Annotated in this window: 58 protein-coding genes, 1 tRNA gene and 2 pseudogenes (1 of these 61 only partly in view); 38 read left to right on the forward strand and 23 right to left on the reverse strand. The window is 61.6% G+C overall.

Going from position 1 to position 55704, the window contains the following annotated elements:
- The 7 genes from ABID26_RS27180 to repC all read left to right on the forward strand — a co-directional run.
- On the forward strand, positions 1 to 303 hold a 303-nt coding region (locus tag ABID26_RS27180), incomplete at its 5' end, for an Lrp/AsnC family transcriptional regulator (RefSeq protein WP_354417089.1).
- Positions 304 to 938: 635 nt separating this feature from the next.
- Positions 939 to 1115, forward strand: a complete 177-nt coding sequence (locus tag ABID26_RS27185; protein ID WP_189521602.1) for a hypothetical protein — start codon at positions 939 to 941, stop codon at positions 1113 to 1115.
- Between the two features lie 743 nt (positions 1116 to 1858).
- On the forward strand, positions 1859 to 2053 hold the full coding sequence (locus ABID26_RS27190) for a hypothetical protein (protein ID WP_126098620.1): 195 nt from the start codon (positions 1859 to 1861) through the stop codon (positions 2051 to 2053).
- Between the two features lie 569 nt (positions 2054 to 2622).
- Positions 2623 to 2910, forward strand: coding sequence for a hypothetical protein (locus tag ABID26_RS27195; protein WP_292371776.1), 288 nt, complete (start codon positions 2623 to 2625; stop codon positions 2908 to 2910).
- A 2099-nt stretch (positions 2911 to 5009) separates the two neighbouring features.
- Positions 5010 to 6215, forward strand: a complete 1206-nt coding sequence (repA, locus tag ABID26_RS27200) for a plasmid partitioning protein RepA (protein ID WP_126102601.1) — start codon at positions 5010 to 5012, stop codon at positions 6213 to 6215.
- Between the two features lie 2 nt (positions 6216 to 6217).
- The gene (gene repB / locus ABID26_RS27205; RefSeq protein WP_126098619.1) at positions 6218 to 7228 is read left to right on the forward strand and encodes a plasmid partitioning protein RepB; all 1011 of its coding nucleotides are present in this window, start codon (positions 6218 to 6220) and stop codon (positions 7226 to 7228) included.
- Positions 7229 to 7393: 165 nt separating this feature from the next.
- Positions 7394 to 8728, forward strand: coding sequence for a plasmid replication protein RepC (gene repC, locus ABID26_RS27210; RefSeq protein ID WP_292371778.1), 1335 nt, complete (start codon positions 7394 to 7396; stop codon positions 8726 to 8728).
- A gap of 214 nt (positions 8729 to 8942) precedes the next feature.
- Here the strand turns inward: repC and ABID26_RS27215 are convergent, their stop codons facing one another.
- The 4 genes from ABID26_RS27215 to ABID26_RS27230 form a co-directional block, all read right to left on the reverse strand.
- Positions 8943 to 9137 (reverse strand): DUF6494 family protein, encoded by a 195-nt coding sequence (locus ABID26_RS27215; RefSeq protein WP_126098617.1) that lies wholly within the window; start codon positions 9135 to 9137, stop codon positions 8943 to 8945.
- 247 nt (positions 9138 to 9384) lie between these two features.
- Entirely contained in the window at positions 9385 to 10554 is a 1170-nt protein-coding gene (locus tag ABID26_RS27220) for a tyrosine-type recombinase/integrase (RefSeq protein WP_126098616.1), read from the reverse strand.
- The gene (locus tag ABID26_RS27225; RefSeq protein ID WP_189521486.1) at positions 10544 to 10960 is read right to left on the reverse strand and encodes a type II toxin-antitoxin system VapC family toxin; all 417 of its coding nucleotides are present in this window, start codon (positions 10958 to 10960) and stop codon (positions 10544 to 10546) included. The genes ABID26_RS27220 and ABID26_RS27225 overlap by 11 nt, the downstream gene beginning before the upstream one ends.
- Positions 10960 to 11202, reverse strand: a complete 243-nt coding sequence (locus ABID26_RS27230) for a type II toxin-antitoxin system Phd/YefM family antitoxin (RefSeq protein WP_125002582.1) — start codon at positions 11200 to 11202, stop codon at positions 10960 to 10962. The genes ABID26_RS27225 and ABID26_RS27230 overlap by 1 nt, the downstream gene beginning before the upstream one ends.
- A gap of 231 nt (positions 11203 to 11433) precedes the next feature.
- Between ABID26_RS27230 and ABID26_RS27235 the strand changes: the two genes are divergently transcribed.
- The 13 genes and pseudogenes from ABID26_RS27235 (at position 11434) to ABID26_RS27295 (ending at position 20894) form a co-directional block, all read left to right on the forward strand.
- On the forward strand, positions 11434 to 12555 hold the full coding sequence (locus ABID26_RS27235) for an RHE_PE00001 family protein (RefSeq protein ID WP_354417094.1): 1122 nt from the start codon (positions 11434 to 11436) through the stop codon (positions 12553 to 12555).
- 338 nt (positions 12556 to 12893) lie between these two features.
- Entirely contained in the window at positions 12894 to 13124 is a 231-nt protein-coding gene (locus ABID26_RS27240; protein ID WP_354417096.1) for a 3'-5' exonuclease, read from the forward strand.
- A gap of 10 nt (positions 13125 to 13134) precedes the next feature.
- The gene (locus ABID26_RS27245; protein ID WP_354417098.1) at positions 13135 to 13269 is read left to right on the forward strand and encodes a hypothetical protein; all 135 of its coding nucleotides are present in this window, start codon (positions 13135 to 13137) and stop codon (positions 13267 to 13269) included.
- Positions 13270 to 13363: 94 nt separating this feature from the next.
- Positions 13364 to 13969 (forward strand): MerR family transcriptional regulator, encoded by a 606-nt coding sequence (locus tag ABID26_RS27250; RefSeq protein WP_292367269.1) that lies wholly within the window; start codon positions 13364 to 13366, stop codon positions 13967 to 13969.
- Positions 13966 to 14493, forward strand: a pseudogene (locus tag ABID26_RS27255) (RES family NAD+ phosphorylase); the annotation flags it as partial. The gene ABID26_RS27250 and the pseudogene ABID26_RS27255, both read left to right, overlap by 4 nt.
- 57 nt (positions 14494 to 14550) lie before the next feature.
- A tRNA-Arg gene (locus tag ABID26_RS27260) sits at positions 14551 to 14660 on the forward strand.
- A 709-nt stretch (positions 14661 to 15369) separates the two neighbouring features.
- Positions 15370 to 15621 (forward strand): hypothetical protein, encoded by a 252-nt coding sequence (locus ABID26_RS27265; RefSeq protein ID WP_354417100.1) that lies wholly within the window; start codon positions 15370 to 15372, stop codon positions 15619 to 15621.
- Positions 15621 to 15824 carry a GNAT family N-acetyltransferase gene (locus ABID26_RS27270; RefSeq protein WP_354417170.1) on the forward strand — a complete coding sequence of 68 codons (204 nt, stop codon included), beginning with the start codon at positions 15621 to 15623 and terminating at the stop codon, positions 15822 to 15824. The genes ABID26_RS27265 and ABID26_RS27270 overlap by 1 nt, the downstream gene beginning before the upstream one ends.
- Positions 15825 to 16010: 186 nt before the next feature.
- A complete protein-coding gene (locus tag ABID26_RS27275; protein ID WP_354417102.1) occupies positions 16011 to 16757 on the forward strand; it encodes a FadR/GntR family transcriptional regulator in 747 nt (248 codons plus the stop codon).
- Positions 16758 to 16803: 46 nt separating this feature from the next.
- Positions 16804 to 17778, forward strand: a complete 975-nt coding sequence (locus ABID26_RS27280) for a sialic acid TRAP transporter substrate-binding protein SiaP (protein ID WP_354417104.1) — start codon at positions 16804 to 16806, stop codon at positions 17776 to 17778.
- Between the two features lie 86 nt (positions 17779 to 17864).
- On the forward strand, positions 17865 to 18437 hold the full coding sequence (locus ABID26_RS27285; protein ID WP_354417105.1) for a TRAP transporter small permease: 573 nt from the start codon (positions 17865 to 17867) through the stop codon (positions 18435 to 18437).
- A 4-nt stretch (positions 18438 to 18441) separates the two neighbouring features.
- Positions 18442 to 19848 (forward strand): TRAP transporter large permease, encoded by a 1407-nt coding sequence (locus tag ABID26_RS27290; RefSeq protein WP_354417107.1) that lies wholly within the window; start codon positions 18442 to 18444, stop codon positions 19846 to 19848.
- Positions 19845 to 20894 carry an L-idonate 5-dehydrogenase gene (locus tag ABID26_RS27295; protein ID WP_354417109.1) on the forward strand — a complete coding sequence of 350 codons (1050 nt, stop codon included), beginning with the start codon at positions 19845 to 19847 and terminating at the stop codon, positions 20892 to 20894. The genes ABID26_RS27290 and ABID26_RS27295 overlap by 4 nt, the downstream gene beginning before the upstream one ends.
- Positions 20895 to 21527: 633 nt before the next feature.
- Here the strand turns inward: ABID26_RS27295 and ABID26_RS27300 are convergent.
- From ABID26_RS27300 to ABID26_RS27315, 4 genes are all read right to left on the reverse strand, one after another.
- Positions 21528 to 21713 carry a DUF3008 family protein gene (locus ABID26_RS27300; RefSeq protein ID WP_292300388.1) on the reverse strand — a complete coding sequence of 62 codons (186 nt, stop codon included), beginning with the start codon at positions 21711 to 21713 and terminating at the stop codon, positions 21528 to 21530.
- A gap of 334 nt (positions 21714 to 22047) precedes the next feature.
- A complete protein-coding gene (locus ABID26_RS27305; protein ID WP_126098607.1) occupies positions 22048 to 22662 on the reverse strand; it encodes a class I SAM-dependent methyltransferase in 615 nt (204 codons plus the stop codon).
- A 109-nt stretch (positions 22663 to 22771) separates the two neighbouring features.
- Positions 22772 to 23089: a YMGG-like glycine zipper-containing protein gene (locus ABID26_RS27310; protein WP_126098606.1), complete on the reverse strand. Its 318-nt coding sequence runs from the start codon at positions 23087 to 23089 to the stop codon at positions 22772 to 22774.
- Between the two features lie 643 nt (positions 23090 to 23732).
- Entirely contained in the window at positions 23733 to 23933 is a 201-nt protein-coding gene (locus ABID26_RS27315; RefSeq protein ID WP_245460249.1) for a type II toxin-antitoxin system HicB family antitoxin, read from the reverse strand.
- Between the two features lie 130 nt (positions 23934 to 24063).
- On the opposite strand from ABID26_RS27315, the gene ABID26_RS27320 reads away from it, so the two are divergent.
- From ABID26_RS27320 to ABID26_RS27345, 6 genes are all read left to right on the forward strand, one after another.
- A complete protein-coding gene (locus ABID26_RS27320) occupies positions 24064 to 25626 on the forward strand; it encodes a recombinase family protein (RefSeq protein ID WP_189521484.1) in 1563 nt (520 codons plus the stop codon).
- Complete coding sequence (locus ABID26_RS27325; RefSeq protein ID WP_126098605.1) at positions 25623 to 26513, forward strand: plasmid partitioning protein RepB C-terminal domain-containing protein; 891 nt, start codon at positions 25623 to 25625, stop codon at positions 26511 to 26513. The genes ABID26_RS27320 and ABID26_RS27325 overlap by 4 nt, the downstream gene beginning before the upstream one ends.
- A gap of 845 nt (positions 26514 to 27358) precedes the next feature.
- Positions 27359 to 27880, forward strand: coding sequence for a sigma-70 family RNA polymerase sigma factor (locus tag ABID26_RS27330; RefSeq protein WP_245460248.1), 522 nt, complete (start codon positions 27359 to 27361; stop codon positions 27878 to 27880).
- Entirely contained in the window at positions 27867 to 28652 is a 786-nt protein-coding gene (locus tag ABID26_RS27335) for an anti-sigma factor family protein (RefSeq protein WP_292371818.1), read from the forward strand. Before ABID26_RS27330 ends, ABID26_RS27335 begins: the two co-directional genes overlap by 14 nt.
- Positions 28653 to 29213: 561 nt before the next feature.
- Positions 29214 to 29516, forward strand: a complete 303-nt coding sequence (locus ABID26_RS27340; RefSeq protein WP_292371819.1) for a hypothetical protein — start codon at positions 29214 to 29216, stop codon at positions 29514 to 29516.
- Positions 29513 to 29737, forward strand: coding sequence for a ribbon-helix-helix protein, CopG family (locus ABID26_RS27345; RefSeq protein WP_292371821.1), 225 nt, complete (start codon positions 29513 to 29515; stop codon positions 29735 to 29737). The genes ABID26_RS27340 and ABID26_RS27345 overlap by 4 nt, the downstream gene beginning before the upstream one ends.
- A gap of 185 nt (positions 29738 to 29922) precedes the next feature.
- Here ABID26_RS27345 and ABID26_RS27350 read toward each other — a convergent pair whose 3' ends face one another.
- The 5 genes from ABID26_RS27350 to ABID26_RS27370 form a co-directional block, all read right to left on the reverse strand.
- Entirely contained in the window at positions 29923 to 30483 is a 561-nt protein-coding gene (locus tag ABID26_RS27350; protein ID WP_292371823.1) for an SH3 domain-containing protein, read from the reverse strand.
- Positions 30484 to 30596: 113 nt separating this feature from the next.
- The gene (locus tag ABID26_RS27355; RefSeq protein ID WP_292371825.1) at positions 30597 to 30842 is read right to left on the reverse strand and encodes a DUF982 domain-containing protein; all 246 of its coding nucleotides are present in this window, start codon (positions 30840 to 30842) and stop codon (positions 30597 to 30599) included.
- A gap of 61 nt (positions 30843 to 30903) precedes the next feature.
- Complete coding sequence (locus ABID26_RS27360; protein ID WP_292371827.1) at positions 30904 to 31329, reverse strand: hypothetical protein; 426 nt, start codon at positions 31327 to 31329, stop codon at positions 30904 to 30906.
- Between the two features lie 500 nt (positions 31330 to 31829).
- A complete protein-coding gene (locus tag ABID26_RS27365) occupies positions 31830 to 32987 on the reverse strand; it encodes a Gfo/Idh/MocA family protein (protein WP_354417114.1) in 1158 nt (385 codons plus the stop codon).
- Between the two features lie 21 nt (positions 32988 to 33008).
- The gene (locus ABID26_RS27370) at positions 33009 to 33665 is read right to left on the reverse strand and encodes a GntR family transcriptional regulator (protein ID WP_354417116.1); all 657 of its coding nucleotides are present in this window, start codon (positions 33663 to 33665) and stop codon (positions 33009 to 33011) included.
- 192 nt (positions 33666 to 33857) lie between these two features.
- Between ABID26_RS27370 and ABID26_RS27375 the strand changes: the two genes are divergently transcribed.
- Positions 33858 to 35015 carry an LLM class flavin-dependent oxidoreductase gene (locus ABID26_RS27375; RefSeq protein ID WP_354417117.1) on the forward strand — a complete coding sequence of 386 codons (1158 nt, stop codon included), beginning with the start codon at positions 33858 to 33860 and terminating at the stop codon, positions 35013 to 35015.
- Positions 35015 to 35497, forward strand: a complete 483-nt coding sequence (locus ABID26_RS27380) for a flavin reductase family protein (RefSeq protein ID WP_292342214.1) — start codon at positions 35015 to 35017, stop codon at positions 35495 to 35497. The genes ABID26_RS27375 and ABID26_RS27380 overlap by 1 nt, the downstream gene beginning before the upstream one ends.
- Here ABID26_RS27380 and ABID26_RS27385 read toward each other — a convergent pair.
- Complete coding sequence (locus ABID26_RS27385) at positions 35482 to 36549, reverse strand: LacI family DNA-binding transcriptional regulator (RefSeq protein WP_354417119.1); 1068 nt, start codon at positions 36547 to 36549, stop codon at positions 35482 to 35484. The genes ABID26_RS27380 and ABID26_RS27385 overlap by 16 nt on opposite strands.
- Before the next feature lie 114 nt (positions 36550 to 36663).
- Here ABID26_RS27385 and bglB point away from each other — a divergent pair, with 114 nt between their 5' ends.
- From bglB to ABID26_RS27425, 8 genes and pseudogenes are all read left to right on the forward strand, one after another.
- On the forward strand, positions 36664 to 37764 hold the full coding sequence (gene bglB / locus ABID26_RS27390) for a beta-galactosidase BglB (protein WP_292342216.1): 1101 nt from the start codon (positions 36664 to 36666) through the stop codon (positions 37762 to 37764).
- The gene (gene kduI / locus ABID26_RS27395) at positions 37761 to 38594 is read left to right on the forward strand and encodes a 5-dehydro-4-deoxy-D-glucuronate isomerase (RefSeq protein WP_126098592.1); all 834 of its coding nucleotides are present in this window, start codon (positions 37761 to 37763) and stop codon (positions 38592 to 38594) included. Before bglB ends, kduI begins: the two co-directional genes overlap by 4 nt.
- Positions 38591 to 41110 (forward strand): hypothetical protein, encoded by a 2520-nt coding sequence (locus tag ABID26_RS27400; protein WP_354417120.1) that lies wholly within the window; start codon positions 38591 to 38593, stop codon positions 41108 to 41110. Before kduI ends, ABID26_RS27400 begins: the two co-directional genes overlap by 4 nt.
- Before the next feature lie 87 nt (positions 41111 to 41197).
- Positions 41198 to 42466, forward strand: a complete 1269-nt coding sequence (locus tag ABID26_RS27405; protein ID WP_354417121.1) for an ABC transporter substrate-binding protein — start codon at positions 41198 to 41200, stop codon at positions 42464 to 42466.
- Positions 42463 to 43485, forward strand: a complete 1023-nt coding sequence (locus ABID26_RS27410) for a carbohydrate ABC transporter permease (RefSeq protein ID WP_435528613.1) — start codon at positions 42463 to 42465, stop codon at positions 43483 to 43485. The genes ABID26_RS27405 and ABID26_RS27410 overlap by 4 nt, the downstream gene beginning before the upstream one ends.
- A complete protein-coding gene (locus tag ABID26_RS27415) occupies positions 43482 to 44534 on the forward strand; it encodes a carbohydrate ABC transporter permease (protein ID WP_292371841.1) in 1053 nt (350 codons plus the stop codon). Before ABID26_RS27410 ends, ABID26_RS27415 begins: the two co-directional genes overlap by 4 nt.
- 7 nt (positions 44535 to 44541) lie before the next feature.
- A complete protein-coding gene (locus tag ABID26_RS27420) occupies positions 44542 to 45669 on the forward strand; it encodes an ABC transporter ATP-binding protein (RefSeq protein ID WP_354417122.1) in 1128 nt (375 codons plus the stop codon).
- A gap of 48 nt (positions 45670 to 45717) precedes the next feature.
- A pseudogene (locus ABID26_RS27425) lies at positions 45718 to 46149 on the forward strand (Lrp/AsnC family transcriptional regulator).
- A gap of 138 nt (positions 46150 to 46287) precedes the next feature.
- Here ABID26_RS27425 and ABID26_RS27430 read toward each other — a convergent pair.
- The 8 genes from ABID26_RS27430 to ABID26_RS27465 all read right to left on the reverse strand — a co-directional run bounded on the left by ABID26_RS27430 (position 46288) and on the right by ABID26_RS27465 (position 52896).
- Complete coding sequence (locus tag ABID26_RS27430) at positions 46288 to 46980, reverse strand: amino acid ABC transporter permease (protein ID WP_126098587.1); 693 nt, start codon at positions 46978 to 46980, stop codon at positions 46288 to 46290.
- Between the two features lie 16 nt (positions 46981 to 46996).
- Positions 46997 to 47713 carry an amino acid ABC transporter permease gene (locus ABID26_RS27435; protein WP_126098586.1) on the reverse strand — a complete coding sequence of 239 codons (717 nt, stop codon included), beginning with the start codon at positions 47711 to 47713 and terminating at the stop codon, positions 46997 to 46999.
- Positions 47714 to 47780: 67 nt separating this feature from the next.
- Positions 47781 to 48608 carry a transporter substrate-binding domain-containing protein gene (locus ABID26_RS27440; RefSeq protein ID WP_126098585.1) on the reverse strand — a complete coding sequence of 276 codons (828 nt, stop codon included), beginning with the start codon at positions 48606 to 48608 and terminating at the stop codon, positions 47781 to 47783.
- 24 nt (positions 48609 to 48632) lie between these two features.
- Complete coding sequence (locus tag ABID26_RS27445; RefSeq protein ID WP_126098584.1) at positions 48633 to 49373, reverse strand: amino acid ABC transporter ATP-binding protein; 741 nt, start codon at positions 49371 to 49373, stop codon at positions 48633 to 48635.
- Between the two features lie 55 nt (positions 49374 to 49428).
- On the reverse strand, positions 49429 to 49992 hold the full coding sequence (locus ABID26_RS27450; RefSeq protein WP_126098583.1) for a peroxidase-related enzyme: 564 nt from the start codon (positions 49990 to 49992) through the stop codon (positions 49429 to 49431).
- Positions 49989 to 50471 carry a CMD domain-containing protein gene (locus ABID26_RS27455; RefSeq protein WP_126098582.1) on the reverse strand — a complete coding sequence of 161 codons (483 nt, stop codon included), beginning with the start codon at positions 50469 to 50471 and terminating at the stop codon, positions 49989 to 49991. Before ABID26_RS27455 ends, ABID26_RS27450 begins: the two co-directional genes overlap by 4 nt.
- Complete coding sequence (locus ABID26_RS27460; protein ID WP_354417123.1) at positions 50468 to 51928, reverse strand: NAD(P)/FAD-dependent oxidoreductase; 1461 nt, start codon at positions 51926 to 51928, stop codon at positions 50468 to 50470. The genes ABID26_RS27455 and ABID26_RS27460 overlap by 4 nt, the downstream gene beginning before the upstream one ends.
- Positions 51925 to 52896: a LysR family transcriptional regulator gene (locus ABID26_RS27465; RefSeq protein WP_292300329.1), complete on the reverse strand. Its 972-nt coding sequence runs from the start codon at positions 52894 to 52896 to the stop codon at positions 51925 to 51927. The genes ABID26_RS27460 and ABID26_RS27465 overlap by 4 nt, the downstream gene beginning before the upstream one ends.
- Positions 52897 to 53124: 228 nt before the next feature.
- Between ABID26_RS27465 and ABID26_RS27470 the strand changes: the two genes are divergently transcribed.
- A complete protein-coding gene (locus ABID26_RS27470; protein ID WP_354417124.1) occupies positions 53125 to 54195 on the forward strand; it encodes an NAD/NADP octopine/nopaline dehydrogenase family protein in 1071 nt (356 codons plus the stop codon).
- Positions 54196 to 54984: 789 nt separating this feature from the next.
- Here the strand turns inward: ABID26_RS27470 and ABID26_RS27475 are convergent.
- On the reverse strand, positions 54985 to 55437 hold the full coding sequence (locus tag ABID26_RS27475; protein ID WP_126098578.1) for a Ros/MucR family transcriptional regulator: 453 nt from the start codon (positions 55435 to 55437) through the stop codon (positions 54985 to 54987).
- A gap of 98 nt (positions 55438 to 55535) precedes the next feature.
- On the opposite strand from ABID26_RS27475, the gene ABID26_RS27480 reads away from it, so the two are divergent.
- Positions 55536 to 55704, forward strand: the 5' portion of a protein-coding gene (locus ABID26_RS27480) for a hypothetical protein (RefSeq protein ID WP_292342224.1). It continues 47 nt past the right edge of the window; 169 of the gene's 216 nt are visible here — the first part of the coding sequence; its start codon is at positions 55536 to 55538; its stop codon lies beyond the right edge, outside the window.

The following is a 55704-nucleotide window of genomic DNA, read 5'->3' on the forward strand; positions in this document are numbered from 1 at the left end:
GCGGTGGTTGACCAGGCTAAGGTTGGCTTGCCGATCAGCGTGTTCGTGTCGATCAAGCTCGAACGCCAGCGTGAGGAGGAACTCGATCGGTTTGCCGCGGCGGTGGCGCGATGGCCGGAGATCGTCGATTGCTATCTCATGACCGGACAGCGGGACTATCTGCTTCGTGTCGTGGTGAAGGACCTGCCTGTCTACGAGGCGTTTCTCAAGCAGAAACTGACGAGACTCGAAGGGGTGGCCTCGATCGAATCGAGCTTTGCTTTAGACCAGTTCAAGCAGTCGACAGTTCTGCCGATGATGTAGGTGCGCCGCAACGCGCTCCAGAGAACGAAGAGGGGCCAGCACCGTCGAGCCGGCATGCTGACCCCTCTGAAGCCCGCAGCGCTTTCCAAGGAGATGGGACACCTAGCGGCCAGCAGACTTGCAGTTGCCGAGGATAACGGCATCAGCGCCGAAAGGAAGAGGGTGAACGCCGACGGTTATGCCCTGCGGCGCTTCGAAAGCGTTCGCAGTAGATCAGATTCGTCGGTGGTGCCGTCATGGAAAAGTTGGAACAGTTCCGTGGCCAGGAATGCACGCTGCTCCCGGTCTTTCTTGGCTAGGCGGCGCTCATTGCACAAGCGGTCAAACACCCGCTGGAGCATATCCAGATCAGCGGGCCAGTAGACACCACTGGAACGCGACACTGACATGGCCGCCGCCCTCGGCGCGGTTTATGCAGACTATCTCATAGAACGGGTTCGGACGCGAAGAGAATACCGTGTTCAATTGTGGAACGAATTCACGGCTTGGTGATTTGCGGCGTAGCGGCCGATCCTCCAGGTGTAACCGCTCCTAATTGCAGGAGGCCCGTCGCTTACGCTCATTAGCTGCGATGGGCCTTTTTTGTTGGAACAAATTCGTTGGCGCTGGGTTCTGGCTGACTGGGGACGTTTCCTATGGCTGAGAACGATCAAGAACGCGCCGAGCGCGTGCAGGCGCAGAAGGACTTTCGGGTGCAGTTTCTCGTGCGGGAAACCGGCATTACCGAAGCTCAAGCACGTGACCTTATCAAGATGCTCGGCAACAGTCCGAACTCACTTCTCCGCGAGGCGCGGTTGCTGGCAAATGATTAGCCGACAGTCCGCTTAGGCGAGCGGGTTAGGGAGTGGCGAGAACCAGCCTCAATCAATCGAACGGCATGCCTTCTTTCTTGACGGCAGCCTCGAAAGCGACTCGGGATATCATCGGGCGACAAATCGCCGGCCCGTGGCGAACACGCTCCGGAAATCATGTGGCGACCGATGCAGGCCAGTCTCTTTCTCAACGGACGTGAGGCAGGTTTCCGCAGAGGTATATGGCCAGTTTTGTTGCCGCCCGCTCCTGTCCCGCCGAACACGAAGATATGCGAAGGGGACCGTGACGGAGTCTGGAAATCTTCGATGTTGATACTGGCAAGGCCGCGAAGCTAGGAGCAAGAGAACAGCCACGAACCGTCACCCTTGATGACCCTCTTTGGGGAACCCATTCGCTGGCTGTGAATTGTTGCAATGTGGGTCGGTTCAGATTTGGGACCGTCTCTCGCAGCGAGCCCGGCGCCTATGCTCCCTAGCATGCGTCGGGCTTTATCTTATCCTCGACGCTAGAACCGCGCCGCCAATGCGGGCGGCTTCGTGATGTGCCCTCCCCCGGCGCGTTTATCCTGCTCGCGATCGCGCTCTTCTTTTCCGTAGGTGCCTTCACGGATTCTACAGAACTGACGCCAGTCGACAGTGTGATTTGCAGAGGTCCCGTCCAACTTGCCTAGTTTCGAATGCGTAGGGTTGGCCGAATGTCTGCCATATTTGGGGTAAAGGCTGGGGCATTCGGGAGGAATCCAATGCCGGCACTTACCCTGGCAGTCGAGATTGCAGACGCGGTAGCAGCGGCGAAGAAGCAGCGGCAGTCTTCGTTTGACGTGAAATCCAAGGCAAGGGAACTGGCGACGGCCCACCCCAATTCAGGGGCCAGCGTCGGTGATGTTACAGATATTCTCGAACAGGAGAGCTTGGCTGCTGGCCTTGTTCCGGTATGAGAGCCGGACCTCTAGCCCTCCGCTTGCACCCGAGCCTAAGCCACCGTAACGGGCCCGGGTCCACAGGGATCACTTTTTGACGATTGGGGCGGCCCGGAAGCCACCGCCCTTTGCCTCAACCGAGGCAACTTCCTTTTTGCGCGGCATGCGGTTCAATTCGCCGGCTCGTGCGCCTAGGCAAGCCGATCCAGACTTCGGTCAGCGCTCGGGCACTCATTTCATTTCCAGCGGCTTGTGGTTGGGCTACCGGTACTCCCATACGAGTTGTGGAGTGTTGCCGGCAGCTGCTGCGGCCTTTTGTTGGCTTGCGGGTGTGACTCTTCGGATGTCCTGCTGGGTGGCGTCGAGGTCCGCGCCCCGCCACGTCGTGGGTATCGACAGTATGCTGGGAAATCGATTCGCGGAGATAGGCAACTGGGTAGCGGATCAGGCCGATGTCATTCACGAACCTAGGGCCGTATGCGTATAGGCGACCGCAATCGAGCCAGTTGTCGGAACAGCCAATCACGACCTTGGCTTCAGATTGGCGCAATTCGATTTCGTCGGGCAGGGATTCGAGGAGCACCCTGATGGTGTCTGCCCTGAGCAAAGTCCCGTCCAGCCTCCATGTGGATGGGCTTCGAGAGCTGCACGACCGGATTTTATGTGCGCAGCACTGCGACGACGACCCTCGCCCGCCTCAGCGCCGCTCTGACCCCCCCCGCAACCTTCAGACCGCCTCGGCGTTTGAACGAGGCCCGAGGTTCATGGGCAAGGAATATCAGAAGCGCAAAGACGGTCTGTCGCACCTTGACTTAGAGACGGCGGCCGGCGCGCTCGATATGCTACAAAACCGGATTCTGAGAGAGAACGGCTAGCCGCCCCCAGAGTGACCGCCCCTTTCTTCGGTACTGATCTACTGCCCATGCATCGGAACATTGTGGCGGAACCGATTATGCAATGATATCAATGCCTTGCTATATGAGTGAACTTGCGTACTGAAAACTAAAAAATCCCAAACCTTAACGCGCTGTTAAGGTTACGAGTATGTGAATTCGGACGAACTCGCTTGCGGTGGAGAGGTCATTTGTAACCGCGCGTGCAACCACTCCACTCCTGGGCGGTATGGCTTGGATATCCCGCCCAGAATTGCACTAAGGTCGCAGCCCGGGACATCGTCGAGCGGTGGGCTCCTGCTGGTCAAGCGCCCAATGAAACCTTGGGAGCATCCGCGGATGCAGGTTCCAGCAACGGCACGCTTCGTGGACTGTGCCGTGCCAATCGGTGCACTTGCCTTCTCGACGGGCGCTATTCATTGGAGCGTTTGCCTACATGTCTGAGTTGCGGCACCTTGGTCGCTTTGATAGACAAGGCCCCCTCCCCTGCGCTTCCGGACGACGGTAGCCTTCAGAGATGATTGCCGCAGAGGCGAGTTGCACGTGTACAACGACGGCGTCCTCTTCGAAGCATCGAGGCGAAGCTAGAACAGCTGCCAGTAACTTGGTCGAGATACCTCGCTCCGTGCGGCGTTGTGTCCGGGCCCGCAGGGACTCGCGCAAAGCAACTGTCGCATGGGAGAAATTGCCACCAACTGTACGAGCTGAAGCTGCTTCTTTTTGCTCCGTTTTCGGTCATGTGGCCCCCTGAGCGCGGCTGGGCCCGCCGCATTGATGTCCCAAGGATCGCTGCGGCGGCCTCGGCCGTCGCGTGCGCGGAGGATAACCCAAGCCGCGTGGTCGGCAATGCGAAGCAACAGGAGTTGCACACGTACAACTTTTGCCGACATGAGAACGCCGCTCCGGTGGGGAACTGCGCCCAAGCATTGCGCAAAGGGGTTCAGCCCACAGTGTCGGAGGTCAATTGCGCTACAGCCCCCGGCATTTCAAGATCGGTGGCGGAGCGAACGCTGCGCGAGTCGCGGCCATACAACAGGTCTGGACTGAGCTCAATTCGGCCGCTCGTCGAAGGGCTCCTTCTTTCTCGCGGCTTTCGATGCTCTTTCGCAAATCCAACCTCGCCAGATCGGCAGGCGGTGGAGCTAGCAGCGTTTGCCGCGCTGCGAGGCAGGATTAATGGGGTTCAAAAAGATCGGTCGTCGAGTGGCTTGCCAGATCCCAACAGGTGGCCCGGATCCGGCTCGGTGGGCGGGGCCCGCCAAGCATGGCACGGGCACAACTGTCGCCCGGGTGCAGCCAAAGGACGGATTAGTGCGGCGAAAGACGGCGCACGTCCAAATACCAAGGTGGCGGGTCGGCAAGAGCCTCGCCGGCGCCCAACTGTCGGTCCCTTCGGTCCGACGCCTATTCCGGGAGGTCGCTTGATGTTCCACGGGATCTCCCAAGGCGGACGAGCATTCGCCGCCGTGGTTCAGCCAACGCAACGTGTCACGGGAGGTGTGGTGACGAAAAGTTGCACACGTACAACTACGATGGCAGCGGCCGACCCATCGCCAACAATTGGGCCTGGCGGCCAGTCGCTGGGATGACCGCCTCGATTTTGCGGTGACGGCGTTCGCTACGTGTCCAGGAGGAAGCTCGATGCCACGAGCCCAGCCAACGTCAAGACGAGACGGGGTCGGGGCGAGGCGGGGAAAGTTGCACACGGACAACTCCTGAGTAGCCATCTGCGCCGAAGCCCGAGAAAAAGGCCTGCGTGTCGCTAGGCTCGGGTGCATTTGCAGGGCGCTCGGCTGAGGGGAAGGAGGGGCGGTGCTCTCGCACGAAAGCGGTCGGGGCAAGCGGGCACAAAGATACCCTGAAAACAATCAGTAGCCTCTGATAGCAGGCGATGGAGTATGCCTGCACCTGGCGCGCCATTATTTGTGTAAATTGCAAGCCGCCGGCGACTCACTTTAGGAGCTTGGCTCGTTAACCTTTTGGTAACCAAAAAGCATTTGTCGGCAGTTCAGAATCAGTCCATCCTGATCAGCGCATTTACGTCGCCCTTTGGCCAAAATGCGCAGATCAAGAGAGGGCCGATGTTGGAGAAAGTCAACCAGAGCGTTCCAACGGGCGAAAGCCTTCGCGAACTCATTGCCGCCGACGCCACCGAACTGTCACGGCAGCTGCAAGCGCACCAGGCGAGGATATTCCCGCCGACCGCGCAGAAGGGCATGCGCCTGTTTACCCCAGGCGAGGCCGCAGGTTTCATCGGCATTCACGAAGGCTATCTCCGGCAGATCGTTTCGGAGGGACATGGCCCGCAACCGCAGGCGAACGGCAGGCGATTGTATTCGGTGGAAGACATCGACCGGCTGCGTCAGGTGCTCGACGAACAGAACTCAAAGGGACCTGGAAAATACATACGCCACCGTAGGGCAGGGGAGAAGCTCCAGATTCTGTCGGTGATGAATTTCAAGGGAGGCAGCGCCAAGACCACCACGGCTGCCCACCTTGCCCAGTTCCTGTCGTTGCGCGGCTACCGGGTGCTTGCTATCGACCTCGATCCGCAGGCCAGCCTGTCGGCGATGTTCGGCCATCAGCCCGAACTGGATGTCGGGCCCAACGAGACCATCTACGGGGCGATCCGCTACGATGAGGAATGCCGTAGCATTCTCGAGATCGTGCGCTCGACCTATACGCCCAACCTTCACCTTGTTCCCGGCAATCTCGAACTGATGGAATTCGAGCACGAAACGCCAAAGGTATTGGCGAGCCGGCAGCCAGGCACGATGTTCTTCGCCAGGCTTGGTGAATGTCTGGCCGAGATAGAGAGCGCCTACGACGTGGTCGTCATCGACTGCCCGCCGCAATTGGGCTTCCTGACCCTGTCTGCCTTGTGCGCGGCCACGGCCGTCATCATCACCGTGCATCCGCAGATGCTGGATGTAATGTCGATGTCCCAGTTCCTGCTCATGACTTCGGATCTGCTGAGCGTCGTGGAGAACGCCGGCGGCAACACCGATTATGACTGGATGCGTTATCTCGTCACCCGGTTCGAACCCAACGATGGTCCGCAAAGCCAGATGGCCGGGTTCATGCGTTCGATCTTTGGCAATCGGGTTCTCGAAAACGCCATGCTCAAATCGACCGCGATCTCCGACGCAGGGCTGACGAAGCAGACCCTCTATGAGGTTGAACGCGGACAATTCACGCGCGGGACCTATGATCGTGCCCTGGAGAGCCTGACCCTTGTCAACGGTGAGATCGAGGAACTGATCCGCAAGACCTGGGGGCGGAAATAGCCATGGCCCGCAAGAACCTCTTCGAAGTGTCCGAAGCCACCAGCGAACAGTCTCAACCAGACGCAGCTAGAACGGCGCTTGTAAGGCCCCTGATGGGCCTGGACAGGCCTCTAAAGCCCGGCCGTCCGGTGGGAGCCATCTCGCAATCGCTCGAAAACATCAACTCGCGCGCACAGCGAGCCGAGGAGATCGAGCGTAAGCTGTCGGAAGGGCAGGCGATCGTTGAACTCGATCCCGGCCTGATCGACCAGTCGATCGTCATCGACCGCCTTGGGGTCAGCGATGAAGTGCAAGCCGGCCTGGTCGCGCAGATCCGTGAGCATGGGCAACAGGTGCCGATCCTGGTGCGTCCGCATCCAGACAGCGACGGTCGCTACCAGGTGGCCTACGGCCACCGGAGGCTGGCTGCGGTCAGGCAGCTTGGCCGACTGGTTCGCGCTGTCGTCAGGGACCTGAGCGACGAGCAGCTTGTCGTCAGCCAGGGCCAGGAAAACAACAGTCGCAGCGACCTTTCCTATATCGAGCGGTGCTATTTCGCGGCCAAGCTCGAAGCCAAGGGTTTCTCGCGCGACATCATCATGGCCTCACTTGGCGTCGATAAAGCGGCACTCTCAAAAATGATAGCGCTTGTCGCTCGTCTGCCGGCGGACATCATCGAAGCCATAGGCACCGCGGAATCGTTCGGGCGCCAGCGATGGGCGGAACTCGCCGACCTGCTCGACGAGCGCGGCAAGCGCGCCAAGGCGCTGAAGGCCATCCAGGAGCCGGAATTTGCCGCGCGTACCAGCGACGAGCGCTTTCAGGCTATCCATGATCTCGTCAAGACCACCGCAAAGAAGCCCGAAAGGACGGTATGGGCCGCCGCCAACGGATCCCGGCTGGTCAACATCAGTGACAGTGAAGCGAAGATGACCTTCGCTTTCGACAAGCGCATCGAACCGGAATTCGCGAGCTTCGTGCGGGAGCGCCTGCAAGCGCTCTATGACGAGTTCCGGCAACAGGTAACGGACTAAGGAGCACTCAACCGCAAAAGAAAAAGGCCCCCGATCGTCACCGCGCGGAAGCCCTTCTCAGTCCGTAGCAGCTCTGAGAATCGCAAATCCACGAATCACTGTCAAGAGTCTCGGCGTCGTTTTGGCGAGCAGGTTTCTTTTGCCTAGCAATAGGCGGAAGGGAAAATGGGAACGCATATAGCAACGACGCCCTTTGGGCGGCGGCCGATGACGCTTGGGCAACTCGCCAACCAAGTCGCTGCCGGTGAAATTGACGAGAAAGCCCGGGCTTCGAAGTGGCAGGTATTTCGCGATATCCGAGAGGCCAAGGAGGCGCTCGGCGCGACCGATCGTGCCCTGGCGATCCTGAATGCGCTTTTGTCGTTTCATCGCGCGGACGAGCTCACAGCAGAGGAAAGCCTGATCGTATTTCCTTCCAATGAGCAGCTCATCCGTCGTGCCAATGGCATGTCGCCGGCAACACTGAGGCGTCATCTGGCTAACCTGGTGACAACGGGCCTTGTCATCCGCCGCGACAGCCCGAATGGCAAGCGATTTGCGCGAAGAGGGGAGGGCGGTGCGATCGACCAGGCCTACGGGTTCGATCTCTCGCCGATCCTTGCGCGGGCAGAAGAGTTCAAAGCCCTGGCAGCGGCCGTCCAGGCCGAGCGCAAGGCGCATCGCCTGGTCAAGGAGCGCCTCACCATCAGCCGGCGCGACGTCGTCAAGATGATCGAGGCCGGCATCAACGAAGGCGTTCCTGGCAATTGGCAAGGGTTCATGCGCCGGTACGAAGCGATTATCGCCCGCTTGCCGCGGACGGCTGCACGCTTGACCCTCGAGACGATCTGCAACGAGCTGGAAGATCTTTGGGTCGATGTGCATCAGACCTTGGAATCGTTCATTAATTCGCAGAATCCGAACGCCAATGAGTCCCAATCTGAGCGCCACATACAGAATTCAAACCCACATGTTTCTTCTACCGATGAATCTGAATACGGCTTAGAAGAAACAGGTGAAGCGAGCGGCGTTGGCGTCAAAAATGACAACGTGCGCGCCTTGCCGAGCCGGGATTTGCCGCTGGGCATGGTGGTGGATGCCTGCCCTGAACTTCTGACCTTGGCGCGCGACGGACATATCCGGACATGGCGCGATTTTGTGGAGGCCGCGACCCAGGCCCGGCCGTTCATGGGCATCAGCCCCAGCGCCTGGCAGGAAGCAGTCGAGGTCATGGGGCCGGAAAAGGCCGCGATCACGGTAGCGGCAATCCTCCAGCGGTCCGACCGCATTGCCAGCCGTGGCGGCTATCTGCGCAATTTGACAGAACGGGCGCGCGACCAGAAGTTCTCGGTGTGGCCGATGATCATGGCGCTTTTGCGCGAAAAACTGGATGCGCACGCCAAGGCAGCCGGCAACAACGGAAGGTCTGTAACCGATCCCGCCGACGGCGATCGAGGTGTTACTGTGGAGATCAGCGAAGCGCTGCGCAAGAACATGAAAAAGAAGGGCTGGGAGCGGTGAGGGTGCTGGCGCCAGGCGTCGCACCATGGCGAGTGGTCCGCATAAGCCTCAGGCTATCTGTGGGGCGGTGCGGATCCTGGCTGGCGCCAGCTCAAAAGCGATATGCGGGTGGTGAGCGGTACTGCGTGGATGTCGACCAGACCCTATTCCAACTGCTTATCCGTCTCGACGCTTTCGGCCGCGTCGGACGTTTCGCTAGGTCGCTTCGCTCGGCTTATGGGAGTTCAATCTCGCCGTCTACCACGTGGTTAAGGTCGGTGCCCTCCGCCGTCAGCGTCATGCGGACGTTTAACTTCTTCTCGCCGCCGATTTGCCCTTCGCGCGCCGTCTCCTCGATCTTGCGCTGGGAGGTGACGCCGACTTCCTTCAGGAACTTGCGGATCGACATGTTGAAGGCGTCTTCGCTCATGGCCGAACTCCTCTGTGTCCGGAAGGGATTGTAAGGGAAGGCAAGGGATCAAGGAAGCAGGACGTGACGCTCGGTCCCATAGAAACAGATCCGAGCCGGGAGGAGGTATCCTTGAACTTGATCGGCCCTTGGAAGGAGGAAGAGCGGGCGCTTGCTGCCAAGCCGCTACCTGAATCGTTTCCCAATAATGCACAGGGGCCGTCTTTGTGCGGGTAGCAATGTTCCCGAGAGAACGGCTGGGGAAGCGTCAGACAATCAGCCTTGCCGCGCGTCCCAACTGCCGTTCCGCGTCGTTGTAGTAGCGCGAAGCTTGGCTGATCGATCGGTGCTGCGACTGCTGCATGGCTTCGACGAGGGGGATGCCACGGCGAGCGGTTTCGGTGAGGTAGCCGGCGCGCAGGCCGTGCGCGGAAATCAGCTGCGTATCGAGGCCTGCCGCGGCGGCGCGGCGCTTCAGGATCATGTTGACGGCCTGCGGGGTCAGCGCCCGCGGCTCGAGATTGCCCCAGCGGTCGATGCCGCGAAAGACGGCGCCTTCGGTGATCCCGGCCCGCGCGAGCCAGTCTTTCATGGTCAAAACCGGCCGGCCGATGAGCAGCACGAAGGCGTCGGTATCGGCTTGGGTCGTCTTGGTGCGCCCGAGGTGGATCGACAGGCACGGCAGTTTCTCGCTGTTCGGATCCTTCGGGTCGACGGGGACCGGATCTTCGTCCCTGAGCTGCTCGGCACGCAGGCGGGCGACCTCGCTGCGGCGGCGGCCGCCGGAGGCAAAGGCGGTGAGCAGCAGGGCGCGGTCGCGCAGGTCGACCAGCTTTTCGCCCGCGCAGGCCTTGAGTAGCGTGACGAGAATATCGGCGGTCACTGCCTTGCGGCTCTTGCGGCCGCGTGGCCGGGCGCTGGCGCGGACCGCGAGCTTGATGGCGCTCTGCAGGCTCGGCGCGTTGAATCGGCCCCTCAACCCCCGCCATTTCGTCAGCGTCGACCAGCTGGAGAGCCGCCGGCGCACCGTCGCGGGCGCATGCGGACCGTCGCTGCGCAGCAGGCCTTGCTCCTTCAGCGCAACTGCCACGTCTTGCGGCATGCCGTGCGCCAGATCGGTTTCGCGTCTGGCCGGGTCCCAGAGGTGGTGGGCGACGAACTTGATCAGCAGCGCCTCCGGCGCCGGCCAGGGCAGGGGTCTTCCGGTGGCGGCGAGCGACCACGCCTCGAGATAGCCGAGGTCGGAGGCGAGCGCGCGCAGCGAATTCTCGCCGATGCCTTCCTTGGCGAGGTGCCGAAGTGTGGCGACATCGTCGTCGGTGAGGAGCTCGGCCAAAAAGTCGCGGCGGTCGAAGGGCAGCACGGAATCGAGCGCGTCGAGGGCTTCGGCGCGCTGAACAACGCCGCGGTCTGGCGGATCGCCAAATTCAGCCGTCATTGGCGAATGGTCCCAGAACGACGACGGCTTCGCCGTGCGCGGCAGCGGCCAGCTTGCGGTCCAGCGTGGCGAGCGGCAGAGACCGCTCCAGCGCCAGCGCCAGATAGACTGCATCGTAGGCGCTCAGCCCATGCGCTTCGGCGAGCGCCATGACGCTAGCGTCCGCGCCCTGACCGGCATCCTCCAGCGGCAGGCGCCGCAGCCGGCCGAGCGCGGCGAGCGCCTCGCCGTCGTGGATGCGCCCGCGTCGCCGGGCGACAAGCAGGATGCTGCGGATTTCGTGCCAGAATAAGGATGGCACGGGGCAGCGGCCGCCAAGTCCCCCTACCAGCGCCTCGGCGGCCTGGCTGTGCTCCTCCGGCAGCAGCCAGGCGGCGGCGATGGACGCATCGAGGATCAAAGACATCAGTAGCGGTGCCCCTCGTGCTTCCAAGCCAGAATCTCCTCGGTGGTGACAGGCTTGGCGCGGGCCCGGGCGGCGCGGACCTCTTCGATTAGGGCGGTGAGGTCGGTATCCTTGCGGATCCTGCTGAGTTTGGCGATCGGATCGTTGCCGCGGGAAATGATCACCTCCTCGCCGGCTTCGACCTTGGCCAGGAGCTCCGACAGATGGGTCTTGGCTTCGGCAACCTTGACGGTGATGGTCATGACGGCGTGCTCCGGAAATTGGGCCCTGTGGTCGAGCGCAGCGTGGCCTGGCCCGGCGATCGGTGTTTTGGGCGACGATAGAGCCAAAAGCAGAGGTGGTCAACCGGTGAACCATCTCACTATCGATAAGAGATACTTATCGACAGTGATATAGCCGCCAATGGAAACCACCTATAAGTCAAGTTAAATGGCAGATAGCTGGACTATCGCGAATCAGCTATCGTGAAATCAATGACTTACGACATCGCCAAGCTGCCTCTGGAAACCCTCATCGGGCCGGTTGCCCGCGCCACCGAGCTGTTGGCTCGCCTCGACGAGCGGCTGTTCCGCTCTCCCATTCGTGAGGGCTGGATCGAGCGGCAGAATTTTGCTGACGCAACCGCTGCACTTTGGCTCGAGGGCGAGCTCGTCCACCTCGAGGACCTGGTGCTGCACGACGCGCACATGGATGTCCGAGCGCCGACCCACGAGCTCACCCGCGCGCATGCGGTTTTGCGCGCCAGACGGCAAATTATTTCCCGCGCTCCGGACTGGGCGCTGAGCCGCGAGGGCCTTCGCCAGCTCACCGGCCGCGGCGCGGCGGAGCCGGCAGAAGGAGGCCGGGAAGGGGAGGGGAGTTTTGTGCCAGCGCTTGGCGCTGACGAGCCGATCGACACGGACGAGCCGGATCCGCTGGCGCAAGAGTTGGCGGCGATCGACGCCGTGCTGGAACGGTCGACCAAGGTGCTGGAAGGCGGAACGGCAGCGGCTCGCAAGGAGGCAGCGCCAAAAGCCGATCGTCCAGCTCTGGTCTACGATCTTGACTGGGACGAAGATGTCCGGCTGGCCGAGTGGCAGGGTGTGCTCGGTGAAACGCGCCAACTGCCGGTGATCCTGCGCGCGGCGGTTCTGTTCGACACATGGTCCAGCATCGACGTGCTGCAGCATGCGTCCTGGCTGGGGCCGTTGCTGGTGTCGGCACTCCTGAGGCAGGAAGGGCTCGCCGGCTGCCACCTCGCCTCACTGCATCTCGGCGCCAAGAATATCCCAAGAGAGCGCCGGCGGGCACGCAATCGCGACGACCGACTATTGGCCTGCATCGACGCCGTACAGGAGGCGGCGCTGGCGGGATTGAAGGAGCATGATCGCCTGGTGTTGGCAAAAAGCCAGATGGAGCGGCGGCTGCGTGAGCGCCGCGTCAGCTCGAAATTGCCAGGCTTGGCCGAACTCGTCATGTCGCGTCCACTCGTCTCCACGGGCATGATCCAGGACCGCCTTAAAGTCTCGAAGCAGGGTGCGCTCAACCTTGTCAGCGAACTCGGCCTGCGCGAGATGACGGGCAGGGGAAGGTTTCGGGCGTGGGGAGTGATTTGAGCGCCGCGGAGCTGCTTTCGTGACGCGGACCTCAGCCAGGGACATCGCCGTTCCATTTATCTTAAGCGCCGACGCGAATGCGCTGGTCAAGAGAAGTTCGCGTCTTGCGCGCTTGCTTGAAGATTGCGCCCGCTGGGTCACAGAGGCTGGCGCGCTGCCGCCCCGCCGTTTTCGCGGCTTCTGTTGCAAGCCATGATACTGGTCTATGGGCGCCACGCCAGCGACCGCGAGGAACAGGAACTGTCCGCCCAACTCATGGGGTTTCTCAGCACCTCATTTGGAAGCGGCGAAACTACCCACGCCTGGCCGCAGCGCTTCTCACGAGAACTCGTCACGCCATGGCGCGCGATTGCGCGCAACTCCGAACAGGAGTGGACGTCTGCGACGAGATGATTTCCGGCACCGATCCGGTGCGCGATCTGGATGTGCCGTTGATGCATTTCGCCGGAAGGATGGAGGGAACTGGTCGGGTCAGCCTGAGCACCCTGCACAGCGCGAAGGGCAGAAAGTTCGACGCGGTCATCATGTACGGCGTAAACGCTTCCAAACATCCCGAGCGCGCGCGATAAGCAGACACCCATGAGCCTTCGCGAAGCCAGGCGCTTGTTCTACGTCGGGGTGACGCGCCCGAAAAAACACCTTAGCCTGGTCTTTCAGGAGCACCACCATTCACCATCGGTCCCAGAACTGTATCAACGAAGTCAGCAGGATTGAAGCATACATAAGCTGCCGCAGCATGACGTTGTCCCGAAGTTGACGTGGGCAGTTTTGTACCTATATATTCCCGAGGTCAACCACAGAGGTCGCCATGGCTCGCGCGGCGCCAAACACAAGCACCATAAAGTCCGACAGTCTGCAGGCAACGTTTCTTCGGCGCGCCACATCGGCGCTCGAGCGCATGGCGGCAACCGCGTCGCCGAAAACGCTCTCCGAAGCTCTGGCGGCTCCGACCGATGCCGGATCGCTCGCACGTCTTCTAAGCCGGTCCGATGTCGTGGGGCCGGCCGTCATTGAGCTCGATCCGCTGGTTCCAGCCCTTGCCAGGAACGTCGAACATCGCAAGCTCTTGATCGAGCGCGCGGGCGGCACTTTGTCCGCCGAAGATGCGGGAAGTCTGCTCGGCATCTCGCGACAGGCCGTGGACAAGCGTCGGCGCGCCGGGTCCCTGCTCGCCCTCCGGGAGGGAAGCGACTGGCGTTACCCGGCTTGCCAATTCGATAATACGGATGTCGCCGCCGGCATTCCGGACATTGTTCAAGCTCAGGCCTCGTCTGGGCCGTGGGTGGCTCTGGACTTCCTGCTTGCGCCTGATTCCGCCCTTGGAGGGCGCTCTCCGCTCGAGGCTTTGAAGGCTGGCGATCGGGAGGCAGTCTTGCGCCTGCTGCGGAGCGAGGCGCAGGACGGGTTTGCATGAAGTCTGGAAGTCGTCGGACCGCGCCGCGTGGCCCATCCGGCGCGGCGCCCCCGCCGCCCGATTGGCTTGGAAAGATTTCGCTACCTATCGACGAAATCGGCCCGGGACAGGTGCTCTACCGCGTTCACCGATCGTCGTTCGATCCGGTCTTCTTCGGTCCAGGTTCAGGCGTGCCGCCAACGAACCGCTTTGACTGCGCAAGCAGTCGGTTCGGTGTCCTCTATTGCGGACTGACCCTTCGTGGCGCACTGCTGCGAAACCCGCAACGCCTCATGGTTGCCTCGACAGACATCGTTGGCCGGTCCGCGACGAGCCTCGTCTGCCCCCGGGCGTTGCGCGTTGTGCGTCTCCATGGGGCGGGTCTTCAAATCGTTGGCACAGATAATTCAATCTCAACCGGACCGTATGAGCCCTGCGCGCGTTGGTCCGATGCCCTGTGGGATCACGAGGACAAGCCAGATGGACTAGCCTACCAGTCGCGCCATGATTCCGGTGAAACCTGCCTTGCTCTCTTTGAACGACCGGACGTTCGCCTCACGGCCCAGCAAACGCGTCCCTTGTCGCAGATGGTGAGAGAAGTGGCGGAGGTTCTCAATATCTTCGGCAAGTCGGTATCCGAGCCGTCAGCATAGACCAATCCTCCAGACTTCGAATCTGGCGATTGCAGGTTCAAATCCTGCCGGGCGCACCAAGATCAACATCTCACCAGCTGGCAGTCCTAACATCAGCCCCACTTGCCAAATAGGCGACCGGCCGTTGCACCTGCGGCGGCACAGAGCAGGCAGGCCCCTGGAGCTCAAGTCCTATGCAAGGATAAGAAAATGGCAGACGAACCGAACCGGAATCCGACTGCTGACGAAATCGCTGGTATGCAGTGGTGGAATTCGCTTGCGTGATAGCCATCCGCGTCCTTACGTTCCGCCATTTGAGACGGCAATCGAAAGCGACAATCGGCCGAGCTTTACAGCCAAAAAGGAAAGTCGGCGGCCCATCTTTCAATGGGCATTGCCTGAACCCGCCGACCTGCGGATTGCCAGTGGCCCCGCGATTCACAGCTTTGCCGGAACGAAGGTGTGCCGTCTAGCAATGCAGGCGTGTACAGTTCCAGGTGCGGAAGTTTTCAAGACTCTGCATCAAACCGCAGCCGCCGGATCCCGGGTTTTTCGTTCTGTGGCCCTGCACGGGCTGGCGGGCAGCCAGGGCCTATGAAGAAGCGCAACGGGAGGGCTTCCGATACTGGCGGAGGTTCCTGACAGGGCAGGAATCCCGGCTGGGAAATTCGACGGTGTCGGCGATTTCTTGTAGGAGCACCAGTCGCTGCCGTCATTCTCTGGCGGCGAAGCCGAAAGGCCCGACAGGGCCCGTTGTGGTCACTGCTCGGCGCGGAGCAACATCCGAGCATGGAACAGAACTCGCTACATATAAGTCATGCCCGCCGAGATGACCTGCCGACTCTGCTGGACTTGTATCAGCATCTTGCTCCAGGCGATGCGCGTCCGATGCCGGACCGCGCAGAGGAAGTGTTCGACCAGTTCATGGCCTTTGGCGGCAGTGCAATTCTTATCGGTGAGGTCGGCGGGGTGCTGGCAGCATCGTGTTCCCTGGTAGTCGTGCCTAACCTCACTCGCGGCGGGAGCCCGTATATGGACTGATCGAAAACGTTGTAACACGCACCGACTTTAGAAACCGAGGCTTCGGCAAGCGGCTCCTGCTTGCCGCATCAAATGCTGCGTGGCGGGCGGGCTGCTACAAGGTCATGCTGATGACGGGTTCGAAGAAGCCTGCAGCGATCAATTTCTATCTCAGCGCAGGTTTCGAACTCGAAGACGGGGTTCCAAAAACGTCGCATCCCTAACCGAGCCGAGTCATAACCGAACGGCAGAAATGCCCGAGAAAAGGCCATTCGGCAGAGTCAGGCCGAACGGCAATCGCCATACGGTCTTACGGTTGACTCGCCACCTCTTTTCCGACACTTTGAATTGGTCAGGCCAATTTACCGATTCATATTGGCTTTGGACATTGCCTGGGAGGTTGGGCATCGATGCCGATCGAAGCCATCGTTCCGCGCCGGCTGTACCGGCAGGTTGCCGATCAGCTTCGGCAATTGTTCGACAGCGGCGAATACGCAGCCGGCGATCGCCTTCCCACCGAGCGTGAGCTGGCCGAGCGCATGGGCATTTCGCGGCCGACTATCCGCGAGGCGCTGATCGCGCTTGAAGTCGAAGGCCGCGTCCGCATCCGGGTCGGCTCGGGAATTTACGTGACCGAGCCGCCCCGCTCGGCTCCGCCGCCGAGCGCCGGAGAAGGGCCGTTCGAGCTTCTGCGGGCCCGCGAATTCATCGAAGGCGCAATTGCCGAGGAAGCCGCCCAGCATGTGAAAGCCGAGCATATTCGCATCTTGGACAGGGTGCTCGGGCGGATGGACCGGCAGCGCCACCCGACCAGGACCACGATTTCACTCGACCGCGAGTTCCATACGGGCGTTGCGGCCATCCTCGGCAATGCCGTTCTCGTGCGCGTCGTCGGCGACTTGTTCGACCAGCGCATGAATCCCTATTTCGAGCGGCTTTCGAGCTATTTCGAGGATCGCACCACCTGGCAGGCGGCTCTGGAGGAGCACCGAGCGGTGCGCGACGCGCTCGCGGCGCACGACCCCGGCGGGGCGAAGGCCGCCATGCGGCACCATCTGCGGCTGTCGCAAGAGAGGTTTTCGCGCAATTTCGGCGAGGGGTCCGCTGTCGCGGAGACTGCCGGGAAGAAGGAACCGCCCATCATTCACACGGAATGACCGGGCGCGGCAGTTCGGACGATCATCACAGGGAGGAGATCTTGCCATGAAATTCCGATACGCAGCAATTCTCGGCGCCATCGCCGCACTCGCCTTGCCGTTCTCGGCGGCATCGGCGCAGACCGCATTGAAATGGGCGCATGTCTACGAGACGTCCGAGCCTTTCCACACCGAATCCGTGTGGGCCGCGCAAGAGATAGAGAAGCGGACGAACGGCCGTTACCACATCGACGTGTTCCCGGCCTCGCAGCTCGGCAAGGAAGCCGACATCAATCAGGGTCTGACGCTCGGTACGGTCGATATCATCATCTCGGGCTCCAGCTTCGCTGCGCGCGAATTCCCGCCCATCGGCGTGACCTATTTTCCCTACACTTTCCGCGATGCCGATCATCTGCTCGCCTACACCAAGAGCGACATCTACAAGCAGCTTACCAAGGGCTACGAGGAGGCCTCCGGCCACCACATCGTCGCGACCACCTATTACGGCACGCGGCAGACGACCTCCAATCGCCCGATTGAGAAATGCTCCGACATGCTGGGGCTGAAGATGCGCGTTCCCGACGTGCCGGCCTATCTGGCCATGCCGCGCGCCTGCGGCGCCAACACCACGCCGATCGCCTTCGCTGAGGTCTATCTGGCGCTGCAGAACGGCACCGTCGAGGCGCAGGAAAATCCGCTTACCACGATCGAAGCGAAGAAGTTCTACGAGGTCCAGAAGAACATCGTGCTGACCGGCCACATCGTCGACCATCTCAACACGATCGTCTCGCAATCGCGCTGGTCGCAGCTTTCGGATGAGGACAAGGCGATCTTCACCGAGGTCATGCAGGAGGCGGCCGCCCGGGCGACCAAGAAGATCGTCGAGCGCGAGCAGAAGCTCGTCCAGTTCTTCAAGGACAAGGGCGTGACGGTGACCGAAGTCGACAAAGCCGATTTCGAGAAGGCGGTAACGGAGAAGGTGAAGTTCGAGGATTTCGGATATCGCAAGGCGGACTGGGAAGCGATCCGGGCGGTCAAGTAAGCAGCCCGGGCCCGGCGCCTGCCGCGCCGGGCCTTCTTTCTCGACCGAAGCAGCCAAAAAAATCCCGTTCTGCTGGAGCCGTGCCGATGACGCCAGAGGTCCACACCCAGGTCACCGCCGAGGAACTCGCCCACTCCTTCGAGGAGGAGGCGGTGCCTGTCGATCTGTCCCGCTATGCCGTCGAGGATTGGGTGACGCTGGCCGCTTTCTGGGGCATGGTGGTCTGCGTCTTCCTGCAGTTCTTCACCCGCTATGTCTTGAACAACAGCCTCGCCTGGACCGAGGAGGTCGCGATCAACTTTCTCGTGGTCGTCGTCTTCCTCGGCGCCGCGATGTGCGTGCGCCTGTCGCGCCACATCCATGTCGACGTGCTCTACCACTATTTGCCTGCGTCGGCCGGGCGCTTCCTCGCCCTCTTCGTCGACGCCGTCAGGATCGGCTTCTTCGTCTACATGTGCGTGCTGATGTGGCGGTACGTGTCGATCGTGGCCCGGGAGCGGATGACCACGATCGACCTGCCGCGCAACGTCTTTTTCTACGCGGTGTTCGCCGCTTTCGCCCTCATGCTCGTCCGATCGATCCAGGTCTTCGTCGGGAATTTAAGACGCGGCTATTCCGTGCTGGAGCGCCCGGGGGCGTTCGACGGGATCGGAGAATAGGCCCATGCTTCTTCTCATCGGCTCCTTTCTCGTCCTGATGCTGGTCGGCGCTCCCGTGGCGGTGTCGATGGCGACGGCTTCGCTGCTCTATCTCGTGATCTATGGCGTTGCGCCTGACATCATCACCGCGCAGCGCATGATCGCCGGCGTCGAGAGCTTTCCGCTGCTCGCCGTCCCTTTCTTCATCCTGGCTGGCAATCTGATGAACATCGCCGGCGTGACCGGCCGCATCTACAGCTTCGCGCTGGCGCTTGTCGGATGGATGAAGGGCGGCTTGGCGCAGGTCAACATCATCGGTTCGGTGATCTTTTCCGGCATGTCGGGAACGGCGCTCGCAGACGCCGCCGGCATCGGAACAATCGAGATCAAGGCGATGAAGGACCATGGCTACCCGGTCGAGGCGGCGGTCGGCGTGACCGCCGCCTCCGCGACGCTCGGCCCGATCTTTCCGCCGTCGCTGCCCTTCGTCATCTACGGCATGATGGCGAACGTATCGATCGGCGCGCTGTTCATGGCCGGCATCCTTCCCGGCGTCGTGATGACCGCATTGATGATGATCACCGTCGCGATCTTCGCGCATCGAAAGGGCTGGGGCTCCGATACGCCTTTCGAATTGAAGCAACTGGCCGCCGCGTCGGTCGAAGTGGTGGTGGTGCTCTGCTTTCCCGTGGCGGTCTACGTGGCTGTGCAGATGGGGTTCTCCATCAACGCCGCCGTCGGTCTGTCGCTTCTGGTTCTCATTGCCGCCGACTGGTATTTCGACTTCTCGGCCGTCATGGCGCTGATGACGCCGGTGATCCTGATCGGCGGCATGACGATGGGCTGGTTCACGCCCACGGAAGCGGCGATGGCTGCCGTCATCTGGTCGCTTTTCCTCGGCTTGGTCCGCTACCGGTCGATGACGTTCAAGACGCTGGCCAAAGCCAGCTTCGACACAATCGAGACGACTGCATCCGTCCTGTTCATCGTCACTGCAGCCTCCATCTTCGCCTGGCTGCTGACGGTCAGCCAGGCCGCGCAGGCCTTCTCCACATTCGTCTTTGCGCTCACCGACAACAAATGGGTGTTCCTCATCCTCGTGAACATCCTCATGCTGGTCGTCGGATGTTTCCTCGACACGATCGCGGCGATCACCATCCTCGTGCCGATCCTGCTTCCGGTCGCCGCGGTCTACGGCATCGACCCGGTCCATTTCGGGTTGATCATGACACTCAACCTGATGGTTGGCCTCTTGCACCCGCCGCTCGGCATGGTGCTGTTCGTGCTTTCGCGGGTCGCAGGCCTTTCGGTCGAACGCACGACGATGGCGATCCTGCCCTGGCTCGTGCCGCTGCTCGTCGCGCTGGTCCTGATCACATTCCTGCCGGCGATCACCCTGTGGCTGCCGATACAAATGGGGCTCGTCCGATGAGCGCCACCACGGTCGCGGCGATGCTGTTCGGTCCCGGGGATCTGCGCCTCACCCAGTGCGAGCTTGGCGCGCTGGCGCCCGGCATGGTTCGCGTGCGGTTCGGGGCCGGCGGCATCTGCGGATCGGACCTGCACTATTTCCGCCATGCCCGGACGGGCGACTTCGTCGTCACCTCGCCGCTGATCCTCGGCCACGAGGTCGCCGGCCAGGTCGTCGAGGTCAATGGCGAAGCCGAGGGGCTGAAGGCCGGCGACCACGTGGCCGTCAATCCGTCGCGCTGGTGCGGGTCCTGTCCGCGCTGCCGCGAGGGCCGTCCCAACCTTTGCGACAACATCTACTTCATGGGCTCGGCCTCCAAGACACCGCACATGCAGGGCGGCTTCGCGCACCTATTCGATGCGACGCCGGCGCAATGCGTGAAGGTGCCGGCCGGTGTGTCCTTTGCCGCCGCGGCGCTCGCCGAGCCGCTGGCCGTCGGCCTGCACGCGGTGGAGCGGGCAGGCGATGTGAAGGGTGCCCACGTCGCCATCTTTGGCGCCGGCCCGATCGGCCTGCTCACCATGCTGGCGGCCAGGCTCGCCGGCGCCGGCGAAATCACCGTGATAGATATCGCGGCCGCACCGCTCGCTTTCGCCAAGACCCTCGGCGCGGATCGCGTCATCGACATTTCCGGCGGCAACGACGAGCTCTCGGCGACTGCAAGGCAGGCTCCGTTGGACACCGTCTTCGAGATTTCCGGGACGGCGGCCGGGCTCGCATCGGCGATCCGCAATGTGCGCCGGGGAGGTACGATCGTCCAGGTCGGCAATCTGCCCGGCGGCGAGCTTCCGCTTCCCGCCAATGCGGTCATGGCGAAGGAACTCGATCTGAGGGGCACGTTCCGTTTCGGCGAGGAATTCCGCACGGCCGTCGATCTGATCGTCGCCGGCAAGGCCGACGTCGAGCGTCTCATCACCGCCAGGCGGCCGCTCGCGGCGGCGCCTGAAGCCTTCCGGCTTGCTCTCGATCGAAGCCGGAGTGTCAAGGTCCTGCTTACTGCCGACTGAAAGCTTCGAGAAGCTGCCGCTCGGCGCAAAACGCCGGCCGCTCGACCGCGACGTTGCACGACAAAACGACAGCGGAGGGCGCCTACGCGGCGCTCCAGGCCACCAAGCCGCTGACCTGGCCTTCGTGCTCTCCGACAGGCCCATCGGCCTGGCTGCTTGGATTGCCGAGAAATTTCGCGCCTGGAGCGATTGCGGCGGCGAACTCGAGCGCGCGATGCCTATCGAGACGCTGCTCACCGACATTTCGATCTACTGGTTCTCCGGCAACATCGCTGCGTCGTTGCGACTGTACAAGGAAATGCGGCTGCAACCGCTGACCTTCGATGCAGGCGAGCGGGTGAGCGTGCCGTTCGGAGTGAGCGTCTTCCCGCGCGAGCTGCCCATGCCCCCGCGTTCCTGGGTCGAACGCGCACTCAATGTTGTTCGCTGGACCTACGAGGATGGTGCTTCCTTCGGTATCGCAACTGTCCTTGGGACTACCCTGGCTCCGCCTTATGGATGCGTGTCGATCAAATGCGGCAGGCGCGTATCGTTGTTGTCAATTCTCGTACTTCTCCCAGACGCTAGCCAAATTCCACTGAGCCATCACAGTTTAGCGATGCAGGGTTGCCTTCTGAATGTTAAGCCTGCGGATCAAGACTTTTTATTCTGCGGTTTTCCCTTTCGCTTTGTCGAAGCCATCTTATCGAGTTCTTTTTCGCTCATTGACTTCTCCATGCTCTTGGAAGCACCCTTGAGCTCGCTTTTCTTTTTTTCTCCGCGCTTCGCTGCAAGGGCTGCGCCCGCGGCCATCTGCTGGGCCTTGGATTTAGCAGGCATCTGCTTACTCCTTTTTCAGTCTGTCTCTCCCCTCTCCCTTTGAGAATTCCGGATAACGCGGGCTCTGGGGCGGCGGTTCCCGACTGCTCGGTCTTGCAGCAGGGGGCCCTGCTGCAAGACAGCTGAAAAAACGTCGCGGTACGGCCGCTGCTCGTGTCCGGCTCCCGGTGCACATGCACCAAGGCGAACGCGTTTCGGCAACCCGGGGAAAGAGCTCGGTTGGGCCGCAGCGTCGGGTGGGCACGACTTCCGCAGCTTGCGCTGCCGGTTCAGACATTGCGCCTGCGACAGATCGCGGTCGCCTATGCGGGTTAATATGCCCGCAGGTCCGAATTCACGCCTTCTTCGCAAATGCCCACACCATCAGCGGATACTCCTCATCATTACTGAGGTCTCTCCACAGGCCGTAGGCCCGCACCGGCCCGCCGATATGCGCTTTGGCGCAGGCTTTGTTGCCCCAGCCGAACACCTGCACGGCGTCCTCAGCGAAGCCGCCCTCGACCATTACCTGCTTCAGCCCCGCCGGCGTCCAGCGGTTGTAGTCGTGCGGCCTGGCATGCACCCGGAACAGGAATGGTGTCGCCACCATCGCCCAGCCGCCTGGCTTGGTCATCGCGTGAATGTTTGCAGCGGCCGCCAGCGGCCGCTGCACGTGCTCCAGCACCTGATCGGCAATCACAATGGAAAATTGTTCGTCGGTGCGGTCGCGGCAGATGTCGAAATCGGGGAAATCGACCGAGCGGTAGTTTGGGCACATCGCCCGCCAGCAGCGGTTCCAACCCGGCGAGATCTCGATCACGTCGCGAGATTTGCGGTTCGCTGCTTCGAGAAAAGTGGTGAAAGCTTCGATCTGGCGGATGCGCAGCCAGTTGCGGGAGTCATATCCGATCAGTCGCTTCACCGCGTGCTTGCCACGGTGTTTCAGCGCGCCGGCAAGGCTCGTCGTCATTTCGACCTCCTCCGCCGCCCGCCTTCATAATGCTCCTACATCGAAAAGCGTACAAAAGCATGACGAGGGAGACGGCGCCGAAGCGCCGTCTCCCTAAGAGACCCAGAGGTCAATAATCGCCGTTGTAGTAACGGTCGTCGCAGGGCGCGGTGTAGATACGGCCGTAGCGGTCCTGATAGCGGCAAAGCTGCTCGCCGCGCCGCTGTGGCGTGGTTGCGCTGCCGACGACCGCGCCAAGCAGCGCGCCGCTCGCCGCGCCGATCACCGTGCTCTTGGTGTTGCCGCCGATCGCCTGGCCGACCAGCGCGCCGCCGGCGCCGCCGACCAGCGCGCCGGTGGTGGCCCGTTGCTGGCCTTCGGTCTGTGTCTCGCATCCAGCAAGTGCCGCAGTCATCAGCACTGCCACAAAAACCTTCTTGATCATCATCTCCAGAACTCCTTCGAAGCCCCAAAGACCAACTGAAACAGGGGCGTACCTGGCCGAAGTGGGCTCGCATTGCGGCGGAACGGCGGCGCGCTTTCTCACGAAATGAGTCATGGTTTCCCGGCTGTTGAAGAGCATGGTCGCCAAACTGGAAAGACGCCCCGCATCGGCAAGTGTGATGCCCTTCATAGCGGCGTGCCCGGGATCGGCGGAACTTTCGTCGACGAATGATGTTCGCAGCGAATTTCTGTTTTAGAAAAACCTTAATTGCCGTATGGCAATGTCGGCAGACGGCTGGCGGGGGCCCGCCGAAGTTCAGGGGTCGGGTTAATGGCGTTGCCAGGCAGCGCCGAAGAGGTCGGGGCAAAATGAAACTAGCGTTATGGGAAGGCAAGTGCCCGGGCTGCGGCGGCACCGGCACTATGTTCGAATGCCCGAGATGGCGAAGCTCCAACGGCCATTGTTGCCCGGCGGGCACGCATCAGCACAGATGTCCTGGCGTAAGCGTGCGCTGCGCGGAGTGCGAAGGGACGGGCTCCAGCTGGCCGAGGGACACGCGACGTTCAGCTCAGCCGGCGTCGTGACTGCCTAGCGTATCGAGCCTTCAGACGCACCTGGATAGTCATGAGTGCGCCTTTGTCGGTCATCACGTGGTCTGGTGAAGTCGGCTCCGGAACGGGTTCGCCATCCTCGATGAGACCTCGACGTGAAAAGCGAGCGCCTGCTCGGCGAGCTGACGCACCTCCGCGATTGTCCGGCCGGCCGTGACGACACCGGGGAAGTCGGGAAAAGATAGGCCGAAGTCGCTGTCGTCCGCCTTGTGGATTACCCCTACGTATCCGCGCATGCCCATCACCCTTGTGCTCCGCGCATCGTCGCTCTGAACAATGCATTCGACATAAACTGAACGGGTATTCCTAACCAAGCCGCAGGCCGTCGATCGCTAGATTGACAGATCGGCACAACGGCGCAAGGCGATGGACAAGATTGCAGCGGCCCGCATCGGTCCTCGAGAGAGGCGAAGGGTTCGTGCTGCGCAATATCTGCGTATGTCCACCGAGCGACAGACTTACTCCATTGAAAATCAGCGGGATGCCATCCGCGACTATGCGGCTCTCATGCGCTACGACATCGTCGCAACATATGAGGACGCGGGCAGAAGCGGTCTCAACATCGAAGGGCGCCCGGCTCTGCGGCGTTTGCTGGCCGATGTTGAAAGTGGGCAGGCCGACTTCGAAACGATCGTCGTCTACGACGTGAGCCGTTGGGGGCGCTTCCAGAACATCGATGAAAGCGCTTCCTACGAATACCGATGCCAAAGGGCTGGCGTGCGGATCGAGTTCTGCGCCGAGCAATTTGCAAATGACGGGAGCGTCGGATCCGATGTGCTGAAGGCCATCAAACGCAGCATGGCCGCCGAGCTGAGCCGCATGCTCTCGCAAAAGACATTCATCGGCCAAACTCGGGTCGTCAAGATGGGTTTCCGCGGAGGCGGGCACGCAGGATATGGCTTCCGGCGCCTTCTCGTGGATGCATCAGGCAAGCCCAAGACCATTCTCAAACGGCATGAATGGAAGGCCCTGGCAACGGATCGCGTGGTGCTCGTGCCCGGGCCGGAATCAGAGATTGAAATCGTCCGCTGGATCTTCAAGCAATTCATAAAGGGCAAGCTGGAAGTCGAAATCGCCAGGGCGTTGAACGAGCGCGGCGTTCTCACGGACCTGGACCAGACATGGACGACCGCTTCGGTACGCTCGGTCCTGACCCACGAGAAATACATCGGCAACAATGTCTGGAACAGGACCTCCGAAAGGCTTCATCGCAACCGAGTGAAAAACCCTCCGAGCGCCTGGATCCGCGTAGAGAATGTGTCGGTGCCGCTCGTCAGCCGCAAGTTGTTCGAGCGTGCACGATCCGTCGCGCAGGCACGCCGTTCCCGTATCACCAACGAGGACCTGCTGGCGGACCTATCAAGGCTTCTGGAAGAGCGAGGATCGCTGTCGGGCTCAATCATCAACGCGACGCCAGGCTTCTCAACGAAAAGCATGTACATCCATCGCTTCGGAACCCTCCAGGCGGCTTACGACCTGGTCGGATATGAGGCATCGGCGAACTACCGCTACTTCAACGTCATCACCCAGCTTCATCGTCGCCGGATGGAGATCATTCAAGATCTTGTAGCCGCGGTCGGCCAGGCTGGCGGGCTTGCCTACTATGACTCCAAGAGACAGCTTGTCAGGGTTAATGAGGAATTCACCATCGCAGTGTGGATCGCGCGCTGCCGTCCGTCACCATACGGCTACTCTCATTGGCCGTTCCATAAGCGGCGTCTTACCGGGTCCGACATCTCCGTGTTGATCAGGATGCTGCCCGACAATGTCACAGTTCGAGACTTTTTAATCGTGCCCGCATGGGAGGCAGAGCACGCGGCCCCAATGCTTTCCCCAAACAATGGCGTGCGCCTTGATGCCTTCCTTTTCCAGTCGCTGGATCCTTTGGTGGAGATCGCAAGGCGAGCGCCGATCGGGGGAGCGGGATGACGCAAGCCGAAGCTTCTTCCATTGTGAAAAGCAGCCGACACGTCATTCATCTGACCGGCGATCTGCGGGAGCCTGCGGGACCGCTTCATAAATACGTGTTCCTTAGGATCTACAAAAATCTGAGCGAACGAATGCAGTGTTTCCTCAGCGAGGCGAATGCGTCGCGGGAGCATCTGGAGGGCGTCGTTGAAGCGCTCCGCCAGCTGCTGGCACTTGACGTATTTCGAGACCTGCTGAAGACGGAAGATTTGGCGATCATGCCAGCGGCACTGGCGAATAGAATTCTTGGCCCGGCTGCCTCTATCGCCGAAACGAAGCCGTACCAAACCGAAGCGACGAGCCAGCAGCTCATCGGAGGAATTTGCGAAGAAGTCCTCCACCTCCTGCAGGATTGCGTTGTACCGCCGAAGATGTTCGGCCTGCTGCGCCAGGTCGTGCCAAGCCGACAGATCGAGATTGCCCGGCTCATGCTCGCGTTGGAAAGGGTGAAGCTCAATACGGCAAGAGTTTTCATCGCGCTCACACCGCAGCCACAGCTTGCCGATTCTTGGAGCCCGCGGAAGCAGTTCGCCGGCATCGATGCCGCGCAGCTGGCCGCTATGGAAATAGAGTTCGCCGAGTTGGGCAGGACGTTCCAAAATGCCGCCGAACGTCATGGGCCCCGCAGCCTCGCCCTCGTGGCGGCAAGGGGCTATCTGGACCGCATCATGGGAAACGTGCGCGTGGTGAAATACCTGGCGCACAATTTTCCGGAGCGGTTTGCCCAGTTTCAATCGATCCTGGAACCCCTCGAGCGGACCCGAGTTCACTTGTCAGCCCACGAAGAACGCCGGGCGAAGCCCGGCGTTCTGAACTGCGTCAGACGATCAGTACCACGGGGTATGTGAAAGCGCTTCTTTTGCGCGGTGCTCGATCAATCATTTGTACATGCTGGCTCCCACTCAGGTGTGGAATCTCGAGCGATGTTGCGGAGCCGGGCAAGAACGGACGCCATGGCCGGCGTACAGGCCTCGATGCGAGCCTTCTCGACGAGGCGCTGCCCCCGCTCGCGCCCATCCGCCGCTTTTTTGATATGACCCAGGTCTTGGTTGCCTCATGGAGGGTCAAGTCGGCGGGCATCATAAGGACCATTCGCGCCTGACGCCGTAGGAACAGCGGTCTTCCGGCTACCCGGAAGATGATCGCGAGGCCGCATACCGCCGGGACTGCCGCGAAGGTGTTTGCGATTATCTCGCCAGGTTGCATCGCGACCGTCCCAAATACGCATGCCGTTCGGGTGAACGCCGGCTTCCCATATAATCTTGAGCCACGACTTCTATGGTCCCTACGCCAATTGTGCCCCCGAGCCGTTGCGGCCGTGGCGGCTAGGTAGGGCGTGAGTTGGTCGCTTCCAAAGTCAGACGGTGATGACTGCTCCTGCCCGGGTGCGGAGCTCACTGGTGAAAAATCATTGGAGACATGGAATAGTTGCCAGCCCAGCCTAGTAATTGGTGCGAAGAGGGAGATGTGGAGTGCACGGTCGCCCCCACGTCAACAACAGGGAGCGGCGGCGAGCATCGAGGATGGGTTGTCTCTCAGTGCTTTGCAGTCGGGAGGAGCACGCTCCCATTCGGCCCAGCGGTTGCCTGTCCCTGTCCCTGACCGCTGGGCCGCTTATCAACCCGGATAGGCGGCGCGTGATCTTAATCGGGCTAGGGAGAGTTGTGGGCACTTAGACAGGATGAAAGCGACGTTGGACGTCATTCCGCATCTGGAAGATCTTTGGCGCTATGGCAGGGTACTTACCGGCAATGACTCCGACGCCGACGATCTGGTCCAGGAGGCTCTCGCCCGCGCGCTGTCGATGGCGGGCACTTACGACGGCACTCGTCCGTTGCTCCCCTGGCTGATCAGGATCGTTCGGAACAGCTTCTTCACTGGGTCCAGTCGCGTGAGCGCCGAGAGGCGCCGCCTCGCGTCCTTGGCAGATATCTCCGATACAAGCTTGCCGCCTTCGCAGGAGCATTCTGCCGAACTGTCGAATGTGAGGAAGGCTCTCGCACGGATGCCGACTGACCAGGCAGAGATACTGCATCTGGTAGGAGTGCTTGGCTTTACCTATTCCGAAGCTGCCGAACTACTGGGGATTCCCGCTGGAACTGTCATGTCCCGCCTCAGTCGGGCGCGTGCAGCCTTGAAGCAAAACTTGGAAAGCAATGGCGACAACGCTGTCGGCCATTTGAAGGTCGTGGGAGGGCGCGATGCGGTCCGATAATCCCGTTTCCGAAGAAGAGATCAATCGCTTCCTCGATGGCGAGCTATCGCCCTCGCAAAGATCTGACCTGCAGGCCCGGCTTGCCCGGCAGCCGGAACTGGCGGCCGAGGTGTTCGCCCACGCGCAACGCATGGAAGCGCTGCGCAACGCCCAGCCTCAGCGTTTGTTTCCGCCCGGCGCGAGCGTGGACAAGGCGAAGCGGCTGGAGGCCGCGTTTCGTCGAAGGAAAGTGCTTGCCCTGCTCCGGCTTCAGGTCGCCGCCGTCGCACTAATAGCGATCGGGTGGTCGGCGAACTCGTTGACCGTGCCGCTTCGCCAGGGAGGCAAGACGGCTGACGAAACCTTCATCCTGGCCGCGCGAGATGCCTTACGAGTCGCGCAGCTCAATGCAGGCCCCGAGAAAGGCACCGAGCTAAAGCAGGACAAGATCGAACGACTGGTTGGCGCCGTAAACGTGAGTATGCCAGCCCTTCCGTCAGTATGGGTGGTCAAAGATGTCCAGGTGCAGCCCTGGAATGGTCAACAAAGCTTGGTTGTGACGGCTGATACACCAAGCGTTGGTCGCATCACCCTCGTCGCGGCTCCGATGAACGGTGAGGACGCAGTGCCACCGACCCCAGCCACTGACGGCCGGGTACCGACAGTCTACTGGCAGTCGGGAGGGACGGCCTACGCCTTGATGGGCTCCGCCGCGCCGGATCGGCTCGAAGTGGAAGCAAAGCAAATCGAAGTTGCCACGCGGAGGAACGTTGCCCACAAGACAAGAGGTTGATCACAGCTCGATGGATCCGGAAGCAGAATTAGATGCCTTCGATATGGGCGCGTAAGCAACTGCATTCCGCCATCTGCCTGGAGCGGCTGCCTACCGTTCCGGTCCAAGTGCTTCGCCGCCTTCCGCAAGCCTTCAGAGAGATCTGCACGATGAACATTTTGTCTTTTGAGAGGAGATATTACCCCTCTCCGTGTCCAATCTGCGTTGGGGCGGCTTTGGAGTCCGAAATCACGCTCCGCAAGGTGGAGTTTCAGTGTGCCTCCTGCGGCGCATTTGAAATCACTTCGGCGGCGCGCGCCGCGATGAAGGGACTTTCCCAGGAGAGCCGAGGGGTGTGGCTATCGCAGGCGCGGCAACAGCATTCAACAATCCCGCTGGTAGCTTGCGCGAACGAGGCGCTGTCACATGGCGCAGCGCTTTCAGAGGACCCAGCTCCATGACGGTCAAGGAAGTGCGATCGCGCCGGGCACTTCCTCACGGGCCGGCATGAGGCGGGGTGATTGCGGGGCCGTCACGCCGAAATGCCAGTCGTCTTTCTTCAAACACACAGGGAGGTAATTCGTGTTGGATTCAGCCGATGCGATGCGCAAACTGAAAGACTACGAGGAAGTTGGTTTGATCGGCTATCCTTGTGATGGGGAATACATTGCAATGGTGGCCAACAACAAACACGACCGCTGGTTACTTGGGGGCGAGCTGTGCGGACTGAATGGCGCCGTCGTCGCTGATCAAGTCGCCGCTTTGCACAGATACTACCCACAGAGATGTCGCCTTGTCTTGGCGACGATAAGGCACGACTGGATTATTGCTGTCCGAGACTATGGCCTCCCACAAACTGGCGAACGACCCGAGCTGCCGTCATGACCAACGGATCGGACGACCGAGAAACGAATGCTCTTGATGTGCGGCCTGCCGATATCCGCGCCGCGACAATGCTGCGGCAATCTGGATCGATGTCGTTCGACGCAGGTATCGAAATGGCGCTCGCCGAAGCCGCCGCTGAAATGAGGGTCGGGCGATCAGAGATCATTCGCCTTGCCCTTCGTGAATGGTTTGCGACGCGCCAAAGGGCGCTTCTTGAGTGACGAAAGCGCGCCATATCGATCTACGGCGCCGGATCGTGTGGGCAACCCCGCGTAAGCCTCAGGGGCGCCTGTTCGATCAGTGTCGGCCGAAACCCTGAAAGCTCCGAGCCAAAAGGCAAGAGCCGGCCCTGCAATCCCTCCGCCGGAAATTCACACCGTTCGGTCAGTCATATTGAGCCACCACTTTAGAGCACTTCGCCAGGATAGACGCCCCACAAGTGGGTTTGATTGACGAAGCCAGATGTCGCCCCTAGCGCTACAGCACACCACTTTCCGTCACACCGCATCAGTTTGACTCGCACGCGAGGTTCGAGCCAGGCAATGACGGGGCTATCAACCGTCGCTTTCTTGCGCAGCGCCACATTGTCCTTCATCCAGGGAGCGACAATACCGGTCCTGCGCCCTGACAAGAGCGGGCCATAGATCCATCCGGTGGTTCCCTCCCAATCCCTTACACGGCGCCAATTGTCATACTGCTGATAGATCTCCAGAGGGATGCCCGGTCGTGTCATGACCCATTCAATGTCGTAGCCGATACCCGGCCCAACACGCAGATTGGCGGACGAAGCTTTTAGCGAGACGAAGCGAGGTAGAGGAAGAGCACTGACCTCCGCTCGCAGCCCTGTCGTGGTTGCGGGCGCCGATAGCAATACGGCTGTAAGAACGAAACGGGCGAGCGCGACATAAAACTGACGTCTGACCTGCCGGCGGACTGTCACGAACCCGAACTGTGCTACGGAATTCATGGCTGTTCATCTGCGAATGCGGAAGGGATCGATCAATCATCTGCCGCCATCAGAGGCGCCGCTCGGGGCGTGCTCCCGTTCAAGGCGAGCCCGGAACATCGCTCTGAGTGAGCTTATTCGACGAGTATGTGCGCTTCTCGGGCCGCATCGACCAATGCGTCCCTGGCAACGTCAGCCGCAATGCCGCCATTCGTGGCCTGGCGGCAGGCACGTAGCGCCGCCAGATGCTTGTGGCTTCCGGCATTGCGCCAGTGCTTGGTGAGCAAGTCGACCGCTTGATTGGCGTTGGAAAGGTTCTTGATCTCGCCGGAAATGCCGGTGGCCACCGCCACCGGCCTTGAGAACCATGCTTCATACATGGCCACGCCTCCATTGCGATGGCTGTCGCGCAAAACACTCGCGTCGCCGGGCGAAAAGCGGTCAACCCTTGGTATTATCCTGAGCCACGCTGTTCGTCGGGATTGTGTCCATCGCGGCCAATTTGTCCGCACACAGATCTGCGGCGCCTGGGGCATCCTTCTTCAAGCCAGCCAATTTCACCCACCCGCCGTCGCTGATGAAGCTATCTCTCCGGTAGGAAGACGTTCCCTTCAGCTTGGTCAGGTTCGCACTTGCGTTGGATGCAGTGATGAACTTTTCGACGCAAAGATTGGCGACCAGTTCAGCCCTTGCCTTGATGGCGGAGGTCTTCGCCATTTCCGAAGCTGTTCCTGCCGTGGTCCAACCGCCGGCCGTGAAACCGACTATCATCGTCAGCACAGAAACGCCCACAACCGACCAGAACCAGAGTGTCTTTGAGGGGCGATATTCGTCGAAGCGTTGCGAAAGTGTTTGATTGTTTTCCATCGTTTCCTCTTTTCAGATTCGCTCATTGCGACAGGTTGATTTCCCCCGTGCCGACCGACAATGGCCGGAAATCGGTCGATCGACCGACATGATGAGGTCCTCTGCAGGGGCGACCCCAGCTTAGGAGACGAGGCAGGGGGATGCTGGGTCCGATTGGCAGAATTTTCGGTCGGGAGCACGTCGGCGCAGATACTCGGACACTCGCACTCGTCTCCCGTACTCCAGCGCCTGAGACGATGTGCTTGAGCACCCGGAAATTCTCCACAATCGCGAATGCGGACAAACTTCACCTCGATGGTGCATATACCGAGCCCGATCGGAAACTATTCCAGACCAGCGCAGCTATGTGAGGTCGCGGTGGGCTCGCGCAGCTCAGTTAACTAGCTCTGCGGCTGGACCGGCAGGACAAGACCCGCATGCCTTTGACGCCGGGACCGTGGCTGGTTCACTTTCGGCGGCGCGGTTGGCTGGCGCAAATGGCAGGCTGACAAAGGCGGACGTTAGCAATTGGGAGATATTGTTGAAAAGTCTGTGACCGTAAGCTGGTCCGGCATTGCGAACTCACTGGCGAGATCGACGGCGCGGCCTTCGCGGGCTGATTGCTGGGCGGCGAGGCCCATGACGACGGCCCACCAGCCATCTTGCGGGGTCACCTCAACGCTGCCTTGCCCGCGTACTGCGGCGACAAAGCGGACGTGCTCGAAATAGGTCGAGCCATTGTGATCGCCTGCCTCGAGCAGTCGGGCATCGACCGGAATCTCCAGCAGGCGCGGCCCCGGCGGATTGCGCGGACTGACGATCAGCTCCGGCATGGGCGCGGCGCCCAGATGCCGGGGCCAGAAGCGGCCCGGTCCGGGCACCCGGCATTCGATCTTGCCGCTGCCGCCGACGGCGCAGAGCTCCTCCTGATAGCGACTGCCCTCGGCAAACATGCACAGCTCCAGCATGGCGCGCGCGCCGCTCGCGAAATCGACCAACACGTAGCCATGATCGAGAATATCCGGCATCTCGCCGCCATAGCGTTCATCGAGATGGTTCACGGCCTGTCCCGCGCTCGCCATAATGCGGACAGGGTCGGATTTGAGGATCAACCGCATCAAGTCGAAGAAGTGGCAGCACTTTTCGACGAAGGTGCCGCCGGTATTGCGGTTGAAACGGTTCCAGTCGCCGACTTTGGCCAGGAAGGGGAAACGGTGCTCGCGAATGCTCAGCATGCGAATGCCGCCGGTGGCGTCGTCGGCCTGCTCGACGAAGGCGGTGACGGGTGGCATGTAGCGGTATTCCATCGCCACCCACATCAGCGGAAGCCGCGCTTTCAGCGCTGCGATGCGCTCCGTGTCGGCGGCCTCTGTGAAGAGCGGCTTTTCCACCAGCACCGGCAGTGGCCGGCGAGCGGCGATCTCCTCCAACTGGCCGAGATGGTGATGGTTGGGGCTGGCGATCAGAACGCAGTCGACCCCGTCCGCGGCCAGTAAGTCGGCGATCGACGCCACCGGTCGTGCACCTGGCGCCAGGGCCAGCGACGCCGCCATCATGCCGGGGTCCGGCTCGAAGATGGCGGCCACATGCGCTTCAGGCAACAGCGCGATGTTGCGGATGTGCTCTTGGCCCATCATGCCGCAGCCGACAATGCCGTAGCCGATCGATGATTTGGTCATGCGGCGCCTTCCTTCCAGCACTTATTTGAAACGAGCTACGTAACGCGCCGCGTCCGGATCGAACCAGCTGCGGGAATATTCCACGCTATCCCCGTCCCCGGCCCAGGCGATGCGTTCAATGAACCCCACGGCCTCGCCCGGCCGAGGTCTGAAATCGGCCGGGGCCCAGTCCGGGGCGGGGGCGACGCCGACACGATCTTCGGCGCGAACGATCGAAAAGCCGAGAGCCAGCCGGTAGTGGAGATAGAGCGATTCCGACAGGTCATCGCGCTCGAGCCGCTCGGCTCGGCTGGCATCGAGCCAGATCTCCTCGGCCGCTGCCGGTTCGCCGTCGAGCCGACGCAGCCGACGGATGTGGTAGGCGTCAAGGGCGCTGCCGAACTCCGGCAGGTCGGACGGCTTGGGCAGCCGGTCGACCGACAGCACCTCGGCGGTCGGGAGTCCACCGCCGTCGATGCGCTCCAGCCTAAAGAAGGCGTAGACCCCGAGCAGGTCGCCGCGCGCCCGCACGTAGTTGCCCGAACCCTGGATACGGTCGAGTAGGCCTTTCTCGGTAAGGTCGGCCAGCGCGCGCCGCAGCGTGCCGACGGCAATGCCGAGGCTCGCGGCCATCTCGCGTTCCGGCGCAAGCCGCGTCCCGTCGACCAGCCGTCCGGCCGCTATTTCACGGATCAGCATTTCACTGATTTGCAGGTGCACCGGTAGAGGACCGCGCATCTGGCTGGATCGGTGGCCGGGCTCGGCTCTCGTTAGCTGCATGTCCGCCTTTTCCTGCGCCCTCAGAAATTGATACAGTATTGATCTACATCAAATCGAATGCTAGGCAAGCCCCATTCGCCGCCAACGCAACGAGCTCTTGAAGGACCGGCAATGACCGTCGTCCCCATTACCTCACCGGATCTGGATGCGGCTGAAATCGCCTGGTTCGCCGCGCTCTGTTCGGACGACTATCGCTATCTCGGCGTGTCGGATGGCGCGCTGCGCTCGAGCTGGGCGCACTGCTCCGAGATCGTGAAGACATCCGAAGAGCTCGGCTTCCGCAACATCTTGTGTCCGTCGTCCTATCAGGTCGGGCAGGACACGCTGAGCTTCGTCGCCGGCTGCGCGCCGATCACGTCGAGGATCAATCTGCTCGCGGCCGTGCGCTGCGGCGAGATGCAGCCGATCATGCTTGCACGCACCATCGCGACGCTCGACCACATGCTTGAAGGCCGGCTGACGGTGAACATCATCTCGTCGGACTTTCCGGGCGAGACGGCCGACAGCGCCTTCCGCTACCAGCGATCGCGCGAGGTGGTGCAGATCCTGCGCCAGGCCTGGACCCGGGACGCGATCGATTTCGAGGGCGAGGTCTATCGCTTTAAGGGCGTCCCGACGGCGCCAGCAAGGCCCTACCAGCAGAACGGAGGGCCGCTGCTCTATTTCGGCGGCTATTCGCCCGACGCGCTCGAGCTTTGCGCGGAACAGTGCGACGTCTACCTGATGTGGCCGGAGACAAAGGAGGAACTCGCCGGCCGCATGAAAGCCGTGCATGAGCGGGCAGCGCGTCATGGGCGCACGCTCGACTACGGATTGCGGGTCCACGTGATCGTGCGCGACACCGAGGCCGAAGCGAAGGACTATGCCCGCGAGCTGGTTTCGAAGCTGAACGACGAGCAGGGCAGGGCGATCCGCGAGCGGGCGCTCGATGCCCGATCGCTTGGCGTATCGCACCAGGCCAAGGCGCGTGAGACCGCCGACGCGGAAGGCTATGTCGAGCCGCATCTGTGGACCGGCGTCGGGCGGGCGCGCTCGGGTTGCGGCGCTGCGCTGGTGGGCTCGGCCGATCAGGTCCTGTCGGAAATCGAGGCGTATATGAAGATGGGCATCCGCGCCTTCATCTTCTCAGGCTATCCGCATCTCGACGAGGCGCAGCATTTCGGCACCAAGGTGCTTCCTGAACTCAATACGTGCTCGTTGCCGCATGCCTACGGGCGGGTGCCGGACCGGGTTCCGGCAACACCATTGGGAAGAGGGGAGCGCCACTGATGGAGCATTTCGTGTGCGACCCGCGTCTGTTGCGCAACGCGTTCGGGCGCTTCGCCACCGGTGTCACGGTCGTCACCACCGGCACCGCCGGCGGCCCGGTTGCCATCACCGCTAACAGCTTTTCGTCCGTCTCGCTCGATCCGCCGCTGGTGCTCTGGTCGATCGGCCGCCACTCGCGCCGCTTCGACGCCTTCGCCAATGCCGCGCAATATGCCATTCACGTGCTGGCGGACGATCAGAGCGACCTCTGCTGGCGCTTTTCGAAGTCAGGGACCGATTTTGCCGGTCTCGAGTTGGCGTGGAACGGTCACGGCGTGCCGCTGCTGCCGCGAGCGCTGGCGCGGTTCGAATGCAGCGTCGCGGACCGCTTCCCGGCAGGCGACCATATGATCCTGCTTGGGCGCGTCCTCGAACTGGAGACTCAAGAAGGCTCGCCGCTGCTCTTTGCCGGCGGCAGGTCCCGGCCTCAAAGCGAAGGATGATGACGCTCGGCGCCGGCGAGCGCTGGTGCGGTAGACTGGCGCACCACCAGGCGGCAGGCGAGTTCGACGCGGCGCGGCGGCAGCGTCGAATGGGCCAAGTCGTCGAGCAACAGGCTGAGCGCCGCCGAGCCGATCTCGCGCATGGGAATGTGCATGGCCGTCAGCGGTGGGTTGCAGAAGACCGCCTGCGGCAGGTCGTCCATGCCGACGACGGAGACATCGGCCGGCACCGAATACCCGGCTTCCTGGATGCCGGCGATGGCGCCGAAGGCCAGGCTGTCGCCCGCCGTCAGCACGGCCGTGAAATCGAGGCCGCGCGCCGCGATGCGTGCGGTCACGGCCTTGCTTGCAAGCTCCGGAAGCCAGTCCTCGACCTCGACCACGAGATCGTCGAAGCCGGCGATGCCTCCCGCCGTCAGCGCGTCGCGCCAGCCTTCGTAACGGCGCTCGATGGTGCGCCGGCCGCGCCGCATCAGGAACAGAATGCGGCGGTGGCCAAGACCGATAAGGTGCTGCGCAGCGAGCATGGCGGCGGAGCGGTTGCAGGGCGTCACGCTCGAATGGCGCATCGAGGGATCGTCGCCGTTGACGAGCACGATCGGCTTGGAAAAGCCGGCCGTCAGCGTAAGCACGTCAGCATCATCCAGCGTCAGAAAAAGGCAGCCGGCAACGCGGTCATCGCGTTCGGATTCGCGCAGGAGCGCGATTTCGTCCTCCGGCGCCGCAACCGGCCGGGTCACCAGTTCGACGCCCAGCAGCCGAGCGCGTTCGTTGAGCCCGTCGAGGACGTGATAGGTGAACTGGCTGCGGGCGCTGTCGACCATGGCCACGCTGCTTGCCGCCAGGATGACCTTGCGGCCGGCAACGGAGGCCGGGATGGCGTAATTCATCGACTTCGCCGTCTCGATGATCGCGGCGCGAAGCTCGTCCTTGACGCCGCCCACGCCGCTCAGCGCGCGGGAGGCGGTGCTAACGGAGACGCCGCACCGCGCCGCGATCTCTTCCAGTCGAACACGGCGGCTGGGGCGGCCGCGCTTGCCCTGGATCGTCATGGGTTCCCTCGCCTCCGGCAAAAATCGTCCAAAAATTCTGCAAAAAATTTTCATATTGCGCAAGAAAAATCCCTGTGGAACAGTTCTTGCGAGGCGGAAGAAACAGGAGGAGTGATGCCGCTTTCGGCCGAACGCCTGAATTCCGCGCTTGCGAGTCTCGTGGCCGGCATGACCGGCCTGCGCCATGACGGGCGGTTCGATGAACCCAATCTCGACGGGACGCCGGGAGACTACGTCAGCTTCGACAGCTGGGAATGGCCGCAGGGCGTCGGACTCTATGGCCTGGTCCGGCTATGGGCGCAGACGGGCGAGGATCGCTTGCTGCAGACGATCGAGGCGTGGTTCGACCGGCGCATCGCGGCCGGACTGCCTGCAATCAACGTCAACACCACCGCGCCGTTACTGGCGCTGAGCGAATTGTGGCGGCGCCGGCGCCAGCCGCGCTTCGAGCCGGTCTTGCGCGAATGGGCGGAGCGGGTGATCACGGCCATGCCGCGAACGCCCGAAGGCGGCTTCCAGCACAATGTTTCGGACCGCGTCAACGATGACGAATTGTGGGACGACACGCTGTTCATGGTGGCGCTGTTTCTTGCGTCCTACGGACAGGCCGCCGGTCAGCGCCGCTTCGTCGAGGAGGCGGAACGGCAGTTCCTGGTCCACGCCCGCTATCTCGCCGATCCGGCATCGGGGCTGTGGTTCCACGGCTGGACGTTCGATGGCCGGCACAATTTCGCCCGCGCGCTCTGGGGCAGAGGCAATGCCTGGATCACGGTGGGCATCCTCGACCTGGTGGAGTTCGCCGAGATCACGCCCTCGGTGCGGAGCTACTTGCTCGGCATACTGGAGACGCAGATCAAGGCGCTGCTCGGGCTCCAGTCCGAGTCGGGGGCATGGCGCACCTTGCTCGACGATCCAGGCTCCTACGAAGAGATCTCCGCCACGGCCGGTTTCGGCTATGGGCTGCTGAAGGCCGCAAGGCTCGGAATCGGTCCGGCGCAATGCAGGGCCGCCGGTCTCCGCGCCCTGGAGGCGGTAGTCGCCAACATCGACGACAAAGGGGTTGTGGCGAATGTGTCCTACGGCACGCGCATGGGCCACGACCTGCAGTTCTACCGAGACATCCCGATCCATCCGACGGGCTACGGGCAGGCGCTGGCGATCCTGTGCCTGACCGAAGGGGCGCGGCATCTGCAGTCGAAAGTGGAAGCGGCATGATGCGAACGCTCTACGGCGCATCGCCAGCCGACATTGCCGGCATGGATACGGAGCGGCTGAGAGCCGAATTCCTGGTCGGCGGCCTATTCCGACCGGACGAGATCGAATTCGTCTACACCCATGTCGATCGCATGATCGTCGGCGGCGCGGTTCCGCTCGCCAAACCGCTGATGTTCGGCAGCGGGGCCGATGTTGGCACTCCCTTCTTCTTCACGGCGCGCGAGATGGGTATCGCCAATCTCGGCGGCAGTGGCACGGTCGCCGTGGACGGCATGCGCTTTGCCCTGGCCAACCGCGACGTCGCCTATATCGGACGTGGCGCGCGCGAGGTGGTGTTGGAGAGCGACGATCCGCAGAGGCCGGCGCGCTTCTACATGAACTCGGTGCCGGCCGGTGCCGACATTCCCCACCGTCTCATCTCCAGGAGCGAAGCCAAGCCGCTGGTGCTGGGCGAGGAAGCGCGCGCAAACAGGCGCACGCTGCGCATGTATATCCACCCCGAAGTGGCTCCATCATGCCTTTTGTTGATGGGCATCACCGATCTCGCGCCGGGCAGCGTGTGGAACACCGTGCCGCCGCATCTGCATGAGCGGCGCATGGAGGCCTACTGCTATTTCGACCTTGCTGCTGCCGATCAGGTCGTCCACCTGATGGGCCGGCCCGACAATACTCGCCATCTGATGGTCGCCGACGGCGATGTCGTCCTGTCGCCGGCCTGGTCGATCCATATGGGCGCCGGCACCGGCCCCTACGCCTTCGTCTGGGGCATGACCGGCGAAAACCAGGCCTACACCGATGTCGATCCGGTAGCCGTGAGGGATCTGAGATGAACGCGGCCGCCCAAAGCGTCGAACCCGGCTTTACATTGCGCAGGCCGCTTGCGGCGGGACAGCCGGTCGTCTATTGGCGGCTCGGGTCGATCGCCGAGCGGCGCTACGATGTGGCCGATCAGCCCATGAGGGGGGAGATGGACCCCTTCTTCTTCCTGACCAAGCACAAGAATTTCATTCCGCATGAATATCCGTGCCGCACGCAATTCGCAGCGGAACGTCGCGGCAAGCGCCCTCAGGTCGGCTCCGAAGTCAGCGGCGGGCGCATCTGGCTACCCTTCGCCTCGCCGCGCATCGACCTGTCAGGCTTCTGGTTCCGGCCGACGGTGCTAGGGACCTGGGCCGAGACGACCATCGACGCTGCGTCGGCCGGCGAGGCGCTGGTGCGGCTGCGCACCTGCGGCGGCGCCATACTTTTCGCCAACGGCGAGGAGGCCGGCTGGATGGCGCCCTACGGCCGCAATCTTGAAAGCGCCGAGGACTTCAAGATCATACTAAAGACCGGTCGCAACGAAATCCGGATATGGTTCGACGATCTCGCCGAACGCGATGCCCGCTACTATTTCCAGCTCGACTTTCTGTCAGGTCCGACTGCTGCGGTCGCGCTGCCGATCGAGGTCGAGGGCGCGGTCGCCGATGCGATGGAGGCGGCGCTCGACGACATGCGTTTCGAGCATCCCGCCTATGACGGCGGCGAGGTGGCGCTGATCACCGGCGTGTCCCTGCCGCGCGACGCCGCGGTCGCGGTCGAGATCGAGGGCGATTTCATGTCGATCGAGGCGCCGGTGCGCTTCGACTTCGCCCTGCCCGCTGGCCAGAAGCGTCTGCCGATCGCCGACGCCGAGCAGTTGCCCGCCGACTTTCGTCATTTCAAGGTAACGCTGACAGTCGGAGCCCACGCCGCATCGCGCGTCTTCGGCGTGGAAATCTGCCACGCGCGCCGCCAGGGCGCCGCGCCGAAAACGCTCGCCGCGCGCATTGACGAGGCGCTCAATGAAGTCGCCGATCGCGCTGAGGCCGACACGGTACGCGCGCTGGCGCGGCTGGCGATCGGGCAGGCGGGCGCCGAGACAGACGCCATGATCTCCGGTTCGCTGCCGGCGATCGAGGATTGTCACGATTGCGCCGATTTCATCCTGGTGCCGTTGCTGTGGTGCCGCAAGGCTTATGGCGAACGGCTGGAAGCAGACCTGCGCGCGCGTGTCGACAAGGCCATCCTCGGCTACCGCTATTGGATGGACGAGCCCGGCAATGACGTGCAGTGGTATTTCTCCGAGAACCACGCGCTGCTCTTTCACACCGCTGCCTATATTGCCGGCGCCCTTCTGCCGGAAGCGCGCTTCGTGCGCTCGGGCCGCCCTGGCCGCGAGCACTCCGCCGTCGGGGCCGCGCGGGTGCGGGCCTGGCTCGATCATTTCGAGGCATGGGAAATGGCCGAGTTCAATTCGGCGCCCTACTTCCCGATCGACCTCAAGGGCCTTTGCGCGCTCTACGCGCTGGCTCCGGACAGGGACATCGCGGAACGCGCCGGCAAAGCGGTCATTCGCCTGCTGGAAATCGTCGCCCGCTCGGCCCATCACGGCATCCTCACCGGCGCGCAGGGCCGCTCCTATGAGCACACGCTGCGCGCCGCGCGTTCGCTCGAGCTATCGGGCGTTTGCCGCATGGTCTGGGGCAAGGGCAATTACGGCATGCGCTTCCACGCATTGCCGCAGCTTGCACTCTGCCTGCGTGACCACGGCATGAGCGTTCCAGCCGAGCTGGCGGCGATTGCCTCCATCACCGATGATATTGCCTGGGAATGGACTTTCGCGCAGGGACAGGACCGCTTTGCGCGGCTCTATCACCACAAGACGCGTCACCATGCGATGGGCAGCGCGGCCGGGTATCGCTGGAACCAGTGGGGTTATCAGGAAACTGTGATCCACGCCCGGCTGGGCAGAAATCCGTATGCGCAGATCTGGATCAACCATCCGGGCGAAGTCCTGCAGTCGGGATATGGCAGGCCGTCCTACTGGGGCGGCTCCGGTACCTTGCCGCGGGTCCACCAATACCGCGACCTCGCCGTGGTCAGCTTCACCTGCTCGGATGAGCAACCTGACTTCACGCACGCCTGGTTTCCGGCGGCTGTGTTCGAGGCCGTGCGCGTGGATGGGCATCGGGCGTTCGCGCAATCGGGCGATGCTTTCGCCATGCTGAAAACCGATGTGCTGCTGACGCCGGTCAAGACCGGTCCGACGGCCGGCAACGAGTTGCGGGCAGCGAGCCGCAGGGCGACATGGATCGTTCGCCTCGGCGACCGGACCGCCGATCTGCAAACGCTCGATGCCTGGGCGGCCGCTTTCGCGGACCTGTCCGTGCGGTCGGGCTCCCAGGGCGAACTGATTGTCGAAGATCCGGAATACGGCACCGTGCGTTTCTTCGCCGACGCAAGGGTCGTGGCTGAGGGGCGGATGCTCGATCCGGCCAACTGGACCGTGCGCGGCGATGCGACACGCATGAAACGCCAGGAATAGGAGGAAATCGGCTGCGGCCCTCGAGAGGAGAGGGCGGGGCGGCTTGAACGGTCGGGGCGCGGCCCCGGACAAAGGAGGAGACAAAACATGACCAAGACCCGCACTTTGCTGGCCGCGATATCGGTCAGCCTGCTCGCATCGACCAGCGCCTTTGCCGGCGATGTGCGCATCATGTGGTACTCGGACGGTGTCGAAGGCGATGTCATCCAGGACCTTCTTAACCGCTTCATGAAGGACAACCCGGACATCCACGTCACGCTCGACAACGTCGCCTACAAGGTGATCCAGGAACAGCTGCCCATCCAGCTCGAAGCCGGTCAGGGACCGGATATCGCCCGCGTCACCAACATCAAGGAGCTCGCCCAGCACTGGCTCGATCTCAGGCCGCTGGTGGCTGATCCGAAATACTGGGATGACAATTTCGGCGACACGCTGGACTGGATGCGACCCGACGGCTCCAAAGCCATTCCCGGTTTCATGACCCAGCTCACGCTCACCGGCGGCTTCGCCAACAAGACGCTGTTCGAACAGGCCGGCGTGGCGTTACCCGGCGACAGGGCAAGCTGGGACGACTGGATCGCAGCCGCCGCCGAGGTAGCCAAGAGCCAGCAGCTCCCCGCTGCCTTCGCGATCGACCGTTCCGGTCACCGCATTTCGGGTCCGAATGTCTCCTATGGGGCGAATTACATCGGATCCGATGGCATGCCGGCAAAAGTGGACGACGGTACCAAGGCTTTCGTGACCAAGCTGGTCGACTGGACTGCAAAGGGGCTGATGTTGAAGGACACCTGGGTGTCCGCGGCAGGCTCGACCTACCGTGCCGCCGCCGACGATTTCATCAACGCGCAGATCCCGTTCTACTATTCGGGAAGCTGGCAGGTTGCCAATCTCTCGACCAAGATCGGCGACAGTTTCGACTGGGTGGCGACCGGCTCGCCCTGCGGCACCGCTGGCTGCTCGGGCGTGAAAGGCGGCGCAGCGCTGGTCGCCATCAAATACACGAAGAACCCCAAGGATGTCGCCAAGGTCATGGATTATCTGGCCCGCGAAGATATCGTGAAGGAGTTCAGCGAGCGCACGCTGTTCCTGCCGGCGCACAAGGGTGTCGTCGCGAAGGGCGGCCTCAAATGGGATTCGACCGACAAGAATGTCGGTCCGGCGCTCGATAAGTTCGTCAAGGCCGCAGGTGAGACGCTGCCGGCGGCGGATGCGCTGCCGCCGTGGAAATGGGCCAACGCCTATTATGCGGCGCTGGTGACCCGTGTCAGCCAGGTAATGGCCGGCGAGCTCACGCTCGACGAAGCCTGGGGCAAAATCGACCAAGACATCGCCGACAAGGTCGCAGAGGCCAAGTGAACGCCGCCGCGACACTCAAGACTTGGACGGCCGCCGCTCTCGCCGCGCCGGTCGTCTGGCTTGCATCGATCGTCAACGTGCCGCTCAAATCCTGGCAGCGGGCGACGGGCACCGGCGGCATGGCCGCCTTCTTCCTTGCCCCGAACATGGCGATCTTCGGCATCTTCGTGCTGGTGCCGCTGGTCATCAACTTCTTCTATTCGGCCACGTCCGGAACGGCCTACTTCCTGCAGGACCGCACCTATGTCGGGCTTGAGCAATATCAGCGCCTGCTCGACTGCGGCAGCTATCTGGACCCTGCCACGTGCCGCGAGGATCTCTTCTGGAAGGCCGCGCACAATACGGGTCTGTTCGTCGTCGTGCAGGTCGCGCTGATGACGATTGTGTCGATCGCAACCGCGCTGATCCTCAACCGCGAGATCGTGGGGCGCAGCTTCTGGCGCGCGGTGTTCTTCTTTCCGGTGCTGCTGTCGCCCGTCGTCACCGGCCTGATCTGGCGCTGGATCCTGCAACGCCAGGGGCTGCTGAACCTGATCGTCCACGACATGGGAGGCGAGCCGTACAACTGGCTGACCGATCGTTTCTGGGCCTTCACCGCCGCCGTCAGCGTTTCGGTCTGGGCCCATATGGGCTTTTACACGCTCATACTGCTTGCCGGCCTGCAGGCGATCCCACGCGACCTTTACGAAGCAGCCGAGATGGACGGCACCAAACCGGCGCGGGTATTCTGGCGCATCACGCTGCCGCTCTTGATGCCGAACCTGCTTGTCGTCATCGTGCTGGCGCTGATCCGCGCCGTGCAAATCTTCGACGAGGTCTATGTGCTGACGGGAGGAGGGCCGGGCACCTCCACTCTCTATCTCACGCAATACATCTATGAGATCGGCTTCGCCTCGCTGCTGCGCAATCCGGGGTTGGCTTCGGCGGCTTCCATCCTGATGGGGCTGGTACTGGTTGTGCTTACCCTGCTTCAGCTGCAGGTCGGGCGCCGCGGCGAGCGGAAGGGAGCGCGCGAATGAGCGGCGTCGCGACATTCCTGACCCGCCGGCGCGGCGGCCGGGGCTGGCATTGGACGGACATCGTGAGCTGGCTGTGGCTCACCGGCGGCCTGGTGATCATGTTCGGCCCGGCCGTCTGGCTGGTGGGCTCGTCGTTGAAGACGCCAGCACAGCTTGCCGAGTTCCCGCCGACCATCCTGCCCTATGTCAGCCAGCAGGTGACGGTAGAAGGTCACGACAAGCCGCTCACCCTCTATAGGGTGACGCTGCCGGACGGCTCGACCAAGATGCTGGCCGAGCTGCGCCGCATCGGCACCGTGGCACAGATGGTGGACCCGAAGGCGCCGAACGATATCGTGAAGGTTAACATCGCCAGCCGTGAACCGGTGCGCGAAATCGGCTTCGCGACGGAGAACTACACCGAACCCTTCGTCCATTTCGACTTCCTGCGCTATCTTCGCAATTCGGTTTTCGTGACGGCAATGGCGACGCTAATCACGCTGCTCACCAATTCGATGGCCGCCTTTGCCCTGTCGAAATACAGGTTTCGCGGCCGCGATCTCACAATGCTGTTGATCGTCGGTACGCTGATGGTGCCGCTGTCGGTCATCCTGGTGCCGCTCTATTCGGTGGTGAGCGCTGTCGGCCTGCTCGATTCACTGTGGGGCGTGATCCTGCCGACGGTGGCGACGCCGACCGGCGTGTTCCTGTTGCGCCAATATATGCTGACCATCCCGGACGAGCTGCTGGACGCGGCGCGCATGGACAATGCGTCCGAGTGGCAGATCTACTGGCGTATCGTGCTGCCTCTTGCCGCGCCGGCGCTCGCGGTGCTCGCGATCTTTTCGGTCGTCTGGCGCTGGAACGACTTCCTTTGGCCGCTGGTGGTTCTGTCGCGCAAGGAACTCTACACGCTCCAGGTCGGGCTCAACACCTATGCCGGCCAGCTCAACGTGCAGTGGCATTATATCCTGGCGATGACCGTTGTGACGATGATCCCCGTCGTTCTCGTCTTCGTCTTCCTGCAGCGCTACATCACGTCCGGCATTGCAGGTTCCGGGCTGAAATGAGGGTCCCATGGGACGCATAACGCTGACCGACATCGATCGCGCTTACGGAAAGATGAAGATCCTGCACGACATCAATCTCGACGTCGGCAACGGCGAGATGCTGGTGCTCGTCGGTCCGTCGGGTTGCGGCAAGTCCACGCTGCTGCGCCTGATCGCCGGGCTCGATCGGCCGACTGGCGGCAGGATCGAGATCGACGGCGCCGATGTCACCGAGGTTTCGGCTGCGCGGCGCGGACTGGCGATGGTGTTCCAGTCCTATGCGCTCTATCCGCATATGAGCGTGCGGCAGAACCTTGCCTTCGGGCTCGAAAACATCCGCATGCCGAAAGCCGAGATCGACGCGCGCATCACGGAAGCGGCGCGCATGCTGGACATTACGCCTTATCTCGATCGCCGGCCCGGTCAACTGTCGGGCGGGCAGAAGCAGCGCGTAGCGATTGGCCGTGCGGTCGTGCGCAATCCGACCGCTTTTCTGCTCGATGAACCGCTATCCAACCTCGACGCCGAACTTCGCATTTCGACGCGCGCCGAATTGGCTGCGCTGCACAAACGGCTGGCAACCACGATGATCTATGTGACCCATGACCAGGTCGAGGCGATGACGCTGGCGGACCGCATCGTGGTGATGCGGTCAGGGCGGATCGAGCAGGTCGGCCGGCCGCTGGACCTCTACAACGCACCGGCAAACCTGTTCGTCGCCGGCTTCATCGGCGCTCCGCGCATGAACCTTTTGCCGGTCAAGGTGCGTTCCGCCAGCGGCACGCAGGTGCACGTCGAAGGTCCGGGCGGGCTTTCGGCCGCGATTGCGGCCGACGGGGCTGCGCTGAAGCCCGGAGATGAGGTCACACTTGGCATACGGCCGCATGACATCGAGCTCTCGGACGCCAGTAAGGGATCGGTCGAAGCACGGGTGACGCTGGCCGAAGCGCTCGGACCGGAAACCGTTGTCCACGCCACCATCGCCGGCGACAACAGACTGGTCGCGGTGCTCAAGCGCCAGGAAGTTCAAACGCAAGGTCAGCCGATCAATCTCGTTCTGCCGCCGGAGCGGATGCATCTCTTCGATTCTGCCGGGCTACGGGTCGCTTCGCGCCGAGCAGCTCCCGCTAAAGCGTGTCACGACGAAACGGATTGAGGCGACACGCTTTTAAATCTTTGTTTTGATGCATGTCGTTCACCCAAAATTGCTGCGCACTTTTGGGCCGACCCGAATCTCTCGCAGCGAGATTTGGCGGAGAGGGTCGGCTTGTCTCAGAATGCTTGCTGGCGGCGGCTCCAACCTCCACTCGCTTGGCCTGATTCGCGGGTCGAACAGCAATAGCGATCTCCACGCGCTGGGGTTCGACCTGACCGTCTTCGTCATGATCCGCACTCGTCATCATTCCAAGAAAAGGAGTGAGGCTTTCCGCGCCCATGTCGAGCGGTTGCCGGAGGTGATCGATTTCTATCGGATCGGCAGAGATTGGGACTACCTGATCAAGGTCGTGACGCAAGGCATGTCCGGCTACGATGCCTTCTACCAGAAACTGATCACGAACTTCGACCTTGCAGCGGTCACAGGCTTCTTTTCCATGGAGGCGATCTACGCCCGGTCGACCTGATGAACCTGCGATAACTCGGCGCCCGCATTTGGACCTGTCGCTGACCATCGGGCAAACCCTAGGCCAGCGCCAAGGTTCGACGTCGTCGTTGGCATTACCTGCTCGGTAAACGCCTCCGGCCGTGATGCCCTGGAGTTCTGACGAAGTTTCGCTCAGGTCCGCACTCGCAGCGCCCGTTCCAGCCGGTCGGCAATCTGCGTGACGACATAGGCAATCACCATGTAGATCACGACGGCAATGACGAAGGCTTCGAGGTAGTAGTAATTCAGCGCCGCGGTCAACTGGGACTGGGCGAAGATATCGACAACCTCGATGGCGAACCCGAGGGAAAGCGCCTTCATTATGACCATCATGGAGGTTGTGAGGTCGGGAATTGCCGTGAGGGCCACCTGGGGAAACAGGATCCGCCGGAACAGTTGGCCGCTTGTATAGCCCAGCGAATGGGCGGCGTCCGACTGACCGGTATCGAAGGCGTTCAGAGCTCCCTTGATGATCTCCGATTGGAACGCGGCGACACAGCCGGTAATCGCCACGACCAGGATGACCCAGTTGGGAGTATTGTGTGCGTTGAAATCAATCCCGAGCAGCGAGAACAGGAACTGGAATGCCGGCGGCAGACCGAAATAGGCAAGGAAAATCACGATGACCATCGGGACGCCTTTGAAGACGATCTTGTAGGCCATAATGAGTTCTCGCAGCAGGGGGACCCGTCTGTATTCGATGAGCGCGAAAATGCTGCCGACTATCGTCGACAAGACGAAAATCAAGACCGCCATTCCAACGGTAACGGGCACGGCGCCCAGAATTTCTTGCGTGTCCTGGACTAAGATATCGGTATCAAACATGGTTAATACCCTTGGGTCAGACGCTTGCGATAGCAGCGTTTTTGATCGGAGCGGTGGTCGTCACCTCCAATGCTTGCATCGGCGAGCGAAGCTCGAAGAAGCGCACAATGAGCCAAGCGATCAGGCACATCAGCGAATAGATGACCGCCAGCACCAGGTACGTTTCGAACTGGTACTGATTGTAGTCGCGCTCCATGATCAAATGCGCGGTCGCCATCACGTCCGCCGCCCCGATATACATGACCAGCGCAACGTTGTGGATCAGGTAGATGATGGAATTTCCATAGCCCGGCAATGCAAAGTGCACCGCCTGTGGACCTACGACGCGAGCGATCTTCTGGCGAAAGGTGTATCCCAGACTGTCTGCCGCATCATGCTGGCCGCGATCGACGGCCAGGTATGCCGGCCGCATGACTTCCGACAGATATCCCCCGTGGTAAAAGCTTAGTCCCACCATTGCCGCGACCGTCGGCGAGAAAAAATCTGCAGACCCGAACAGGGCCACCAATAGGGGAAGCCCGTAGAACGCGATGAACAACTGGAGGACGACTGGAACACTTCGGGCATAGGACACGTAGAGATCGGTCAGGTGACTGATCACCGGCATCCTGCGAACCCGGAGTGTTGTCGCCACGAGAGCCAGGCAAAAGCCGACTAACATGGCCGTGAACGTGATGGCGAGCGTCAGCGGCAACGCCGAGAGCAACTCGGGGATCATAGCAGAAACATCCACCTTGAAACGCTCCTTCTTGCAATTCAGTCTTGCCGCTGACTAACAAATATGGTCGCAGGCGATCGGCTTATTTCATGTACTGGACGATGCCCTCGCCGAACCATTTCTGCGAGAGCTTTTCGATCGTGCCGTCGTCTTTCAACTCCTTGAGGACCTTGTTCACATCGTCAGCCAAAACTTTGTTTTCATCCGACCTGTGAATGAGCATGTAGGTGTTGTTGCTGAAGACCGGCTCGGACGGCACGATATCGAGCTTCTTTTCCTCGATGACGGTCTGTTCGCCCAAATTCGAAGGCAGGACAAGCGCGTCGAACTTGCCGTTCTGAACTTCGTCCAAACGGTTCGGGTAGGGGATGCCCGCGCTCGATGCCGTCACGTCAAGCTTGTATTGCGGGTTCTCTTTCTGCCAGTTCATGATGAATTTGTAGGTTCCGCCGCCGGCCGTGGTCGGAACGATCCTCTTGCCGACCAGGTCTTTCATTTCATTAATGCCGCTGCCTTTTTTGCTGTAGATCTTCATCAGGCTGGCCCCCATCGGGTTTTCCGGGATGAGGAACTGCTTGGCGCGCTCAGGCGACTTGTAGTAGCCGCCGACCGCGATGTCGTACTTGCCTGTGGCGAGGCCGGTTTCCTGCGCGATATCCGAGACGCCTTCCATCTCGAACTTGTACTGCGGCAGCTTGGCATTGATTGCCCTCAGCAGATCAGGTTCATAGCCTTGCGGTTCGACGCCGATCGCGCCCCACGCCAGCGGCTTGGATTCCGCCGACGTGGCGATCTTGATCGTCCGGACCGTCTCGCCATGACTGATCCCTGCGGTTGCAAGGGCGATTGCGATGCCGCCGGCAACAGCCAGGGCAGCACGACGGGAAAGACTGGATGTGATTGCAGACATTTCTTAGGTTCCCTTCTTGTTGAGCTATTGAAAAGCGAGTTCTGACTGCAGGAATTGAGCAAGTCGCGGGCTGGATGGCGCGTCGAAGATCTCAGCCGGGCTGCCGTCGGCGGCAACCACGCCACGATCCATGAAGACGATCCGGTTCGAGATGTTCTTTGCGAATTGCATCTCGTGGGTCACAAGCAGCGAAGTGATCCCTGACGACGTGACATCCTTGATCACCTTCAGAACTTCGCCGACGAGTTCAGGATCCAGCGATGACGTCGGCTCATCGAAGAGCATCACGTCGGGCCGAACCGCCAGCGCACGCGCGATGCCGGTGCGCTGGAGCTGGCCGCCCGACAGCTGGGAAGGATAGCTGTCCCGCTTCGCCGAGAGACCGACCCGGTCAAGCTCTCGCAGCGCGATTTCACGCGCCTCGTCCGCGGATTTGCGCTGCACGACGACAAGCGGATCCATCACGTTCTGGAGGACCGTCATGTTCTTGAAGACATTGAATTGCTGAAAGACCATCGCCGTTCGAAGCCGGATCGCCTGGACAGCGGTCTTGTCGGCGCGCTGGTAGTCCATCCGGATCTGGTCGAATGCGATGGTTCCTGACGACGGCTTGGCCAGGTAGTTAATGCATTTCAGCAGCGTGGTCTTGCCGGTTCCGCTCGGGCCGATGATCGACACCACGTCACCTCGATTAACAGAGAGATTGACGCCGTTGAGGACCTGCGTGCTTCCGTAAGACAGCTTTATGTTTTTGAGTTCAAGCATTTCTGGTTGGCCCTTCAAAGTGTGAGACGGACTGGCTTGACTACACGCGACGTGATCACCCGCTCTCCGCGTGGCCCAGAACGTGCATCAGCCGGTTTGCCCAGCCGAAGATCGATATGGCGTGGATCAGATCGATGATCTCGGCGTCATCCATGCCGACGGATCGCAGCGAGGCGATATCGTCTGCCGTCGCTTCCGACGGCGCCGCCGACAGACGGCGGGCAAAGCTGTAGATTGCCGCATCGCGCGGCCCAAGCTTTTCGGGTTTGTCGAGGTACAGCGCGGTGACCACCTCATCGCTCTTGGTCAGCTCCGCATGCCGGCGGGCGTGAACGACGGCACAGAATTTGCAGCCGTTGACGATCGAGGCGCCCAACGCGCCAAGTTCGCGATCGGGGCGGGCAAGCCCGCCTTCGACATACATGATCGCGTTGAACAGGATCGTGCGGGCAAGATAGCTTTCGGGATCGTGCGCCAGGGTGCGCACATATTCCGAAACTTTCTTGGCAGAGGGCGTGACCTTCATCGCTTCGAGCTGTTCCGGCGTGGCCTCGGAGAGTTCGACCGGTGCGATATAGGGATGCCAATTCAGAGGCTTCAGGCGAACCGAGGAAATCATGCCGACCTCATCAATCGCAAGCCGGTCGCGACCCGCGCCTGGAAGTTTACGAAGGCGATCAGTTCGGAGAGCGCGACGATCTGAGGATTGTTTAACCCCGCCTGCGCCAGCAGCACGATGTGGCTCGCCTCTGCTTTTTTCGGCGTCAGCGTGATCAGGTCGACATGCTTGGCGATTGTCACCAATGGCTCCTCAAGATCCGTTTCGCCCCGCGCCAAGCTCAGAAGCTGCTCCGTCGGACCAAGCTGAGCCAGTTGCACATCATATTCGGCCATCAGTACGGGATCAGCATTGAGGGCGGCCATCCGACGGGCCAGAGCAACTCGCAAATTCGCGGCCAGCCCTTGGTCGTTTGCCGGTTGCAGGACGGAGAGGCGACATTCCTCCGCGCCTTGCACGAATTCGGGTCGAAACCGCCGCGTAGCGAAAAGGGCATCTTCCGGCGAAAGACCGGCGGCCTTGTCCATTGCGTCGATCACTGGACGGCCTCCTTCTGCAGCAGAGGTGTTGAATCGACCCATTCGTCACCGAAAAGTTCGGGGGTGTCGTAGGCGATCAGATTGGCGAAGTGGGTTTCGACATCTTCGGCAAAGAGCGATGCGGTAATGCCGCGGACCAGACGCTCGGCACCGGCACTGACGGCCGGAATATCGCCGGAGACCTTGCCGTGGGTCAGCATGGCAGCATCGTTGAAGCAGTGGATATGCGCCAGCATCGGGCAGGAGCCCGGGTTGCGTTCGCGAAACTCGAAAGCGGGACCGAGATCGGGGGCCTCCGACATGCCGGCACGCGGCGGCCCCATATCGGGTGAATATCGACCATCCGACCAGGTGCGGATATGGGGGGCGAGCGCCGCAAACTCAGGGCGGTCGCTGAAGTCGTTTGAGAAGCCGGTCGCCGCGATCAGGAAGTCGTAGCGCATTGGCCCTTGTGTGGTTTCAACCAGAAGGCCTTCTGCATCTTGCTTTACCGCGACTATGCCGCAGTCGAGAAAGAACCGAGCGTTGGGATGGCGAGACACGCGGAGCGTCGATGAGCGCGGCGGCGGCGTCTGGGTCGAGGCGGTGTAGTCGAAGAATTTCCACTTCCAAGCATCGGGGAGGTGATAGATGCCGTGTACAACTCCCTGGCTGCCGATGCCGGTCAGCTTGTTGATGCGTGGCATTTCCTTGCGGCGGATCAACATGTCGACCGAGCCGGCGCCCGCCTCGAGCGCCGTTGCGGCATTGTCCATGGAAGAGGCGCCGGCGCCGATGACCGCCACTCGCTTGCCTTTCAGCGCATCGAAATCGATGTCGTCGGCAGAATGGGCCCAATAGGTGCGATCGATGCCCTTGAGGAAATCGGGCACGGCAAAACCGCCGAGGCCGGACCGACCCGTGGCCAGAACGAGATGGCGGGTGAGAACCCGGCCTGTTTCCGCGCCTTCGACATCGATCGCAATTAGATCATCGACGGGCGCGACACCGGTCATGCGCACGCTGTTTCGCACCGGCAGAGCAAGAACTTTGCGATACCAGACCAGGTAGTCCATCCACTGGCTCCTGGGGATTTTGTCCAGATAGTGCCACGCCGCAACGCCCCACTGTGCCGTAAACCAGGCGCGGAAGGTCAACTGGGGTAGGCCAAGCGAGGGGCCGTTCAGGGTCTTCGGCGAGCGCAGCGTTTGCATGCGGGCAAACGTCACCCATGGTCCTTCGAGCCCGGCCGGAGCCGCATCATAGGCAACAACATTGGTTATCCCGGTCAGCACAAGCTTTGCCGTGGCGGCAAGTCCGCACATGCCGGCGCCAATGACAACGACGTCGCGGACCGGCACACCGTCATGCAATTGCTTGGGGACCCAAGGCTTGGCAGGGAGCTCGAGAAACTCGAGATCCTGGGCAAGCTGAGCTTCCAGCGCAGCAAGGCCTGCTGGGGTGGGAGTATGCTTCATATTCCGGTTCCGTGATTTGTGCCCGACGCAGGATCGGTCACCAATTGTCCGGCCAGGGCTGGATCGAGTTTCCTGAAGCCGGCGATCGACCGTTCAGCCACCGCTTCGACCGCTTCGATCAACGCCTGTGCAACTGGACGAAGGGGGCGGTTTGCTGCAGCCACAACGCCCCAATAAAACAGAACGGTTACATCGAGCGGGCGAATGACGACACCCGGCAGGGGCACTCCATAGGCGGTGAGGGGATCGATGACTGCCGCGACCCCGGTCTTGCGCACGATCTGCAAGGCGCCATAGGCAGTATTGGTCCGGATCACCGGGCCCGTGTCGATGCCGCGGGCAGCCAGCGCTTTGGCGACATGCAACTGAAAACGCAGCGGATTGAGCAGCGTGGCGACGCGGCGACCGGCAAAACCCGAAAGCGGAACGACGTCAAGTTCAGCCAGCGGGTCGTCCTCCCGCACGGCAGCGACATCAGGCGCCGAATAGAGCCGCAGGACATCCAGACCGGGCGTATCGAGCGGCAGGCTCGAAAACCCGACCTCGGCGCGTCCGCTGCGCACCTCCTGGGCGACGATCGAGGGAAGAAACTGCCCGAGATGCGTCTCGTGCGGAAGCTCGACACCCTGGAGCTCAGCCAAGGCCGTGGGGATCAATCCGGTGCCGATCGCAGAGGTTGTTACAATCTGCAGGATGCGCCCCCTGCCGGCGGCGATCATCTTGGCCCGCGCTGCGAGCTCAGTGAAGGACATCAGCAGGCGCCGCGCTTCCTCCTCGAAGGCGACCCCTTCTTCAGACAACTGCACGCGTCGACCGATCCGGTGCAGCAATTCGAAGCCAAGCTCGGCCTCGAGGTCCTGAATGGTGCGTGTAACCGCAGGCTGGGAACGCCCGAGCATGTCAGCCGCCTTGGTGATGCTGCCGCTGGCCGCAACCGCAAGGAAGGTCTGAAGGTCTCGGGTTTCCATGCTCTCCCTACATGCGTAATCCGAATGATTGACATCGTCTCATTCGTTTTTGATATATGTCAAGGGGAAACTAATGTTCGCTGCGGCTTTGTGCATTTTGCCGGCTCAGAGCTGATCGGGGCGGGCCAATGACGGTTGTCGCGGCTCCAACTTGCGGAACCCACCTAATGAAAAATTGAAGCTGACCGACAGCAAAGGCGAACCATAAACTGCAACAGGAGGAATATTATGCGCGTGAGTATTCTGGGCGCCGGAGCAATCGCTTATGGCCTTGCCGCCTATCTGGCGAATTCGGGACATTCGCCATCACTTTGGTCACCGTCGGGACAGCGCACCAAAGCCTTGGCTGCTGGGGATTTGTTGAAAGCGACGGGGGATATAGAGGCGACGGTTCCGGTACGCATTGCCAGGGACTGCAAGGATGCCGTCGCCAACGCGGACGTGGTGGTGATTGCGCTCCCGGCCTACGGCCACAAGATGGTGATGGATGCGGCCATCCCCCATCTGACTGATGGAATACCGGTCATCATCAGTTCGCATTGTTCGTTCGCGGCGCTTTATCTCTCCAGGCGATTGGCTGAACGCAAGGTCTCGTTGCCGATCGTCGTTTGGGGCACAACGCTATTGACTGGCCGCCAGCTCGGGCCGACCGAAGTCCATGTCACCACCATTCGCCAGAAGCTTGACGTTGCGACGCTGCCCTTCAAAGCCCAGGATGAAGGATACGAACTTTGCACGACCTTGTTCGATGATCGTTTCGTCAAGCGCGACGGGATGCTTGCGATCGCGCTCAGCAACCTCAATCCGCAAAATCATCTGGGAATTGCGCTTCTTAATCTGACGCGCATGGAAAAGGCCGAGCAATGGAGCCAGGGGGGAAACGTCACCCCTGCCGTCGGCTGCCTTATCGAGGCCCTGGATGCCGAACGGCTTGCCATCGCCAGCCATTTTGGCATCGCAGTTCGGACCGTCAAAGAGCATTTTTCGTTGTCGTTCCATGTTCCGATGGGAACCGTTTCGGAGATGAATCAGGAGATGGACCGCCAAGGCCGCGGTGGCTTTGGACCGACAACCATCGAAAGCCGCTATATTCTCGAGGACGTCCCGTTCGGGCTGCTGCCGACCGCATTGTTGGGTAATATCACCGGGAACCCGGCCATACTCCACGAGTCCGGAATTTCGATCTTGTCGGCTGCTTACGGTCGCGATCTCAAGGCAGGCAACGATATTCTTCCTGCTCTTGGAATCGAGGGAATGTCAGACGTAGACCTCGCGAACCTTTCGCGCGAGGGATTCTAGCTAGGCACAGGGGATTGCGGGGCCAAGTCAGGCCCGGCGCGTGGCCAAACGCAAACGCGTCGCCATAGGGGAGGGGCGGCGTCGAGTTGCCACTGGCTAGTTACCGGAAATTCAACGAGCAGTCCTGGGATGTGAGGGCCAACTCAACGATGTCGCGAGCAAAACATTAAGAAAGCTCGCGTGTGCCCTGAATATCACTCGTATATTAGGCCAATTTATCTGAAATAATCTGAGCACTTCAGTCGACCCTCCTGCCAAGTTGATTCGGCGCTACATCCGACCAACTCTTGGTTCCCGCGCTAGCATCTGGCCTTTCAAATATTTGCCAACCGAGAGCGCATGCTCGCCGGACGCCTATCACATCCGGTCCTGCGATTATATCTGACGCCGACCGCGCTGGGAACAAGACCGCGCTGGGAACAAGGTTACCGCTTGCCAGGAGGAGTGCGGAGCAACATTGGCGTGGTGAAAACGTTGGGGCTTTGCGCTTGATACCCTGCCCGGTGAGCAGCAGAAGCATTATTCCGGCGATCGGTCGAAGACTGTTCGCCGCTTTTCCAGATTGGCGAGATGTCTGACTTTCTTACCATGTATTTCACGTTCCCGGGCATGCCGACGCCTCTACCAGTCCTTTCTTTGTTTCTGAAATGAAAGGTCAGCTTCGTGGGACACTGCCTCGCAACGTCGCATTTTTCAAAGAAATGGCGTTGCAAATGCAACGCCATGATTCCTTAACGCCGCGGAGAAAGGCAGAAGCGCCGATAGAGCCTGCCGCAACGCGGAACCCTGCTAGCCGCGTTGTGACTTTCGTTTCGCCTTCGGCGCCGGGCTAGCAGCAGTCTTGCGTCCAAGCCCGCTTGACTTGGCCAAGATCGATCTTTGGGCAGCGTAGTTCGGCGCGACCATCGGGTAATCTTGCGGGAGGTTCCATTTCTCACGGTATTCTTGGGGTGTCATACCGTAATGCACGCCGAGATGGCGCTTCAGCGATTTGAACTTCTTTCCGTCTTCCAGACAAATGATGAACTCGGGCGTCACTGACCTCTTGGGATTGACTGCCGGCTCCTGTTTCGGCCCGGGGGCCACGCGAACCTTGCCGATTCCGGACAGCGAGGAATGGATAGAGGCAATTAGTTCGGCGAGCCCGGCGACGGGGAGGGCGTTCTTGCTCACATAGGCCGAGACGATATCCGCCGTCAGGCCGACGAGATCAAGGTTTTGAGCCTCGCTTTGTTCGTTCAAGGTATTCACTCCTGGAGTTGAAATCTAAAGCCAGCCCCCCCGCACCCGGCTATGTACTTCAAGTTTGATGGCGCACCAATCCTATTGTTGCAAAACTTTTGTCGGCCTCAGACAAATGGCTGAAAGCACCGGTTTGCGGAAACCAACAATCCCGCACCGAGCAATTTCCTTTCCTGAATATCTTCAAAAGGAAGGAAGTCAAATGCTGGCCGCTGCGCAAGCAGTGCAACCGCGGGATGCCGGGCGATGCGGCGGCCCTGCTGACGC

It is taken from the genome of Mesorhizobium shonense, from assembly GCF_040545255.1.
GTDB classification, from domain to species: domain Bacteria; phylum Pseudomonadota; class Alphaproteobacteria; order Rhizobiales; family Rhizobiaceae; genus Mesorhizobium; species Mesorhizobium shonense.

Excerpts from the sequence above, each read along its gene's own strand:
- ABID26_RS27185 (WP_189521602.1), top strand. The coding sequence starts at position 939 with ATGGCTGAGAACGATCAAGAACGCGCCGAGCGCGTGCAGGCGCAGAAG.
- ABID26_RS27190 (WP_126098620.1), top strand. The coding sequence starts at position 1,859 with ATGCCGGCACTTACCCTGGCAGTCGAGATTGCAGACGCGGTAGCAGCG.
- ABID26_RS27195 (WP_292371776.1), top strand. The coding sequence starts at position 2,623 with ATGGTGTCTGCCCTGAGCAAAGTCCCGTCCAGCCTCCATGTGGATGGG.
- repA (WP_126102601.1), top strand. The coding sequence starts at position 5,010 with ATGTTGGAGAAAGTCAACCAGAGCGTTCCAACGGGCGAAAGCCTTCGC.
- repB (WP_126098619.1), top strand. The coding sequence starts at position 6,218 with ATGGCCCGCAAGAACCTCTTCGAAGTGTCCGAAGCCACCAGCGAACAG.
- repC (WP_292371778.1), top strand. The coding sequence starts at position 7,394 with ATGGGAACGCATATAGCAACGACGCCCTTTGGGCGGCGGCCGATGACG.
- ABID26_RS27215 (WP_126098617.1), bottom strand. The coding sequence starts at position 9,137 with ATGAGCGAAGACGCCTTCAACATGTCGATCCGCAAGTTCCTGAAGGAA.
- ABID26_RS27220 (WP_126098616.1), bottom strand. The coding sequence starts at position 10,554 with ATGACGGCTGAATTTGGCGATCCGCCAGACCGCGGCGTTGTTCAGCGC.
- ABID26_RS27225 (WP_189521486.1), bottom strand. The coding sequence starts at position 10,960 with ATGTCTTTGATCCTCGATGCGTCCATCGCCGCCGCCTGGCTGCTGCCG.
- ABID26_RS27230 (WP_125002582.1), bottom strand. The coding sequence starts at position 11,202 with ATGACCATCACCGTCAAGGTTGCCGAAGCCAAGACCCATCTGTCGGAG.
- ABID26_RS27235 (WP_354417094.1), top strand. The coding sequence starts at position 11,434 with ATGACTTACGACATCGCCAAGCTGCCTCTGGAAACCCTCATCGGGCCG.
- ABID26_RS27240 (WP_354417096.1), top strand. The coding sequence starts at position 12,894 with ATGGCGCGCGATTGCGCGCAACTCCGAACAGGAGTGGACGTCTGCGAC.
- ABID26_RS27245 (WP_354417098.1), top strand. The coding sequence starts at position 13,135 with ATGAGCCTTCGCGAAGCCAGGCGCTTGTTCTACGTCGGGGTGACGCGC.
- ABID26_RS27250 (WP_292367269.1), top strand. The coding sequence starts at position 13,364 with ATGGCTCGCGCGGCGCCAAACACAAGCACCATAAAGTCCGACAGTCTG.
- ABID26_RS27265 (WP_354417100.1), top strand. The coding sequence starts at position 15,370 with ATGGAACAGAACTCGCTACATATAAGTCATGCCCGCCGAGATGACCTG.
- ABID26_RS27275 (WP_354417102.1), top strand. The coding sequence starts at position 16,011 with ATGCCGATCGAAGCCATCGTTCCGCGCCGGCTGTACCGGCAGGTTGCC.
- ABID26_RS27280 (WP_354417104.1), top strand. The coding sequence starts at position 16,804 with ATGAAATTCCGATACGCAGCAATTCTCGGCGCCATCGCCGCACTCGCC.
- ABID26_RS27285 (WP_354417105.1), top strand. The coding sequence starts at position 17,865 with ATGACGCCAGAGGTCCACACCCAGGTCACCGCCGAGGAACTCGCCCAC.
- ABID26_RS27290 (WP_354417107.1), top strand. The coding sequence starts at position 18,442 with ATGCTTCTTCTCATCGGCTCCTTTCTCGTCCTGATGCTGGTCGGCGCT.
- ABID26_RS27295 (WP_354417109.1), top strand. The coding sequence starts at position 19,845 with ATGAGCGCCACCACGGTCGCGGCGATGCTGTTCGGTCCCGGGGATCTG.
- ABID26_RS27300 (WP_292300388.1), bottom strand. The coding sequence starts at position 21,713 with ATGCCTGCTAAATCCAAGGCCCAGCAGATGGCCGCGGGCGCAGCCCTT.
- ABID26_RS27305 (WP_126098607.1), bottom strand. The coding sequence starts at position 22,662 with ATGACGACGAGCCTTGCCGGCGCGCTGAAACACCGTGGCAAGCACGCG.
- ABID26_RS27310 (WP_126098606.1), bottom strand. The coding sequence starts at position 23,089 with ATGATGATCAAGAAGGTTTTTGTGGCAGTGCTGATGACTGCGGCACTT.
- ABID26_RS27315 (WP_245460249.1), bottom strand. The coding sequence starts at position 23,933 with ATGCGCGGATACGTAGGGGTAATCCACAAGGCGGACGACAGCGACTTC.
- ABID26_RS27320 (WP_189521484.1), top strand. The coding sequence starts at position 24,064 with ATGGACAAGATTGCAGCGGCCCGCATCGGTCCTCGAGAGAGGCGAAGG.
- ABID26_RS27325 (WP_126098605.1), top strand. The coding sequence starts at position 25,623 with ATGACGCAAGCCGAAGCTTCTTCCATTGTGAAAAGCAGCCGACACGTC.
- ABID26_RS27335 (WP_292371818.1), top strand. The coding sequence starts at position 27,867 with ATGCGGTCCGATAATCCCGTTTCCGAAGAAGAGATCAATCGCTTCCTC.
- ABID26_RS27345 (WP_292371821.1), top strand. The coding sequence starts at position 29,513 with ATGACCAACGGATCGGACGACCGAGAAACGAATGCTCTTGATGTGCGG.
- ABID26_RS27350 (WP_292371823.1), bottom strand. The coding sequence starts at position 30,483 with ATGAATTCCGTAGCACAGTTCGGGTTCGTGACAGTCCGCCGGCAGGTC.
- ABID26_RS27355 (WP_292371825.1), bottom strand. The coding sequence starts at position 30,842 with ATGTATGAAGCATGGTTCTCAAGGCCGGTGGCGGTGGCCACCGGCATT.
- ABID26_RS27360 (WP_292371827.1), bottom strand. The coding sequence starts at position 31,329 with ATGGAAAACAATCAAACACTTTCGCAACGCTTCGACGAATATCGCCCC.
- ABID26_RS27365 (WP_354417114.1), bottom strand. The coding sequence starts at position 32,987 with ATGACCAAATCATCGATCGGCTACGGCATTGTCGGCTGCGGCATGATG.
- ABID26_RS27370 (WP_354417116.1), bottom strand. The coding sequence starts at position 33,665 with ATGCTGATCCGTGAAATAGCGGCCGGACGGCTGGTCGACGGGACGCGG.
- ABID26_RS27375 (WP_354417117.1), top strand. The coding sequence starts at position 33,858 with ATGACCGTCGTCCCCATTACCTCACCGGATCTGGATGCGGCTGAAATC.
- ABID26_RS27380 (WP_292342214.1), top strand. The coding sequence starts at position 35,015 with ATGGAGCATTTCGTGTGCGACCCGCGTCTGTTGCGCAACGCGTTCGGG.
- ABID26_RS27385 (WP_354417119.1), bottom strand. The coding sequence starts at position 36,549 with ATGACGATCCAGGGCAAGCGCGGCCGCCCCAGCCGCCGTGTTCGACTG.
- bglB (WP_292342216.1), top strand. The coding sequence starts at position 36,664 with ATGCCGCTTTCGGCCGAACGCCTGAATTCCGCGCTTGCGAGTCTCGTG.
- kduI (WP_126098592.1), top strand. The coding sequence starts at position 37,761 with ATGATGCGAACGCTCTACGGCGCATCGCCAGCCGACATTGCCGGCATG.
- ABID26_RS27400 (WP_354417120.1), top strand. The coding sequence starts at position 38,591 with ATGAACGCGGCCGCCCAAAGCGTCGAACCCGGCTTTACATTGCGCAGG.
- ABID26_RS27405 (WP_354417121.1), top strand. The coding sequence starts at position 41,198 with ATGACCAAGACCCGCACTTTGCTGGCCGCGATATCGGTCAGCCTGCTC.
- ABID26_RS27415 (WP_292371841.1), top strand. The coding sequence starts at position 43,482 with ATGAGCGGCGTCGCGACATTCCTGACCCGCCGGCGCGGCGGCCGGGGC.
- ABID26_RS27420 (WP_354417122.1), top strand. The coding sequence starts at position 44,542 with ATGGGACGCATAACGCTGACCGACATCGATCGCGCTTACGGAAAGATG.
- ABID26_RS27430 (WP_126098587.1), bottom strand. The coding sequence starts at position 46,980 with ATGTTTGATACCGATATCTTAGTCCAGGACACGCAAGAAATTCTGGGC.
- ABID26_RS27440 (WP_126098585.1), bottom strand. The coding sequence starts at position 48,608 with ATGTCTGCAATCACATCCAGTCTTTCCCGTCGTGCTGCCCTGGCTGTT.
- ABID26_RS27445 (WP_126098584.1), bottom strand. The coding sequence starts at position 49,373 with ATGCTTGAACTCAAAAACATAAAGCTGTCTTACGGAAGCACGCAGGTC.
- ABID26_RS27450 (WP_126098583.1), bottom strand. The coding sequence starts at position 49,992 with ATGATTTCCTCGGTTCGCCTGAAGCCTCTGAATTGGCATCCCTATATC.
- ABID26_RS27460 (WP_354417123.1), bottom strand. The coding sequence starts at position 51,928 with ATGAAGCATACTCCCACCCCAGCAGGCCTTGCTGCGCTGGAAGCTCAG.
- ABID26_RS27465 (WP_292300329.1), bottom strand. The coding sequence starts at position 52,896 with ATGGAAACCCGAGACCTTCAGACCTTCCTTGCGGTTGCGGCCAGCGGC.
- ABID26_RS27470 (WP_354417124.1), top strand. The coding sequence starts at position 53,125 with ATGCGCGTGAGTATTCTGGGCGCCGGAGCAATCGCTTATGGCCTTGCC.